Origin of the sequence: Dyadobacter sp. CECT 9275, assembly GCF_907164905.1 — a bacterium.
Classification (GTDB): Bacteria; Bacteroidota; Bacteroidia; order Cytophagales; family Spirosomataceae; genus Dyadobacter; species Dyadobacter helix.
Map to the genome: position 1 here is coordinate 1,902,127 of NZ_CAJRAF010000001.1, position 57,671 is coordinate 1,959,797.

At 44.5% G+C, this 57,671-nt stretch carries 55 protein-coding genes and 1 pseudogene (2 of these 56 only partly in view); 34 read left to right on the top strand and 22 right to left on the bottom strand.

The genetic code is table 11. The features are described from left to right. Both KOE27_RS07865 and KOE27_RS07870 read left to right on the top strand, forming a co-directional pair. A protein-coding gene (locus KOE27_RS07865) for a T9SS type A sorting domain-containing protein (RefSeq protein ID WP_215238255.1) crosses the window boundary here: on the top strand, positions 1-1,830 show its 3' portion. The gene continues 381 nt to the left of window position 1, outside the view; only the last 1,830 of its 2,211 coding nucleotides appear in the window; the start codon falls outside the window, past its left edge; it ends in the stop codon at positions 1,828-1,830. 235 nt (positions 1,831-2,065) lie between these two features. Next, a complete protein-coding gene (locus KOE27_RS07870) occupies positions 2,066-3,811 on the top strand; it encodes a T9SS type B sorting domain-containing protein (RefSeq protein WP_215238256.1) in 1,746 nt (581 codons plus the stop codon). Positions 3,812-3,835: 24 nt separating this feature from the next. Here KOE27_RS07870 and KOE27_RS07875 read toward each other — a convergent pair whose 3' ends face one another. Beyond that, complete coding sequence (locus KOE27_RS07875; protein ID WP_215238257.1) at positions 3,836-5,599, bottom strand: ABC transporter ATP-binding protein; 1,764 nt, start codon at positions 5,597-5,599, stop codon at positions 3,836-3,838. A gap of 161 nt (positions 5,600-5,760) precedes the next feature. On the opposite strand from KOE27_RS07875, the gene KOE27_RS07880 reads away from it, so the two are divergent. Together KOE27_RS07880 and KOE27_RS07885 are read left to right on the top strand one after the other, a co-directional pair. Further along, the gene (locus KOE27_RS07880) at positions 5,761-6,399 is read left to right on the top strand and encodes a 3-keto-disaccharide hydrolase (RefSeq protein WP_215238258.1); all 639 of its coding nucleotides are present in this window, start codon (positions 5,761-5,763) and stop codon (positions 6,397-6,399) included. Between the two features lie 2 nt (positions 6,400-6,401). Then, a complete protein-coding gene (locus KOE27_RS07885; RefSeq protein WP_215238259.1) occupies positions 6,402-6,878 on the top strand; it encodes a YdeI/OmpD-associated family protein in 477 nt (158 codons plus the stop codon). Between the two features lie 196 nt (positions 6,879-7,074). Here the strand turns inward: KOE27_RS07885 and KOE27_RS07890 are convergent, their stop codons facing one another. Next, the gene (locus tag KOE27_RS07890; RefSeq protein WP_215238260.1) at positions 7,075-8,007 is read right to left on the bottom strand and encodes an AraC family transcriptional regulator; all 933 of its coding nucleotides are present in this window, start codon (positions 8,005-8,007) and stop codon (positions 7,075-7,077) included. A 252-nt stretch (positions 8,008-8,259) separates the two neighbouring features. Between KOE27_RS07890 and KOE27_RS07895 the strand changes: the two genes are divergently transcribed. The 6 genes from KOE27_RS07895 (at position 8,260) to KOE27_RS07920 (ending at position 14,314) form a co-directional block, all read left to right on the top strand. Continuing rightward, the gene (locus KOE27_RS07895; protein ID WP_215238261.1) at positions 8,260-9,813 is read left to right on the top strand and encodes an aldehyde dehydrogenase family protein; all 1,554 of its coding nucleotides are present in this window, start codon (positions 8,260-8,262) and stop codon (positions 9,811-9,813) included. Between the two features lie 66 nt (positions 9,814-9,879). After that, positions 9,880-10,242, top strand: coding sequence for a DUF779 domain-containing protein (locus KOE27_RS07900; protein WP_215238262.1), 363 nt, complete (start codon positions 9,880-9,882; stop codon positions 10,240-10,242). A gap of 287 nt (positions 10,243-10,529) precedes the next feature. Further along, entirely contained in the window at positions 10,530-11,822 is a 1,293-nt protein-coding gene (locus tag KOE27_RS07905) for a DEAD/DEAH box helicase (protein WP_215238263.1), read from the top strand. Between the two features lie 144 nt (positions 11,823-11,966). Continuing rightward, the gene (locus tag KOE27_RS07910; protein ID WP_229252682.1) at positions 11,967-12,692 is read left to right on the top strand and encodes a DUF1361 domain-containing protein; all 726 of its coding nucleotides are present in this window, start codon (positions 11,967-11,969) and stop codon (positions 12,690-12,692) included. 164 nt (positions 12,693-12,856) lie between these two features. After that, positions 12,857-13,588, top strand: a complete 732-nt coding sequence (locus KOE27_RS07915) for a class I SAM-dependent methyltransferase (protein ID WP_215238264.1) — start codon at positions 12,857-12,859, stop codon at positions 13,586-13,588. Positions 13,589-13,597: 9 nt separating this feature from the next. Further along, positions 13,598-14,314 carry a pseudouridine synthase gene (locus KOE27_RS07920; RefSeq protein WP_215238265.1) on the top strand — a complete coding sequence of 239 codons (717 nt, stop codon included), beginning with the start codon at positions 13,598-13,600 and terminating at the stop codon, positions 14,312-14,314. Here the strand turns inward: KOE27_RS07920 and KOE27_RS07925 are convergent, their stop codons facing one another. Continuing rightward, complete coding sequence (locus tag KOE27_RS07925) at positions 14,315-15,289, bottom strand: c-type cytochrome (RefSeq protein WP_215238266.1); 975 nt, start codon at positions 15,287-15,289, stop codon at positions 14,315-14,317. Positions 15,290-15,643: 354 nt separating this feature from the next. Between KOE27_RS07925 and KOE27_RS07930 the strand changes: the two genes are divergently transcribed. Genes KOE27_RS07930 through KOE27_RS07940 form a run of 3 tightly spaced genes read left to right on the top strand, consistent with a single transcriptional unit; the run spans position 15,644 to position 17,695 of the window. Next, positions 15,644-16,180 (top strand): LVIVD repeat-containing protein, encoded by a 537-nt coding sequence (locus KOE27_RS07930; protein ID WP_215238267.1) that lies wholly within the window; start codon positions 15,644-15,646, stop codon positions 16,178-16,180. A 52-nt stretch (positions 16,181-16,232) separates the two neighbouring features. Continuing rightward, on the top strand, positions 16,233-17,003 hold the full coding sequence (locus KOE27_RS07935; protein WP_215238268.1) for an LVIVD repeat-containing protein: 771 nt from the start codon (positions 16,233-16,235) through the stop codon (positions 17,001-17,003). Continuing rightward, on the top strand, positions 17,000-17,695 hold the full coding sequence (locus tag KOE27_RS07940; RefSeq protein WP_215238269.1) for a DUF3575 domain-containing protein: 696 nt from the start codon (positions 17,000-17,002) through the stop codon (positions 17,693-17,695). The genes KOE27_RS07935 and KOE27_RS07940 overlap by 4 nt, the downstream gene beginning before the upstream one ends. A gap of 22 nt (positions 17,696-17,717) precedes the next feature. Here the strand turns inward: KOE27_RS07940 and KOE27_RS07945 are convergent, their stop codons facing one another. The 9 genes from KOE27_RS07945 to KOE27_RS07985 form a co-directional block, all read right to left on the bottom strand. After that, positions 17,718-19,166 (bottom strand): purple acid phosphatase family protein, encoded by a 1,449-nt coding sequence (locus KOE27_RS07945; RefSeq protein WP_215238270.1) that lies wholly within the window; start codon positions 19,164-19,166, stop codon positions 17,718-17,720. A 10-nt stretch (positions 19,167-19,176) separates the two neighbouring features. Beyond that, positions 19,177-21,000, bottom strand: a complete 1,824-nt coding sequence (locus KOE27_RS07950) for a cytochrome c peroxidase (RefSeq protein ID WP_215238271.1) — start codon at positions 20,998-21,000, stop codon at positions 19,177-19,179. 232 nt (positions 21,001-21,232) lie between these two features. Then, entirely contained in the window at positions 21,233-21,799 is a 567-nt protein-coding gene (msrB, locus tag KOE27_RS07955; protein ID WP_215238272.1) for a peptide-methionine (R)-S-oxide reductase MsrB, read from the bottom strand. Between the two features lie 96 nt (positions 21,800-21,895). After that, positions 21,896-22,627 carry a bacillithiol biosynthesis deacetylase BshB1 gene (gene bshB1 / locus KOE27_RS07960; protein WP_215238273.1) on the bottom strand — a complete coding sequence of 244 codons (732 nt, stop codon included), beginning with the start codon at positions 22,625-22,627 and terminating at the stop codon, positions 21,896-21,898. A 7-nt stretch (positions 22,628-22,634) separates the two neighbouring features. Then, positions 22,635-23,708, bottom strand: coding sequence for a M23 family metallopeptidase (locus KOE27_RS07965; RefSeq protein ID WP_215238274.1), 1,074 nt, complete (start codon positions 23,706-23,708; stop codon positions 22,635-22,637). Between the two features lie 78 nt (positions 23,709-23,786). Further along, entirely contained in the window at positions 23,787-24,746 is a 960-nt protein-coding gene (gene trxB, locus KOE27_RS07970; RefSeq protein ID WP_215238275.1) for a thioredoxin-disulfide reductase, read from the bottom strand. A 172-nt stretch (positions 24,747-24,918) separates the two neighbouring features. After that, positions 24,919-26,814, bottom strand: a complete 1,896-nt coding sequence (locus tag KOE27_RS07975) for an OmpA family protein (protein WP_215238276.1) — start codon at positions 26,812-26,814, stop codon at positions 24,919-24,921. Beyond that, the gene (locus tag KOE27_RS07980; protein WP_215238421.1) at positions 26,814-27,395 is read right to left on the bottom strand and encodes a 7-carboxy-7-deazaguanine synthase QueE; all 582 of its coding nucleotides are present in this window, start codon (positions 27,393-27,395) and stop codon (positions 26,814-26,816) included. Before KOE27_RS07980 ends, KOE27_RS07975 begins: the two co-directional genes overlap by 1 nt. A 206-nt stretch (positions 27,396-27,601) precedes the next feature. Then, positions 27,602-28,306, bottom strand: a complete 705-nt coding sequence (locus tag KOE27_RS07985) for a hypothetical protein (RefSeq protein ID WP_215238277.1) — start codon at positions 28,304-28,306, stop codon at positions 27,602-27,604. Between the two features lie 183 nt (positions 28,307-28,489). Between KOE27_RS07985 and mnmE the strand changes: the two genes are divergently transcribed. Further along, positions 28,490-29,857, top strand: coding sequence for a tRNA uridine-5-carboxymethylaminomethyl(34) synthesis GTPase MnmE (gene mnmE, locus KOE27_RS07990; protein ID WP_215238278.1), 1,368 nt, complete (start codon positions 28,490-28,492; stop codon positions 29,855-29,857). A gap of 476 nt (positions 29,858-30,333) precedes the next feature. Then, on the top strand, positions 30,334-30,714 hold the full coding sequence (locus KOE27_RS07995) for a hypothetical protein (RefSeq protein WP_215238279.1): 381 nt from the start codon (positions 30,334-30,336) through the stop codon (positions 30,712-30,714). A 527-nt stretch (positions 30,715-31,241) separates the two neighbouring features. Here KOE27_RS07995 and KOE27_RS08000 read toward each other — a convergent pair. Continuing rightward, a complete protein-coding gene (locus KOE27_RS08000) occupies positions 31,242-32,372 on the bottom strand; it encodes a Gfo/Idh/MocA family protein (RefSeq protein ID WP_215238280.1) in 1,131 nt (376 codons plus the stop codon). Between the two features lie 139 nt (positions 32,373-32,511). Between KOE27_RS08000 and KOE27_RS08005 the strand changes: the two genes are divergently transcribed. Beyond that, positions 32,512-32,877: a winged helix-turn-helix transcriptional regulator gene (locus KOE27_RS08005; RefSeq protein ID WP_215238281.1), complete on the top strand. Its 366-nt coding sequence runs from the start codon at positions 32,512-32,514 to the stop codon at positions 32,875-32,877. A 280-nt stretch (positions 32,878-33,157) separates the two neighbouring features. Next, on the top strand, positions 33,158-33,841 hold the full coding sequence (locus KOE27_RS29590; RefSeq protein WP_229252683.1) for a condensation domain-containing protein: 684 nt from the start codon (positions 33,158-33,160) through the stop codon (positions 33,839-33,841). A gap of 539 nt (positions 33,842-34,380) precedes the next feature. On the opposite strand, the gene KOE27_RS08015 is transcribed toward KOE27_RS29590, so the two are convergent. Further along, complete coding sequence (locus tag KOE27_RS08015; RefSeq protein WP_229252684.1) at positions 34,381-34,662, bottom strand: winged helix-turn-helix transcriptional regulator; 282 nt, start codon at positions 34,660-34,662, stop codon at positions 34,381-34,383. Between the two features lie 200 nt (positions 34,663-34,862). On the opposite strand from KOE27_RS08015, the gene KOE27_RS08020 reads away from it, so the two are divergent. The 5 genes from KOE27_RS08020 (at position 34,863) to KOE27_RS08040 (ending at position 39,072) form a co-directional block, all read left to right on the top strand. Beyond that, entirely contained in the window at positions 34,863-35,651 is a 789-nt protein-coding gene (locus KOE27_RS08020) for an SDR family oxidoreductase (protein ID WP_215238282.1), read from the top strand. A gap of 66 nt (positions 35,652-35,717) precedes the next feature. Further along, positions 35,718-36,041 (top strand): nuclear transport factor 2 family protein, encoded by a 324-nt coding sequence (locus tag KOE27_RS08025; protein WP_215238283.1) that lies wholly within the window; start codon positions 35,718-35,720, stop codon positions 36,039-36,041. A 93-nt stretch (positions 36,042-36,134) separates the two neighbouring features. Further along, the gene (locus KOE27_RS08030) at positions 36,135-37,064 is read left to right on the top strand and encodes a hypothetical protein (RefSeq protein WP_229252685.1); all 930 of its coding nucleotides are present in this window, start codon (positions 36,135-36,137) and stop codon (positions 37,062-37,064) included. Between the two features lie 148 nt (positions 37,065-37,212). Further along, a complete protein-coding gene (locus KOE27_RS08035) occupies positions 37,213-38,118 on the top strand; it encodes an alpha/beta fold hydrolase (protein WP_215238284.1) in 906 nt (301 codons plus the stop codon). A 99-nt stretch (positions 38,119-38,217) separates the two neighbouring features. Next, on the top strand, positions 38,218-39,072 hold the full coding sequence (locus KOE27_RS08040; protein ID WP_215238285.1) for a helix-turn-helix domain-containing protein: 855 nt from the start codon (positions 38,218-38,220) through the stop codon (positions 39,070-39,072). Here the strand turns inward: KOE27_RS08040 and KOE27_RS08045 are convergent. After that, on the bottom strand, positions 39,069-39,488 hold the full coding sequence (locus KOE27_RS08045; RefSeq protein ID WP_229252686.1) for a winged helix-turn-helix transcriptional regulator: 420 nt from the start codon (positions 39,486-39,488) through the stop codon (positions 39,069-39,071). The two genes, KOE27_RS08040 and KOE27_RS08045, sit on opposite strands and share 4 nt — an antisense overlap. A 223-nt stretch (positions 39,489-39,711) precedes the next feature. Here KOE27_RS08045 and KOE27_RS08050 point away from each other — a divergent pair, with 223 nt between their 5' ends. From KOE27_RS08050 to KOE27_RS08060, 3 genes and pseudogenes are all read left to right on the top strand, one after another. Further along, a complete protein-coding gene (locus KOE27_RS08050; protein WP_215238286.1) occupies positions 39,712-40,245 on the top strand; it encodes a YceI family protein in 534 nt (177 codons plus the stop codon). Between the two features lie 330 nt (positions 40,246-40,575). Beyond that, positions 40,576-41,714 (top strand): annotated as a pseudogene (locus KOE27_RS08055) (IS3 family transposase). Then, entirely contained in the window at positions 41,663-42,349 is a 687-nt protein-coding gene (locus KOE27_RS08060) for a type I restriction enzyme endonuclease domain-containing protein (protein ID WP_229252687.1), read from the top strand. Before KOE27_RS08055 ends, KOE27_RS08060 begins: the two are co-directional and overlap by 52 nt. Before the next feature lie 40 nt (positions 42,350-42,389). Here KOE27_RS08060 and rhuM read toward each other — a convergent pair whose 3' ends face one another. Next, positions 42,390-43,361 (bottom strand): virulence protein RhuM/Fic/DOC family protein, encoded by a 972-nt coding sequence (rhuM, locus tag KOE27_RS08065; RefSeq protein WP_215238287.1) that lies wholly within the window; start codon positions 43,359-43,361, stop codon positions 42,390-42,392. Between the two features lie 364 nt (positions 43,362-43,725). Here rhuM and KOE27_RS08070 point away from each other — a divergent pair, with 364 nt between their 5' ends. The 8 genes from KOE27_RS08070 to KOE27_RS08105 all read left to right on the top strand — a co-directional run bounded on the left by KOE27_RS08070 (position 43,726) and on the right by KOE27_RS08105 (position 50,667). Beyond that, entirely contained in the window at positions 43,726-44,151 is a 426-nt protein-coding gene (locus KOE27_RS08070; RefSeq protein ID WP_215238288.1) for a nucleotidyltransferase substrate binding protein, read from the top strand. Between the two features lies 1 nt (position 44,152). After that, positions 44,153-44,491 carry a nucleotidyltransferase domain-containing protein gene (locus KOE27_RS08075; protein WP_215238289.1) on the top strand — a complete coding sequence of 113 codons (339 nt, stop codon included), beginning with the start codon at positions 44,153-44,155 and terminating at the stop codon, positions 44,489-44,491. Between the two features lie 212 nt (positions 44,492-44,703). After that, positions 44,704-45,843 carry an ATP-binding protein gene (locus tag KOE27_RS08080; RefSeq protein WP_215238290.1) on the top strand — a complete coding sequence of 380 codons (1,140 nt, stop codon included), beginning with the start codon at positions 44,704-44,706 and terminating at the stop codon, positions 45,841-45,843. 383 nt (positions 45,844-46,226) lie between these two features. Next, the gene (locus KOE27_RS08085) at positions 46,227-47,762 is read left to right on the top strand and encodes a class I SAM-dependent DNA methyltransferase (protein WP_215238291.1); all 1,536 of its coding nucleotides are present in this window, start codon (positions 46,227-46,229) and stop codon (positions 47,760-47,762) included. Positions 47,763-47,773: 11 nt separating this feature from the next. Continuing rightward, positions 47,774-48,052, top strand: coding sequence for a hypothetical protein (locus KOE27_RS08090; protein WP_215238292.1), 279 nt, complete (start codon positions 47,774-47,776; stop codon positions 48,050-48,052). Then, the gene (locus KOE27_RS08095; RefSeq protein ID WP_229252688.1) at positions 48,036-48,446 is read left to right on the top strand and encodes a nucleotidyltransferase substrate binding protein; all 411 of its coding nucleotides are present in this window, start codon (positions 48,036-48,038) and stop codon (positions 48,444-48,446) included. The genes KOE27_RS08090 and KOE27_RS08095 overlap by 17 nt, the downstream gene beginning before the upstream one ends. Beyond that, positions 48,446-49,903, top strand: a complete 1,458-nt coding sequence (locus KOE27_RS08100) for a restriction endonuclease subunit S (RefSeq protein WP_215238294.1) — start codon at positions 48,446-48,448, stop codon at positions 49,901-49,903. Before KOE27_RS08095 ends, KOE27_RS08100 begins: the two co-directional genes overlap by 1 nt. Before the next feature lie 17 nt (positions 49,904-49,920). Further along, a complete protein-coding gene (locus tag KOE27_RS08105; RefSeq protein ID WP_215238295.1) occupies positions 49,921-50,667 on the top strand; it encodes a hypothetical protein in 747 nt (248 codons plus the stop codon). A 186-nt stretch (positions 50,668-50,853) separates the two neighbouring features. Here KOE27_RS08105 and istB (KOE27_RS08110) read toward each other — a convergent pair whose 3' ends face one another. The 6 genes from istB (KOE27_RS08110) to KOE27_RS08135 all read right to left on the bottom strand — a co-directional run bounded on the left by istB (KOE27_RS08110) (position 50,854) and on the right by KOE27_RS08135 (position 57,048). Beyond that, positions 50,854-51,579, bottom strand: a complete 726-nt coding sequence (gene istB / locus KOE27_RS08110; RefSeq protein ID WP_215238296.1) for an IS21-like element helper ATPase IstB — start codon at positions 51,577-51,579, stop codon at positions 50,854-50,856. A 21-nt stretch (positions 51,580-51,600) separates the two neighbouring features. After that, positions 51,601-53,178 carry an IS21 family transposase gene (gene istA, locus KOE27_RS08115; protein WP_310590060.1) on the bottom strand — a complete coding sequence of 526 codons (1,578 nt, stop codon included), beginning with the start codon at positions 53,176-53,178 and terminating at the stop codon, positions 51,601-51,603. Between the two features lie 335 nt (positions 53,179-53,513). Continuing rightward, positions 53,514-53,867: an ATP-binding protein gene (locus tag KOE27_RS08120; RefSeq protein ID WP_304488613.1), complete on the bottom strand. Its 354-nt coding sequence runs from the start codon at positions 53,865-53,867 to the stop codon at positions 53,514-53,516. An 80-nt stretch (positions 53,868-53,947) separates the two neighbouring features. Continuing rightward, on the bottom strand, positions 53,948-54,697 hold the full coding sequence (gene istB / locus KOE27_RS08125) for an IS21-like element helper ATPase IstB (protein WP_215236847.1): 750 nt from the start codon (positions 54,695-54,697) through the stop codon (positions 53,948-53,950). 21 nt (positions 54,698-54,718) lie between these two features. Beyond that, entirely contained in the window at positions 54,719-56,269 is a 1,551-nt protein-coding gene (gene istA / locus KOE27_RS08130) for an IS21 family transposase (RefSeq protein WP_215236846.1), read from the bottom strand. A gap of 140 nt (positions 56,270-56,409) precedes the next feature. Continuing rightward, positions 56,410-57,048: a Fic family protein gene (locus KOE27_RS08135; protein ID WP_215238299.1), complete on the bottom strand. Its 639-nt coding sequence runs from the start codon at positions 57,046-57,048 to the stop codon at positions 56,410-56,412. 292 nt (positions 57,049-57,340) lie between these two features. Here KOE27_RS08135 and KOE27_RS29595 point away from each other — a divergent pair, with 292 nt between their 5' ends. Next, a protein-coding gene (locus KOE27_RS29595) for a type I restriction-modification system subunit M (RefSeq protein WP_229252689.1) crosses the window boundary here: on the top strand, positions 57,341-57,671 show its start. It continues 755 nt past the right edge of the window; the window shows 331 of its 1,086 coding nt (coding positions 1-331); it begins with the start codon at positions 57,341-57,343; its stop codon lies off the right edge, out of view.

A 57,671-nucleotide genomic window follows, 5' to 3' on the forward strand; every position in this document is an offset into this window, starting at 1 on the left:
TCCAATCCGTCGGGTTCTGCGGGGACGGGAATTGATGTGGAAGTGAACAACGGCTTTAATATATTTACAAGTGTTGAACCGCTCTATTCAGCTGATAAGGATCGTTCGGGAAGATATTATTACAGCACCCTGACGTTGACGTTTAACAGAGCGGTGTCTGACCCGGTTATTCACGTTTCGGGATTAGGTGCTTTTACAAAGGTGGATAATCAAAGCCTTGGATATTCAACAGAACTGGAACTTTTGGACGGCCAGGGCTTAAGTCTTACCAAACTTTCTGGTAGTGAAGCGCTTCGTGTTGAAACTACAAAAATATTGAACGGTAAGTCAGCTATCAATTCTGAGTCCGATCAGGGAGCGGCCACCGGTTCAGTAAGGGTGAATGGGTCTAACATCACTGCACTGGTTTTCAAGGTATACCTGCGCGGCGATAACAACGGTTCGGCCTGGAGTTCTGCACAGTTTTTTTCGGGAGACCAGTGGCTGTTATCCGTATCAATGAATCCGACGATCACTTCCATTGCCGGTAACGTATTTGACGATGCAGACGGCCTGGCTGGAAATCCTTCCAATACTGTCAACGGTTCAAAAGTGAACGGAACCGACATTGACCCGGAGGTTTCAGGCAATCAGTCTCTGTACGTTAACTTGGTAAACAGCAGCAATCAGGTGGTAGGTACGTCGGATGTTGCTGCCAATGGTACCTATGCTTTCCAGAATGTAACGTCGACCGGTTATCCCGAGACTTACAGGCTGGTTTTGTCAAAGGATAAAAATACAACCTCTGCTTCACTGCCTTCCGGTTGGGTGAGTACAGGTGAGAATATCGGCGCCTCCGACGCAAGCGGATCGGACAATGACGCCAACAGTATACTCACCAACGTTACTCTTCAGAGTGTCAGCGCTACGATACAAAATGCAAATTTCGGGATCAATAAGATACCGGTAGCAGAGGCGAAGGAGAAGCAGATCGTACAGCCAAATTTCAACCAGCTGGAACCTTTGGACGGCTCTGCGGCTGCACCGGCTTTGAGTGGCAAAGATCTGGAAGACGGAACCCTGGGTGCCGGAAGTAAATTGGTCATTACACGTTTACCCCAAAAAGCAGCGTTGTTATACAATGGAGAGCAAGTTCAGGCCAATTCCGCTATTACTAACTATAACCCGTCAAAACTGAGAATAAAATTTGCTGATCTCGATTATACCAGTGTTGATTTTGAATATGCCTTCATCGACAGAGCGGAAAAACAGGGTACCAGCGCTACCTATAAACTATCCTGGACGTCTGCACTGCCTGTAGTACTGAGCCGTTTTTCAGCCGAGAAATCAGAACAGAGTGCGCTTTTGACATGGATGACAACCAGCGAGTCGAATAGTGAAAGATTTGATATTGAGCGTAGTTTGAATGGAAAAGAATGGAATAGGATCGGTAGTAAAGAGGCGAAAGGGGAAAGTACACAGTCTCTGGACTATACTTTTACGGATACCAAACCTGCGGCAGGAGTCAACCTGTACCGGCTGAAAATGATTGATCTGGACGGAACATTTGCTTACAGCCAGATTAAAACCGTAAGTTTCGAAGCAAGTAATGAAACGGTATTTTATCCGAATCCTGCCTCGGATGTATTACATGTGAAAGTAGACGGGGGGTATGATATGAACGCTGTAAGTAAACTGAATATCTACGACGCAAGTGGAAATCTGGTTCTGACTCCCGAACTGAAATCCGACCGTATGGATGTAAACGCACTGAAAAACGGCCTATATATTGTGCAACTGATCAGGAAAAACGGATTGGTTTCCACAGCAAAAATCAGTATCAGAAAGTAACCAAATCAAAGTTCAGTCTTCCCCAGGAGATGTACCTTATTCTCCAATCATCAAAAATGCCGGTAAGAGGGCCCGGTTAGCCTCAAAATTGGCGCATAGTGCCAGAAATTAAGAGATTGAAAAAAAGAAGGTTTACACACAATAAGACGAATTCTTTGCAACACGATGGTGTTCACCTGCGTAAGGGACAATATTGGTAAACCATTACAAGGCAGGACTGTTAACATCATGGGTTATGAAACAATTGCTACTCACTTTATGCTTCTTGGTGACCGTATTCAGTACGTTAAAGGCCCAGGTAGATTGTAGTAATGTCGGATTTGAACAAGGTAATACCAGTGGCTGGCAACCTACCTACGGCGCGGTTACGGATCAGGATCAGAAGACGGTCTACCAGACTGAGATAACAGGTACCCAGAACAATGACCATTACGTAACCAGCCTCAGTGACGGCAACGATCCCAAGATACCTTCCATTCCCATGGTGGCCCCTGGCAGTACACACTCCATCCGCATCGGAAATGTGACACAAGGAGGCCAATATTCCAGGATAAGGACCAGTTACCTGGTAACGGCGGATAACACTTTGTTTCAATATAAATTTGCTGTCATTCTTCAGAACACAAGCGGTAACGGGGGCGCTGCGAATCATGAACCTTATCAGAAACCGGGATTTAATATCCAGATATATGATAATAATGGAAATGAACTTCCCTGTAGCAGTTACGATATTCAGCTGGAAGGAAATAACACCGTAGACGGCTTTCAGTCGTCCGGGGATATACAGTACCGGAACTGGACCACAGGTGCTATAGACCTCCGGAATTATGTTGGCAAAAGTATCAGCATTGCGGTGACCACCCACGGCTGTACCAGGATGCGGCATTTCGGGTATGCCTATTTTGATGCCGAATGTTTAAAATCTGAAATTAAAACGGTTTCTTCGTGCCCGGATGAAAATGGTTATCTCACGCTGCAGGCTCCTGTGGGCTTTGGTAAATACAAATGGAATAATGGCGAGACCACGCAAAATATAAAGGTGAAGGCCAGTCTTGGAGATAAGTTCAGTGTACAGCTTGTTCCGCTGGGAAGCCTGGACGAATCCTGTGCTCTTCAGCTGGATTATACCATTGAGTTAAAAAAATCAGTCGCAGAAATCAGTAAAGTCATTTGCGAAGGAGAGGAGGTTGCTTTGGGGGATACGATACTGAAAACCAGCGGTACCTATGTCCGGAACATAAGTAAAAGTACGGTTTGTGATAGCACCGTTACATTGCATCTCACTGTCAATTCTGTGCCAAGGTTTACGCAGACGATCGGGATATGCGAAGGGGAGGAGCTTGCCGTTGGAGACTCTGTGTACACCACGAGCGGGACTTATGTTAATAACATTCCGTTGCCCACCGGTTGTGACAGCATCGTTACCACGCACCTCGAAGTTTATGGACTGAATCTTTCGGTTACCCCTCAGGTATCTATTACAGAGGGAGACAGCGTGCAGCTTCATGCCATTGCCGAACCAACCGGCGAGTACAAGTACAACTGGCAGATGTCTCAAACACTGTCCTGCTCCACCTGTGCAGATACCTGGGCGCATCCCTCAGCATCGACCACGTATACCGTCATAGCTTCTGACCCTGGAAGTATTTGTATCAAACAGGGTAAGGTGTCGGTTATGGTGAAACCCTGCGGGATTTCGGCTCCCGAAATTTTTTCGCCCAACCAGGATAACAGCAACGAGATCTTCTATGTATTCGGCAATAGCTGTGTGGTGCAGATCAAGGAAATGGTGATCTACAACCGCTGGGGGCAGGTGATATTTCATAAACAGAATTTCCAGGCTTCCAATCCTTCCTTTGGCTGGGATGGATATTACAAAGGTTTGCCGAGCCTTGCAGGAGCATACCCTTATAAGGTTAAAGCAGAACTGAAAAACGGAGGCATTCAAGATTATAATGGTGTGGTTACGCTGATCAGATAAGTGTTGAGGTTGAAAAGAGAAGTACTATGTCAAATGCTCCTGATGTTTCCAAAGATCCTGAAAATGAGCACTGTATTGTTTGAGATATTCAAAAGTACCTTCGTCGATCAGCCTGCCGTCACGGAGGATATAGACGTAATCAAATTTGGTCAGCAGGTGAAGGCGGTGCAGGGCAGATAATACGGCTTTGCCCTCAAATTCCTCAAACATTCTGTCGTATATCAGCGATTCCGTTTTGGGGTCAACACTGCTGGTGGGCTCGTCCAGTAACACAATGTCGCTGCTTCTGGCCGCCAGAACGCCCCTTGCAAGCGCAAGACGCTGTTTTTGACCGCCAGAAAGATTTACCCCCTTTTCCTGAATGTTGGATTCCAGTCCGTTGGGGAGTTTATCGATTACATCCGTAAAATGTGCGGTTGCACATACCTGAAGGATTTCGTCTTCCTGAAAAGGTAAGCCGAGGGTGATATTATAGGCTATGGTGTTTTCGAAAATCTCCGGGTCCTGAGGAAACAACGTAACCGTATCAGATAGCGCATTCATAACAGTATGCTGCTGGTCGTCAACCCGAACATTTACACCAGGTTCACCCTGATACAAGCCGCGTAACAGGGCTAGAAGGGTACTTTTGCCGCTCCCGCTTTCACCAATGAATGCAATTCGCTGCCCGCGTTTGATCAGCAGGTGCAGGTTATGCAAGCTATGGGCTTTGCGGTCGTCGTAATCCTGGCCGTGGGAAAAGCTCAGGTTACTGATCCTGATTTCCCCCCAGTTTGCAGGTAATGCTGTTTCAATATCCTGCGGATGATTTGCGCTATAGGCCTGGCCGATACTCCTGGCTGTCTGAACCTCCGTATTGTACCTGATAATTTCTGTATATTGCCATGCAACATCCTGAAAAACACTGGTGAACTGGTTTACATATCCCAGCAAAGTCACCAGCCCGCCAACCAGGAAAGCTTCTCCCGGCGTGTACTTCTGGTATACAAAACCAATAGTCACGACAACATATATTAACCCGATAAAAACACTCGCGACAAACCATTTCCATTCGTTGATGACAACAGTCCTTCGAAACGGTGGGAAAACGTCCGCCACTTTTTTCATCAGGCTTGTCTGCATTCTTTTTTCAAGCCTGAGGGTAATGACGGTAATAATGTTGGAAAGGCTGTCGAAAAGGGTGGAAGATACAACGTGTTCCTTTTCATTTGTTTCGTCCAGCGCCTTGATAAAAGGTTTGTCGAAACGGAATATTACCCAAACGGTAACAATACCTATCCCTACACCGATACTGCCAAAAAGTGGCGAAAACCAAATGATTGCAATGAAGGAAAATATGAATTTGGAAAAAGCATGAAGGAACATAAAGCCGTTCTGGAAAAAGTCTTTCAGTGCTTCATACGCTTTCCGGATCCTGTTGATCGTAGCGCCGCTGTGATGATCCTGATGCCATCGAATGGGCAGATGTAACGCCTGGTGGTACATCTCGTCCAGAAAGTTACGGCTCAGGTCAAAAGCAAGTTCGCGCTCCATCACCCGGGCCGGGCCGTGAAATGCCCATTCAAGCAAAGTCAGGCCAAGGTATATTCCGGCATAGATCCACACATTGGAAAGCACCGCAGCAGGATCTTTCTGGATGGATTCTACAAACCAGCCGTACAACAGCGGGTGCATGGCAAGTACCACATTGGCCAGCACAAACATGGCATATACCAGCAGGTAGCGTTTTTTTTGCTGCCGGGCATAACGCCACGCTGTGGCCAGCAACGATAGATAAGGATTTTTCATAGCCTGCTGATTTTGCAGCAAAGATAGTATTACTATTTTCTCCGCAGTGAAAGCGAATAGTAATATTGGCTCACTTTTGAGTAGTTTTAATAACAGGTTTGGTTTAGATAAAATAAACCCGGAATACTCCAAAACCTGATTTACATTAATTAAAATTATATATGAAAAAAATGCTTTGGTCGGTTATGGCAATGGTAGCCGCGTTATTCGTTTCAGGCCCTTCCTTTGCTCAGGACGGATGGATCACAATTTTTAACGGAAAAAGTCTGGATGGCTGGAAAGTAGGCGAAAATGCGAATTCGTTCAGCCTGGTGGATGGTGCTTTACAGGTTGCCGGGCCACGTGCGCATTTGTTCTACGATGGACCTGTTAAAAACCATATGTTCAAAAATTTTGAATTCAGGGCCACCGTAATGACCAAGCCAGGTTCTAATTCGGGGATATACTTTCATACCACCTATCAGGAAAAAGGCTGGCCGGATCTGGGTTATGAGGTACAGGTTAATAACTCGCATACCGACTGGATCCGTACCGGAAGCCTTTATAATGTTGTAAATGTGAAGGAAACTTATGTAAAAGATAACGAATGGTATACCGAATATGTGAAGGTGGAAGGGAAACACATTACCGTGAAAATCAATGATAGAGTGGTAGTGGATTATGAAGAAGCGGACGTGGACAAACGTGATCCTGATACCATCCGCCGCGTGATTAGTAGCGGAACTTTTGCTCTCCAGGCTCATGATCCCAAGAGCATCGTATTTTACAAGCAGATTCAGGTAAGACCACTTACGGAGTAGGTTTGGAAGAGAAAGTTCAATTTGAATCCCGTCTTGAACGCTTTGATAAAAAAGGCGGAGAATATTATATGGTGGTGCCCGACGAGGTGGCCACCATTTTTGTTAAAGGTAGGCGTCCGGCTAGGATGAGATGTACGCTCAATGGCAGTATCGCTTTCCAATGTGCCATTAGGCCCCGCGGAGGTGGCGGCTTTTACATCAATGTGGGTGCGACGCTCAGGCAGCAGGGGAAGCTGGTACTTGGACAGAAACTATCTGCTATGGTGTGGAAGGATGACAGCGAATTCGGTAGGGATGTGCCGGTTGAGTTACAGGAACTTTTTGAGATCGATCCGGAAGGGAAGGCGCTTTTTGACGCGTTGCTGCCCAGTCACCAGCGTGGGATTATACAGTATGTTGCCGATGCCAGATCGGAGCAGGTAAGGATCGATAGAGCAGTTAAGATGATCAACCGGCTTGCCGGACGGAGTTTCGGGTAGGTAGTTTTGCGTTTTGAGCGGACAGTTTTTAGTATGCAGTATACAGTTATCAGTGGGCGGTATGCCCAGGGATAACGTTGTGGACTAAGGTATGCCGGAAGTTTTCAGTTTTAAGTAAACGGTTCACAGTGCGCCGCGTGGTAATGCTGCGAACTGTGAACTAAAAACTTTTAACTCTTCACTCCGAACTCTTCACTCATAACTCATCACTCAGAGCTGACTTGAGAATCCGGTACTGTGACGGGGATATCCCCTCGTTTTTCTTGAACTGCCTTCCAAAATAGTTTAAATCTGAAAAGCCCAGCTGGTAACATACCTCTGAAATGCTATTTCGCGAATCGGACAGGAGCTGTTTCGCTTTTTTGATTTTTTCTTTTAACACAAAATCAAGCGGGCTGATATTAAATTCCCTTTTAAAGGCTCTGTAAAAAGAAGCGCGGCTCATGCAGGCTTTTTCGCTCAGGTCGTCTACCTGGATTTTTTCATTGATATTCGCCCTGATGTAACTGACCACATACCCCAGCGCATGGTCATGGCTGAGGGTTTCGTCCTGGATCAGGTGCAGGTTCTGGGTCTGAATAATATGTACAATTAATTCCTGCAGCGTCAGGTCTGCCAGTATATCTTTCCCGACTCCCGATCCGGCGCATATTTTGATCAGTTTGTTAAGACTTTGGGCCAGTTCCAGATTGTTCAGAAAGTGATATTCACTATGCTGAAGTTTCCAGTACTGGTTTTTGCCCTCCCTGGGATAGTCCTCATTGAGCCGGTCAACAATCTGATCAATTTTAACCTGATCCAGCGCCAGCGCTATGCATTGAGTAGGGTTCATTTCACTGGCTTCCGGGAAGTCAATTTTCATGGTGACGTTGGCTGGTACCAGCACTGTCTCTCCAGGCAGGTAATCAAAGCCGGGTTTATCGGATAGATGCATGATCTTTTTTCCTCTCAGCATACTGGTTACCACAAAATCAGAAAAGGTCAGTGGGACCAGAGCCGAAGTTTGCAATGTTTCAAAAACATTCAGCTCGCAATTTTTCAGGGTGTAGGCCCGCCTGTTTTCCACCAGGGTTTTGAGTGATTTTTCCTCAGAAATGGCAAGTTCAGTAAGTTTATATCCTGTTGACATAGGAGTTTTGGCCTAAAAAAATCTGTTAAATAATCTGACACAAACAATACGTTGGCTGGCAGGAGGCGTTCCGAGTATAATCATACCTTAAATATAACGAGCCCTTAGCTACTTTGTTTCCTTTTGTATAAATATAAATATTTTTTGAATAAATGAGATAATCGTGCTATGAAATGCAACGATCGTACCAATGATTTCCTTGAGCAGTGGCTAGTTTTGTATGGTTATTCATTTAAACTTTTAGCTAAAATCATGGATACAGTAGCAGATAGCCCTAAAGTAGCAACTCCCTCCTATGCGAGTGAGAACCTTGCCAAACGACCACAGTTTAAAGAGAAGTATGGTAATTATATCAACGGACGTTTTGTAGAACCCGTTAAAGGAGAGTATTTTGATAATGTATCACCGATTGACGGACAGGTTTTTACGCAAGCCGCACGGGGTACCCGGGAAGATATAGAACTTGCATTGGATGCTGCGCATGCTGCATTTCCGAAATGGAGCAAAACCGCTGCATCTTACCGCAGCAACCTGCTTTTGAAAATCGCACAGGTAGTTGAAGATAATCTGGAATATCTCGCCGTAGTAGAAACCATAGATAACGGTAAAGCCATCCGCGAAACCCGTGCGGCTGATCTTCCTTTGTGTGTAGATCATTTCAGATATTTTGCGGGCGTGATCCGTGCCGAAGAGGGCAGCGTATCGGAGCATGATGAGAACACGGTTTGTATCAATCTGCATGAACCGCTTGGCGTAGTGGCTCAGATCATTCCATGGAATTTTCCGTTGCTGATGGCAACCTGGAAAATTGCCCCGGCCTTGGCAGCTGGCTGTTGTGTGGTGGTGAAACCGGCCGAGCAAACTCCTACTTCTATCATGATTCTGATGGAGCTGATAGGGGATATACTTCCGGCCGGTGTGCTTAATGTGGTAAGCGGATTTGGCGTGGAGGCAGGGAAACCGCTTGCGTCTTCATCCCGCGTGGCCAAGGTTGCGTTCACGGGAGAAACCACAACGGGCCGGCTGATCATGCAGTATGCTTCCGAAAACCTGATCCCGGTAACCATGGAGCTTGGGGGGAAATCGCCTAATATTTTCTTCCCTTCGGTTGCGGACGCCGACGATGCCTTTTTTGACAAGGCCATTGAAGGTGCAGTACTTTTCGCGCTGAACCAGGGAGAGGTTTGTACCTGTCCGTCCAGGATACTGGTTCACGAAAGTATTTACGATAAGTTTATGCCGAGGGTCATTGAGCGCACCAAAGCCATTAAAATGGGGCATCCGCTGGATGCTACCACGATGATGGGTGCACAGGCATCCAGCGACCAGCACGAGAAAATACTTTCGTATCTGAAAATCGGGAAAGAGGAGGGCGCGGAAGTACTTACTGGCGGTGATGCACAGAAATTTGAAAATGGTATCTCAGGAGGTTACTACATACAGCCAACCATCTTCAAAGGACACAATAAAATGAGGATTTTTCAGGAGGAGATTTTTGGACCGGTGGTCTGCGTCACCACTTTCAAAACTACTGAGGAAGCGATAGAAATTGCAAATGATACGCTGTACGGACTGGGTGCAGGTGTGTGGACGCGCGACGCACATGAGATATACCAGGTTCCCAGGGCGATTCAGGCGGGCCGGGTATGGGTCAACAACTACCATGCTTATCCGGCGCATGCACCATTTGGTGGGTATAAAAAATCGGGTTTTGGTCGCGAAAACCATAAAATGATGTTAGGCTATTATCGACAAACTAAAAATATGCTAATCTCTTATGATCAGAACAAACTTGGATTTTTCTGATCGGGAGCGGGCAGGCGGGGGATTTATTAAAAATCTCCCGCTTTTCGAAACGTAACGATTTATGTCATGACGGAAAGGGTATTGATTACGCCGGAGGCAGAGAAAGTAGTTCGGCAGCTCCAGGAGCGTTATGGTGAGCTCATGTTTCACCAAAGTGGCGGATGCTGCGACGGATCTCAACCCATGTGTTTTGAGAAGGGGGAGTTCAGAACGGGTGACAGTGACGTACTGCTGGGTATTATTGCCGGCTGTGACTTTTACATGAGCCGCGATCAGTTTGAATACTGGCAGCATACGCAGCTGACAATAGATGTAACACCGGGGCGAGGCGCAAGTTTTTCGTTGGAGATTCCCATGGGCATCCGGTTTATTACCAGGTCAAGACTATATTCGGAAGAGGAGGCACGGGAGTTGGCGGCCATTGGCTAGAAGTAAAGTTGTTTAGTAGTGCGAAGAGAAGCGGAGCGGACAGAGGGTTTTTCCCTGCCTGCATTCCGCTCTCTTTTGTATGGTGTCACCATGAATTTTGAATGAAACAGATGTTTCAAGGCGCTTAATTGTCCTGCAATCCGGGCCCGCTCCTTTTTCCTTATCTTTTTAATTACTATATTTGTTGAAAATCAAGCGGTTTGCTGACTGGGAAATTGAAGTCAGCTCTTTAATAACACTTGTTAATGGTTTGATAATCATGTCCATTAATCCTAAAAAGCTGAATTTTGAATTTCAACGAATTTGAACTCCACGAGGACGTCATAAACGCCGTGGAATCTATGAATTATTCTCAGGCAACACCCATTCAGGAGCAAGCCATTCCTTATATCCTTCAGGGAAAAGATCTTTTAGCCTGCGCGCAAACCGGTACCGGCAAAACAGCGGCTTATCTGATACCCATTCTTGACAAAGTTGCGCACGAGTCCAACCAGCATACGGGCGCTTTGATACTGGTACCCACCCGTGAGCTCGCCGTTCAAATTGACCAGCAGATTCAGGGGCTTGGATATTTCGTTGGTGCCACCAGTATTGCGGTATATGGCGGTAACAAAGGCCCGGAATGGGATCAGCAGAAAAAAGCACTTTCGCAGGGAGCTGATATCATTATTGCAACACCCGGCAGGCTCATTGCTCATTTACAGCTTGGGTATGTCAATTTCAGCCATCTTAAGCATCTGGTGCTGGATGAGGCCGACAGGATGCTGGACATGGGTTTTTTGGGGGATATCATGAAAATCATGAGTTTTCTTCCCAACAAACGTCAGACGCTTATGTTCTCGGCAACCATGCCTGGCAAGATCGGTGAACTTGCCAAACGTATCCTGCATGAGCCGGAGGAAGTAAGGCTCGCTGTATCCCGCCCTGCTGATCGAATTGACCAGCAATTTTACATGGCTACTGATAACCAGAAATTACCGCTGTTGCTGCATTTGCTGAAGGAAGCCAGGAATTCAAGTATGGTACTTTTTACCTCCCGCAAAAATACCGTTGAGCCCATTGTGCGTGCACTCCGAAAACTTGGAATGGATTCAAGAGGTATATCTTCTGATTCCGAGCAGGCCGAAAGGGAAATTGTGCTGCGCGATTTCAAAAACAAGGTGTTCCCCGTGTTGGTAGCTACGGATGTCCTTTCACGCGGAATTGACATTGATAATCTCAGTCATGTTGTTAATTACGACGTTCCACGTGATCCCGAAGATTATGTACACCGGATTGGCCGTACCGCCCGGGCTGAGTCCAAAGGAATTGCCATTACCTTTATCAATGAGAGTGACCAGAAATACGTTCTGAAGATTGAGAGACTTTTTGAAAAGGAATTAGAAAAGAAATCAATAACAGCCGACCTTGGCCTGGGAGACGCCCCTGTATTTGATGCACGCCGGCAGCGAAGCACCGGAGGCTTCAAAAAGAAACATGGGAAACGTACTCCAGCAGCCCAAAATGAGACTTCTCCCACCCCTAACCCCAAGAGAAAACCGAGAAGAAAACCCAAGCCACCGGTACAAGCCGGGGCATAACCCTGTGTTCGTTCAATCATGCTGGAATAGAAATTTACGCATTACTTCTTTGACCAAATCAAGGAAGTAAAGAGGTATCGCCTTTTTTCTGTTTCATTTGCTTTACTATTTGATGGCGTTATGAAAAACTAAAATAGAAAGCGTTTGGAAAGGTTAATAGAATGGATCAAAAATTATAAGTTTAGTGTACAGGATCCCCCCATCATATCACTGGAGGGATTGTTTTCGATGCTCCTGCTGCTTTTGCTGAGCCTTGTTGCGGTATTCTTCCACCTGATCCGAATTTTTTTTAATTCTCCGGTCGATTTCTCGATGGACTGGAATTTATTCCTCAGCTGGATTCCGCTGATCGTTGCTTTTATCGCCAACAATCTTACGAAACGATTTAAAAACAGCGCCATTCTGCTATTTCTGCTGAGTATGGTCTGGATCGTTTTTTTACCAAATGCGCCCTATATGATCACCGACCTGGCGCATCTGACCGTAGATTATCACCGAGACCTTACCTGGCACGACGTCATCATGCTGTTTTTTTATGCGGAAGTAAGTCTTTTCAATGGTTTGGTTTCAGTTTATTGGATCCATCAGTCTTGGAACCGTTCATTTTCAAAAAGGCTTACCCGGATACTCTTACTTTCAAGTTTTCCGCTTGCAGGTTTTGGCGTATACCTGGGGCGCGTTCGGAGAATGAACAGCTGGGACATCGTCCATAATCCTAAGGCCATTGTCAATAATCTAATCGACAGCCTGATGGACAGAACGGCCCTTTTGCTGAGCCTGGAAATAGGGATTCTGCTCGCCATTCTGTATCTGGTTCTCTGGGTGATCATCCGGTTCAGGATTAGATATAAAGAACGTATTGTTAAATGATGTTGGAGGAATTGCCGCAAATTTGTAGGTTTATGTTTTACTTTCTGAATTTCCTGACGAAAAAAAGGCTTGAATTTAAGGCATTGAAGCTGAGTTTGTTAGGTGGTCCTGTTTAGGGCTTTTCAGAAAGAGTGTAATCCAAGTCGATACTGATAACCTCTTATATGCAACTTTCGGAAAATATAAAGTCTTCTTATTCAGAACAATATGATTTGAGCACGGTAGCCTGGCGAACGATGGGTGCCAGGTATAAAGCGCAGAATATCGTAGCGCTCGCAAAAAATATCAGTTTTGAAAATGTTCTGGAAGTTGGTGCCGGGGAAGGAAGCATATTAAGCTGGCTTTCGCAGTGGGATTTCAGTCAGGATTTAAATTGTGTAGAGATTTCGGAAAGCGGCATTGAAATTATCAAATCCAAGCATATCAAAAATTTGAAGGATGTGGTACTCTTTGACGGTTACCGTATTCCTTACGCCGATAATCATTTTGACCTGGTGATTTGCTCTCATGTAATGGAGCATGTTGAACACGAGAGGATACTGTTAAGAGAAATAAAAAGGGTGTCAAAGTACCAGATATTTGAAGTACCTATAGACTTTTCATTTTATGTCGACAGGAAGCTTAAACATTTTCTTTCCTACGGGCATATTAACATTTATACACCCGGACTGTTTCGTTTTCTGTTAAAATCGGAACAATTTCAGGTACTGAACGACATCTGTTATTTATATGAAAAAGAAATGCTGGAGCCGCTTTTTAAAGACAATCCAATGGGGCTGAGGCTCACCCGACTCAAACAGTTTTTTCTTAAGAATATACCTTATCTGCGGGGGATTAAGCCCAATGCCTATGCCGTACTCACTGCAAAAAGTGACGAGAAGTTATCCATTTTCTGACCATTATTTTTGAATTCCTCCGGTACTACATCTCTCGAAATTATTTATCAGGACGAGTTTCTTGTGGCCGTTAATAAACCGCATGGACTGCTGGTACACAGAAGCCCGATTGCGGTAGATGCTGATGAGTTTGCCGTTCAGATACTCAGAAACCAGCTAGGGCAGAAGGTATACCCCGTTCATCGTCTCGACAGAAAGACTGGAGGCGTACTTTTGTTTGCTCTCTCGGAAGAAATGAACAGTGTTATGCAGCAAATGTTTGCTGCCGGAACGGTACATAAGCATTATTTTGCCATTGTAAGAGGGTTTACACCGGATACGCTGGAAATTGATTATCCTCTGAAAAAGGAAGACGGACAAATTCAGGATGCGCAGACAAGCCTTGTAACGCTGGCTAAAACGGAAATAGAAGTCGCTTTTGGAAAACATCCTACTTCACGATACTCCCTGGTGAAGCTGACACCCGCCACGGGCCGTATGCACCAGCTCCGGAAACACATGGCGCATATTTTTCACCCGATCATTGGCGACAGGCCGCATGGCTGCAACAAGCAAAACCGATTTTTTATGGAGCATTTCAGCATGACCACCATGCTTTTACATGCCGCTTCTGTTACTTTCTTGCATCCCCAAACCAAAAAGGAAACAACGATTGAGGCGGTTCGGCAGGCTGAATTTCAGAGAATGACCAAAGTACTTGGGTTTGATCATTCTCTGAATAGCTGATTATAATGGCTGGAATTTCACTACGTCGTTTTTAATCGGAGCCAGTGTTTTCAGATAAGCATAAATGGCTTTCAGATCATCTTCTTCCATACCTGCATACATATTCCAGGGCATCGGGCTGTTCATTTCGTTTGGCCCCACCGCATGCGGAACGTATCCCGAATCCGCGAAAACCTTGAATCGTTTCACAAATGCTTCTTCACTCCACTTGCCAATACCTGTTTCGGCATCCGGTGTAATATTGGCTGACCGGGTAATGCCACCGGGCATACGGAAGTCCATCCCGCCGCCAAATTCCGTTCCCGGAATTTTGTTTCCTTTGTCTGTCTTGCTGTGGCAGTCCACGCAGCTGGCACTTGTAACCAGATATTTGCCATAAGCTATCTGGTCCGATTTGGAGGGCATTTTCATGGGGTTACCCTTGGCAGGCATGGTGTTGATCAGGATGCTTACGGGGAAATCGGGGGCGCCTTTTGGTACATCATTTTTTACAGGTTTCAGAGAACGGATGTAGGCAATAATGCTGTATACATCTTCTGTGTCCATCTGGCCAAAAGCGTGGTAGGGCATAACAGGAAACAAGGCACTTCCGTCTTTGCTTACACCTGTCGTAACCGCCCTGAATATTTCTCCGTCCGTCCAGTCACCTAGTGCATAAGGGGTAATGTTTCGGGCGTAGAACGTACCGGGGAAACCCATTTCAGGGCCGAATTTCTCGCCGCCGCCACCCATATCGCCGGGTTTCACAGGTCCAGCGAAAAGATTCCACTCCCGGGTACTGTGACAATCCATACAAACGGTGACATGATTGGCGAGGTATTCGCCGCGTTCGAGGCGTTGTGGTGTTCTTTCAATTGTAATTTCTTGTACAGGGCCGGTGTCGGGTAATGCCAATTTAACATAAGCAACGGCTCCGGCCACGATCAGCAGCAGAAGGGCTATAATAAAACCGGTAATTTTCAGAGCTTTTTTCATGAGTAAAGGCGAATAATTGATATAACTAAAATTAAAGAGATTAACAGGAACCTTCTTCTTTCATCTTTACGAGACGGAAAAAATACGGATCAAAGCCCAAAATTATGGAGTTGAAACAGGATAGAGAAATATTGTTATTTAATGGTAAATAAGCAGATTAGGAAGTAAACAGAGGTTATTATGCGTACCGGGACTTCCTGTTTTGAGCTAACTATGATGGCGGATGGATATTTGGGCTGGCTATATATGTTCGTGGTTAAAAGAATCTTGATGGTCCAATTCGATAATAAACCGTAAGCTGTGCAACGTTTTGTGACCGCGAGGTGTCAACAAAAATAAAAGGCTGAATCTCGTATGAAAAATTTTCTGCTGTTGCTGCTTGCCGTTTCCCTGTTTGCCTGTCAGGTGAATGTGGATGATGGGACGCCTTCCGATATTCCTTTTGACGGCACCTGCTACCGGCCGGTTTATGCTTCGGAATCAGAGACTAAAAAGATTGAGGTTCTTCCCGCAATGGCCCTCTCGGAACCGGGAAAGATATATTTTCTGAATCCGTATATCTTCATCAACGAAAAGGGAAAAGGAGTTCACATCGTAGACAATTCCGATCCCAGGAATCCACGGAATCTGTCGTTTATTTCTATTCCGGGTAATTATGACATTGCTGCCAAAGGTACCTGGCTCTACGCAGATAATGCATCTGACCTGCTTGTATTCGACATCAGCAACCCGGTTGATCCGAAGTTGTCCAAAAGAATAGAAACCGCCATTCCGGTTACTAACTATCCTTCGGTTACCAACGTTTATTTTGAATGTGCTGATAGCAAAAAGGGAACTGTAGTGGGCTGGGAAAAAATACCGATGTCCGCCAGGCCAAATTGTTACCGGTAGGTATATCGGTGTATCGGATTTATCACCTGCTTTTTTTACCAATGACAATACTATGAAAATATTCATCCGGCTATTTCTGATCAGCCTGACTGTCACAGGAAATTTATGCATACTGACCTCCTGTGATACTCAAAAGGCCGATTCCGCGTCCGTAAATCCTCAGAATGGAGTAGGAGGTTCCATGGCGCGTTTTGCTATAACAGGTAATACGCTCTACATTGTATCCAAACAAGCACTGGAAGTTTATGACATCACCAGCGGTGGTGAGCCTGTCAAAAAAGTAAAAAAGGAGATGGGTGTAGGGATAGAAACCATTTTCCCCTATCAGAACCACCTGTACATCGGGGCCAGCGACGGGATGTATATCTATTCCAATTCAAGTCCGCAAAATCCTCAGTTTTTGTCAAAATACACACACATCCAGTCTTGCGATCCCGTGGTGGTACAGGATCAGTTTGCTTACGTAACCCTGCGCAGCGGTGTAATGTGCCGTCCCTGGGCCGGCCAGAGTTCTCTGGATGTGGTAGACGTGAGCAATCCTGCCAATCCGCGAATGATCAGTTCGCAACCCATGCAGACGCCCTATGGACTGGGAGTTTCGGGTAATAAGCTTTTTGTTTGTGAAGGGGATAATGGACTGAAAGTCATGGATATTTCACAGCCCGGCCAGCCGGTTTTAAAAAAGCATTTCACTACAGTACCTTCTTACGATGTAATTGTGAGAGCAAATCATTTGATGATAACCGGGAGAGATGGTTTTTTACAGTACACTTTTGACGATCAGGATCGGGTTGAATTCCTGAGCAAAATACCGGTAGAATGAGGAAAATTGTAATGTTTGTTTTGTCTTTTTGCCTGTTGGGAACTGCCTTTGCGCAGATAAACCCGGAGGAGTCCCGGAAGCATATTATTTTGAAAGTGATGCCGCTGGGTATGTTTGACGTGGATAATACCTTCCAGCTTGGGGCGGAAATACCTTTTCCTGACAACCGGTTTACCGTTCAGCAGGAGGCAGGTTATGGGCATTCCAGTTTCAATATCTGGTACAACGATGCTGATAGCGGCGGTCGGCCGGATAAGAATACGATCAAAACACGGACGCAGCTGCGCTTTTATTTCTATCAGAAAAGATTTGCAAGGTCCTACGTGGCAGGGGAGTACCTGTTTAAAAGAGTTGTGAATAAAGAAACACGCTGGGTGGGAACAGATTGTGCCACAACAGGCGGCTGCTCTTTCTTTGAATACAAGGAAGTACGTTTTGGACGGTTCGTGAATGCGTTGCATGTGAAGGCGGGCTGGCAGTTTTATTTTGCCAACCGCATGACAATGGACCTTTACACTGGATTGGGGCTGAGGAAACCTACGTATCGGACATTGACACCGAATGCAGAGAACCTCAGCCCGCGAGACAACTGGTTATGGTGGAGCGGAGACTGGGCAGATGGCGGGGAGGTAATACCAAGCCTGGCTTTTGGTTTTTCTATTGGTGTAACATTGGGTAAGTTCAATAAATAAGCCTGGTATTTACAAGCCCCGGTTACTTGCCCGGAGTTTTTGCAGGCGCCAGAATTTTGTCCTTGAGTAAAATTTTCTCGTCGCTTTTGCTTACATCCTTCATCATTGTAAACTGATCACGTATCTCACCATCTGAGCAGATCCATTTCAATTCCAGTCTGTTCCCTTCTGCTTCCAGCATCACGGCTCCGCCAATCTCATTGTTGGAGTAATACATGGCATTGTGCGGGTAACCTTCCTTATGCCCGCCTAATGCTCCCGATGAACCACTTACCACGTACACCGTGCCCTGGTTATTCTCTTGCTTTTTCAGGTACGGAGCCGAATTTTTGGTTCCGTTATACAGTCCGGTTGAAGTACTGAGTTCATACTTTTTGGAGTCGAAATCGGCTTCCATCCCATAATAGCCTTTCAGCAGTTTGGAACGCTCATACACATGGCTATGTCCGCAAATGATCAGGTCTACTCCCTGCTCTTCCAGTACTTTGATAAAATTCTGACGGATGCTGACCAGAGATTTTTCGGTATCGGAATTGTGAGAACCCATGGTATAGGGAGGGTGATGCCAGTAGGCCACCACCCATTTGCTTTTATTAGCGGCCAGATCTTTCTTTACCCATTCCACCTGCTCGCCCTCGTCATACATATACAATCCTTTGAAGTCGGGCCCGTACGAATCCAGTGATAAAAAATGGACATTCCCGATGTCATAGGAATAGTACGACTGGGTATTCGATGGAACGCCGCCTGCTTCACCCTGCGTGGGCATGGTGAAATTCTGATAGTAAGCAATTTTGTGTTTATCTGATGCCGAAGCAGATGCAAAGTCGTGGTAATCGTGATTACCCGGGCTTGTAAAAAGCGGGTAGTTTTTCAGCAGATTATCTTTGTAGTTATTGAAGAATTTGGCCTGGTATTCCGCATCCGTGCCGTCGCCATAGGCGTTGTCTCCCATCAGGATCCAGGCATTGATAGGTTTTTCTGCCACTACCTTAACGATAGCATCGCGCACGAGCCTCTGATTGATGGAGTTGTTTCCGCAATCACCAAAACCTGCTACCCTGATCAACTGCTGGCTGCCTTTTTCAGGAAGCGTATAAAAATAGTTGGAAGCATCTCCCTGCAGTGTGGTATCTGCCAGGTTACCCACCGTATAATAATATTTGGTATAGGGTTTGAGGTTGCTCAGCTTGATGATATGCTCTGAAACCAGCGTGGAGTCGTCGGTCTGCCATTCCAGATTATCACTGGAAAGACCGTATCTCACCCGGCTTCTGTCGTATACGTTGGTGCGCCAACGGACTACCATACTGGTAGGCGTGGCAGCCTGCAGATAGGGACCGCGGATGAGGTCGGCCTGGATACCTTTTAGTTGTCTTTTTGATGGCGCAGGAAGTTTAGCAGGTTTCTTTTGGGAAAACCCCAAAAGAGGGAGGATCACGAGCAGGAGAATTTTAAACGTTGTTTTCATTTTAGAGTATTTAATTGGCAATGGAATCTGTGAGAGAATCGATAAATGAAATGATATGATCAATTTCAGCAGCTGTTAAATTCAGGGGATTGGGCGAGAGCGTCTGGTCCGTTATACCCAGGCCCAGCCCGGTACCTCCGCCGCGGTTGTAAAACTCCATCAGTGAGTTCAATGTTTGAAATGAACCATTATGCATATAAGGAGCAGTTTTTGACGCATTTCTGACGGTGGGTGTTTTGAACGCCCCCTTGTAGTAACGGATATGGAAGAGATCGTATCGTCCCAGGTCATCGTCCTTCCTTGGGTGCTCAGGGTCTTCATTTTCGGGAGTGCCCAGCACTTCCACTTCAGAAATGTCATAAAGAGGTGGCAAAAGCGAATTGAAATAGGGCAGAAAATGACAGGTACCGCATTGGGCCTTGCCCATAAAAAGATTAAATCCCGTAATTTGTTCAGAGGATAATGCCTCTTTATCTCCTGCAATGTACCTGTCAAAAGGCGAGTTCATTGGGCTGAGGCTGGCTACGTAAGCGGCCAGGGAGACGGCAATTTCGGAAAGGCCCGTTTCTTTGCTATTTTTATCCGGAAAAGCGGCCTTAAAAAGGGGACTGTATTTTTCGCTTCCAATAATCCTTTCACTAAGTAGTTCCTCGTTACCATCCATTTCCAACGGATTGAAAATTACATTTTTAATCTGGTCTTCGAGCGTGGCAGCCCGGCCGTCCCAAAACTGCATGTGTTGCTGGCCAGCATATAAGAGGGTGGGAGTATGACGCTTTAAAACGGAGCCAGCATGCAGTGAAGGGCTTTTTACAAGGTTATCGTTAAAATAATTCTGGGGTTGATGGCAGCTGGCACAGCTGTTAACCTGTTTGCCGGAAAGCGCTTTGTCATGAAACAGCATTTTGCCCAGGTTTTGTATATCCTTGTTTTTAAGCGTATCATCCGTCAACCCGATATTGCGGAAAGCGTCAGGACTGAAAATATGGCTGGCCTGATGATTGAGATGGGTAGTGGAATTAATATCCAATCCCAACTTTCGGGTGAGTATCCCAAGTTCTTTTTGCAGCGGCAACCCGATCTGCGTCAGGAATTTCATTCTGTCAAATGAGTCAAAATCCTGGGATGCCGATAAGGATCTAACCGCAAGGTCCAGCAGTGTCACAAGGGTTTTACTACCCGGCGGGTCTTGGTTGAGATATGGTTTTAAAACATACTGCAAAGCGCTCATTGCCTCACCTGATTCGGCAATCCCGGTTTTAAGTGAAGGGGCATCATAACCTGCAAGAGATAAGGCCATGATACGGATCAGCTCAATTCTCAGACTTTCCAGTACCTGTTCGTCACTGATCTCGAACTGGTACAGCAATGATTTTAAGTCTTGTACCGAAGTATACAGCGCGTCCGCGTGAAGCAGCAACGCTTGTTTGTTGTGTAGTACTTCCGGATCATATAACAGGGCCTCAATCTGCTGAAACCCCATGGGTTCCACCAGTTCAAGTGTGGGCTCTTCCACTTCAAAAACCGGAGCGGCATTGTACATCCGTGTTTCACTGTGAAAGAAATATTCCGTAAAAAATTCAATACTTTTAAAATGCAGGCGACTTACAGCAAGTTGTTTGCGGGCTTTGATAACGGAAGAGGTATCTGCGCTGAGCATGCTGATCGCATCATACAGATCCTTTGTTGACTGAGCGAGTGCCCCGGTATTTTTTACGAAATATTCCAGCGTCAGGTCCGTACCGATGGGCTGCTTGTTACTCTTCTGGCTGGCTTTAAAAGAGATAAGCAGAAATGCAGGTAGGGCGAGAAGTAGCAGCGTTTTCCGTTTCATCAAGTCAATTGCTATGACAATAGTACTGCCCGAAGTTGAGAAGAGACCGTTTTCTGAGAAGAAAAAATTATTAATTTATTGTTAACTGGTGGGAAACTCAGATGGGAATACGGGATGTGTTGCACAGCGCCGCTTGCATTCTGAAGATATGGATCAACAGGCAGGGAAGAAAAAAGCCGGAGCATTTCCTGATAAGGACCACCCCGGCTTTTCAAATATCCGATTCTGCAAACTAACTGCCGCTCTCCGATTTTTTTGTTTTGTTATATTTTTTCTCGGCTGTTTGAGCTTTTTCAAAATCCAGTACCACCCCGTTGATACAATAACGCAAACCTGTTGGCGGAGGGCCATCGTTAAAAACATGGCCCAGGTGAGAGTCACATCTGCCACACATTACCTCGGTACGTTCCATACCATAACTTTTGTCGCTGGCATAGATAATCGATTTTTTACTTATGGGCTCGTAGAAGCTCGGCCACCCGCAGCCGCTTTCAAATTTTGTATCACTTTTGAAAAGGGCGTTACCGCAAACGGCGCAGTAATAAGTACCAATTTCTTTGGAATGCTCAAACGGGCTGGTATTAGGCCGTTCTGTTCCTTTCAGGCGCGCCACCTCATATACCTCGGGGGTGAGCAGATTCTTCCATTCCTCATTGGATTTCTTCACTTTTTTGGTATCAGTTCTGCTGAAGGGTATATCGCTTTTTTTCTCAGCGGGTTTGTTGTCCGATTGTCCGTAACAATCATATAACATAACGGCCAACACGCAAGTCATCAGGCTCATTGCGATCTGTTTCATACTGTTACTGGTTTGATGTACAGTTGATATACGATAAAATTGCTGAAAAGGTTGACCTTTCCTCAACTTTCTTTTGAGGCATTTAGCTTTGAGATATTACAAAAACACACCGAGGTCTTTCAGTCCCAGCATACGGGAGGAGGTGAATCCTTCGCCGTAGGGAACCCCAATGGCGTGGCCCATTTCGCGTGCGCGGGCAATAATAAACTCAAGGAAATCGGGTGTGGAGATATAGCTCTGCGGCTCGTTGCTTAGCGCGTTATACTCAGGAACATGAAACTGACTTTTAAATTCGCGGATGGCCTGCAGCTTCTGCTCATGCACCTCCGAAATATCGATCACAAAATCGGGTTGGATATAACGATCCTGGATGGCGTGAAAAACATTTTTGGGCCGCCAGGCTTCCTGTTCGGTACCCTTTTCGTCCAGGGTTTTGATCATCCGGAGGCCCGCATAAAAGCAGCTGTCCGCAACGAGCCTGCCACCACGGCCATGGTCAGGATGACGGTCGTCAATGGCGTTCGTGATAACAATATCCGGGCGGTACTTCCTGATAAAAGGAATAATGGCCTTTTGCTGATCCTCGCTGTTGGTAAAGAAGGCGTCGGACAGTCCAACATTTTCCCTGACAGATACGTTTAAAACCCGAGCGGCGTTTTGCGCCTCCTGCAACCTGCCTTCGGGTGTCCCGCGCGTGCCGAGTTCTCCCCGGGTAAGATCCACAATACCCACTTTTTTTCCGAGCGCGATCTGCGTAAGCAAGGTCCCGGCGCAACACAGTTCCACGTCGTCCGGATGTGCGGTAATGGCAAGTATATCAAGTTTCATTTTATAGCTATTTGATGCGCAGCTTCTGCCCAAGGCGTAAAGTTGAGCGCGTAGAAATTCGGTTCCTTCTTGCAATAGACGATACACTCACACCATAGCGCGATGCAATGGAAGAAAGAGTATCTCCGGATCGTACTTTATGCAGTACGGATCGGGTATAGGAAGCAGGAGCATCACCGGATTCAAATTCACTTTTACTTGACTTGCCCCTTAAATGGTTCCATACCTCACTGGTAAGCATAAAATGGTCGGAGCGGATTTGCTTTTGCTCCCAGTCAAAAATATTACGGGGATCAAAAGGATTTCCCTCGTAGCGGTTTTCATAATGCAAATGTGACCCCGTGCTTCTTCCCGTATTTCCGCCCAGGCCAATGACCTCCCCGGCTTTCACAATCTGCCCGGACTCAACCAGCTGTTTGGACAAATGGCCGTACAATGTTTCCAGTCCGTTATAGTGCCTCACCACAATAAAACGCCCATAACCGCTTCCATCCCAGGCTACAATCCTGATCATTCCGTCGTAGGTACTGCGGACAGAATCGCCCGTATCCAGGTCCAGATCTGTACCATTGTGCCAGCGGCCCCAGCGGTAACCAAAATTGGATGTAGGCCGGGTGATGGTCATGGGGGTACTCCACAGGCGGTTTATTGCGGGGTCATACAATTTAAGATCTATGGGCTCGTCAAAGTCAAGCGGATTAAGGCCATAGGGATTAATGATACGGGCATCCCAGATGGCGTAATATTCTGCAGCTTTTACCCAGTCGTCTCCCACGAGCAGGGAATCCACCATTTCTACTACCTCGGGCTCTCCTTCATCCAGTGTGGAAGTATCTTCACTCACAACCGGATTAAGCGGTTTTACAGGTTCAAACTGGCTCTGAAATTTAAGATTTGAACTTTCTACCTGGTATTCATCCTCGACCTGTGGTGTTGCAGCTTTTGTGGGACCTTCATTTCCGTTGTTACCGGTCTGGTTGATTTTTGGGTTATTTTTAAATTTACCCCGTTCCTGTGCCTGCGCGTTTTGCGAGATGATGCACACCAATATCAACAAACCTGTAATAAGCGTTCCTTTCATAAATAAAAATACCGCCAGCTTACTTAACAGGGCCCTTAAGTAAGCTGACTTTTAAATTTCTAACTGTTTTGGGTTATTCTAAGCGGTCTCTTCCATCGCCACTTCCACCTCTCTTTCCACCAGGAAACGCTCTGCATCCAAAGCCGCCATACAACCGGTTCCGGCAGCTGTTACTGCCTGGCGGTATACATTGTCCTGGGCGTCACCACAGGCAAATACGCCTTTGATGTTGGTGCACGAACTTCCTTTGATGGTCTGGATATATCCGGTTTCGTCCATGTGGAGGTAACCTTTGAAAATATCCGTATTGGGTTTATGGCCAATTGCAACGAAGAAACCGGTTGCTGTAAGTACGCTTTCTTCGCCGGTTTTATTGTTTCGTACCAAAACACTTTCCAGTTCTTCCTCTCCGTTCAGTCTGACGGTTTCGGTATTCCAGAGAATTTCGATATTGGGAAGTGTCTCCAAACGTTTCTGCATGATCTTGGAGGCGCGCATTTCGTCGCGTCTTACCAGCAGGTAAACTTTACGGCAAAGTTTGGCAAGATAACTGGCTTCTTCCGCAGCCGTGTCTCCTGCCCCAACCACTACAACGTCCTGGCCACGGAAAAAGAAACCATCACAAACGGCACAAGCGGAAACGCCGCGGCCATTCAGCCTTTCTTCGCCATCAATGCCCAGCCATTTGGCAGAAGCGCCAGTGGAAATAATGACTGCATTGGCTTCAATTTCTTTTTTGCCGTCAATGATCACTTTATGCGGATAACCGGTGAAATCTACCTCGGTTGCCATGCCGTAACGGATATCCGTTCCGAACCTTCTGGCTTGTTTTTCAAAATTAATCATCATTTCCGGGCCTGAAATACCATCAGGATAGCCCGGGTAGTTATCCACTTCGGTAGTGATGGTAAGTTGTCCGCCAGGCTGTGAGCCCTGGTATAAAACCGGATTAAGTCCGGCCCGTGAAGCGTATATGGCAGCGGTGTAACCGGCAGGGCCGGAACCGATAATCAGACAGTCAATTTTTTCGGGTGTCATCAGAATTCTTTCGGGTAATATTTAGTATTTCGTTTTTTCATTCCGGCTCGGGAAGTCTGCGCCACCTTTACCTGAATAGTGTGGGGGTATCTTATATTAACACCATTTCACCGATGAGTGAACATAAGTTGGGGTACAAAAGTGCGAAATTTCCTTCCGTTATCCAAGTTTCTTAAAGGATGCGCCACTCAATCCGCCTGTTTTTCTGCCTGTTTTCTTCCGAATTATTTGGTACTGCTGGTACAGTTTTACCATAACCTTTTGCCAGAAGCCGATCGGGCGAAATTCCTGAATTTTTAAGAAAATTGGTTACCGATATGGCGCGCTGCCGGGAGAGTTCCAGATTAGCGGCGTCTGCCCCTACGTCATCGGTATGTCCGGCAATTTCTATCCGGACTGTTTTGTTTTCGGAGAGGAAACCAGCGAGCCGGTTCAGCTCCACTTTTGATTTTTCGTCCAGTTCATAAGAGCCAGTCCGGAAGAAAATGTTGTGCAGCACTTCCACCCGATTTTTCTCTATACTTTCCAGAGGTATTTCCAGATTAACGGTGGATGCAGAGTCGCGCACACTGAAGGATAAACTTTTAAAAAGGTACCCCTCCGCAGAAACATAAAAGGCGTAATCGCTTCCCTGGTTCAGTACCGCCAGGAAACTTCCGGTTTTAGGGTCAGCCTGGTAGGTACCTACCTTGTTTTGTGTCTGCAGATCGAACAGGTCTATATGCCCGGTAACGGGTTCTGATGTTTTTTTATCGATAATTTTTCCCTTGGCGTACCGGGTCGGGATAATCATCTCTCTTAATTTTCGGGGAAGTTCAAAAGTGAAAAGCATGGGTTTCCCATTGCGGGTACTTTCGTCGGTATAATAGGCCCGGATGCCATCAGAAGCGATGAACATTCCCACCTGGTCTGTTACGGTGTTAATGGGATATCCGATATTGACAGGGGCCGCCCAGGTGGTATCCGATAACCGGGAGATAAAAAGGTCAAAGCCACCCATGCCGGGAAAACCATTCGAAGAGAAGAACAGCGTGCGGTTGTTGGCATGAATGAAGGGGGCCACTTCTTCTTCCGGAGAATTGATAGCCATTCCCGCATTTTTAGGTTCATCCCATTCTCCTGTTGCATTGACGCGAGCTACCCAGATATCTTTCTTGCCGTATCCGCCGCGGCGGTCGGAAGCAAAGTACAATACCTGCCCGTCGGCCGAAAGGGAAGGTTGAGACTCCCAGTCGCGGCTGTTGATGACGCCCCCCATATTCACCGGCGTCGACCAGTCGTTTCCTTCCTTGCGGGTAATGTAAAGGTCGCAGCTGCCGTAGCCATCTTCCCGGTTGCAGGCCGTAAATACGAGCGTTCGTCCATCGGCGGAAATGGAACAGGTACCTTCGTTGTTGGCCGAATTGATGGTTTTCGAGATTTGTTCGGGAACATCCCAGTGTTTCTCAATACGGTGCGTTATGTATATGTTCTCGTCACGTTCGGATGTTAGCCCCGTAAAGATCAGCGTTTCGTTATCAGCCGTTAACACCGGAAAGTATTGGGAGCTCAGAAAATTCACGGTATCTCCCAGCGAGTATTTTTTGATGTCAAGAGGTGTTTTTACCGCCTCTTTCGCGAATTTACAGGAGGCTATCAGTTTTTCTGTGAGCCGGTTAAGGCTGGATTTCGGAGGGAAAAGCGGCAATGCTTTTTCAAAGTAATACTGGGCTGAGTCGTACCGTTCTGCCTGAAAATGAGCCCGTCCCAGCCATTGGTAACCGGCAGCAGACTGCGGGTCTGCCGGACGTATGACAATTAATCTCTGGAAATATTTTTTGGAAAGATCCGCGTTGCGCTGCAGTTCCGAGATCTGTGCCATGCGAAGATTACTTTCGTAATGTCCGGGGTCTGTTTCCAGTACCTTTTCATAGAGGCTGGCCGCCTCATGCAACTGCCTTGCCTGCCAGGCCTTTTGTGCTTTTTCGTAAAGATCCCTCGCCTTACGGGAAGAGGGTAAATCCTGGCCCTGAAGAGAACATATCGAAAGCCAGAAAAGGAGAATCAGACTAGCAAACTGACGGTACATTACGGAATATTCATATACTTATGGGTTTGTAACGACATTTTCCATTTTGGATTGTCTTTGATGTAGTCAATTATCAAAGGCAGCATCTGTTCGTGTTTACTCCATTCGGGTTGCAAAAGAAGAGTGCAGTCTTCCTTTACCAGTGCAGCATGTTCCTCAGCAAAATCGAAATCGCTTTTGTTGTAAATAATCGCTTTTAGCTCATTCGCATTTTGGTAAATATCGGGATGCGGTGTTTTGAATTTTTTGGGGGAAAAGCACACCCAATCCCAATGGCCTGTGAATGGGTAAACCCCCGATGTTTCGATGTTGGTTTTGAATCCTTCGGCTTTCAGCTGCGTTGTAAGTGCATCGAGATTGTACATCAACGGTTCGCCTCCGGTAATCACGGCAAGCCTTCCGGGATATTCCAAAGCACCCTGCACAATGGTTTCGATAGAGGTTTTGGGATGGATATCAGCATCCCATGACTCTTTTACATCGCACCAGTGGCAACCTACCTCACAGCCTCCGAGACGAATGAAATAGGCTGCCTTCCCGCTGTGCTGGCCTTCGCCCTGTAGCGTGTAAAAGGCCTCCATAAGTGGAAGCTGGTGGGTGATAATGGGTAGTGTTTCGTGAAGCAAAGTGGCCAAGGCAGAATATCAGAAGTTTTTAAAAATTATCCAAAGATAGCTGGTAACAAAAAATATCGGTAAATAATTTTACAATGGGGGCTAACACCTGGCCAAAACAAAATTTGAACAAATAAGATAGAGCTCACAGCTCTTTGACAGTAGCGGAATGCTTAGAGCGATTGAGAATATTCCAGAAGTTTGATCAAGTCCTGCTCATTCGAGAAGCTGACATTATTTTCAGCCAAATAGCGGTCGATCTCTTTCCTGTGCCGGGGGAATATTTTAATCAGATTGGCCCTGGAAGCGGGGCGAAAGCGGTCATTTTGATCCATCAAAAAGTAGCTTGTCGCTTTTTTCAGATATACTACGCCTGCGGTTTTTAACGGTTGAAAATATCCTTTTAAATTTTCCACAGTTGAGTAGGAAGTAATGTTTCCGTCTGAAAAAATCCTGCCATATCCGGGATAATTGTCGGTGTCGCTCACAATCAGTTCTTGTCTTTTGGTGAGTCTTACTTTATTGAAATTCGCAATTTCCAGGAGGTGACCCTGATCAGGCCAATAATAAAACAGCAGATCGTCAATGATGATGCGGCTGATAAGATCGTTGTCGGCCAGACGCAATGTGTCATTTTTAGTGCTGATAAATAGTATTTCCGAATGCGGGAAACTATAATTGAGCATTGCTTCGGTTTTTTTTCCGCTCCTGAAATAAACGGTTCCTTTCCTGAAATTTTCAAGCATAAACCGATCTTTGGCCGGAATTACTTTTGTTATATCGTTATCCCCCTGAACGCGATAAGTATTTTTGAAACTTTGTGCCAACAAATGTGTGCTGACTAACAGGTAAACTGGAAGGAGAAAATATACTTTCATGACCGGAAGGGTGTAGAGTAGCAAATGGTGACCTGAAAATACAACTAATTGATGGTAAAAGTTACTTTTTGGTGCATTTTGAATGCGGAATTTAAGCAATCAATAAGTGTCACTTGCCGATAGCTAATTTATTAGCACCATCTCTTGTTCAGATTATCGGATACTGAATACGATATTTGCAGTATGAATAATTTTTCAATCCATCAGCAGGAAGTGATTTGTGCTCTTGCAACGCCCTCAGGAGTGGGGGCGATTGCCATTATCCGGGTGTCCGGATCAGGAAGTATTGCACTTGTCAATGCCATTTTTAAGGGAAAAAACCTTGAAACGGCGGAGAGCCATACCGTACATTTTGGCACGATATATAACAAATCGGACATCGTAGATGAGGTATTGGTGACGGTTTTCAAAACACCCAGATCCTTTACAAAAGAAGATTCCGTCGAGATTTCGTGCCATGGTTCGGATTACATCATCCGGCAGATCATGAAGTTGTTGATTCAGAAAGGGGCCAGGATTGCCAAGCCAGGTGAATTTACCCAGCGGGCGTTTTTGAATGGCCAGTTCGATCTGGTACAGGCAGAAGCGGTGGCCGACCTCATTGCGGCCGATTCCGAAGCGAGCCATAAAACAGCATTAAACCAGCTGAGGGGCGGGTTTTCTAAAAAACTCGCGTCGTTACGAACGGAACTTATCCATTTCGCTTCGCTGATCGAACTGGAACTGGACTTTGGCGAAGAGGATGTGGAGTTTGCCGAACGCGATGACCTGCGGCAACTGATCACCTCATTGCAGGAAACCATTGCGCCGCTGATCGAATCCTTTGACTATGGAAATGCCATCAAGGAAGGTATTCCTGTGGCGATTATCGGGTCACCCAATGTTGGGAAGTCCACTTTGCTGAATGCGTTGCTGAATGAAGAAAAGGCCATTGTCACCAGCGTCGCTGGTACCACCCGCGATGTGATCGAGGATACCATCGTCCTCGACGGACTCAAATTCCGTTTCATCGACACTGCGGGCATCCGTGAAACGACCGACCTGGTGGAATCCATCGGCATTGAAAGATCCAAGGCGGCTATGGAAAAGGCCGATATCGTGATTTTCCTTTTTGACAGCGCCGAAACTTTGGCTGAAAACAGAGCCCTGGCAGCGTTGCTTCCGACCGGGAAACAGGTACTTTTTGTTTTAAATAAAACAGACATCAATCCGGAACTTTACGCGCGTCTGTCCGCAGATGATACTGATATTGTCCCTATTTCCGCCCATACGCAGCAAAACCTGCCGGCCCTGACCGGAAAGCTTGTTTCACTGGTTCACGGGCAAGCCGCCGCCGATACGGTTGTCACCAACCTCAGGCATTACGAGCATCTGGTGAAAACGTTTGATTCACTTGCCGATGTTCTGAACGGTTTATCCCTGGGCGTAACCGGCGATTTCCTTGCCCAGGACATCCGGCTGGCCCTGCATCATCTGGGCGAAATCACCGGCACGATCGTGACGGATGATTTGCTGGATAATATTTTTAGCAAGTTTTGTATCGGGAAGTAGGAGCGCAAAGTAACTGCAAATAATAGTATATAAACGGTTGAAAATTAGACTTTTAGTTAAGATTTTCAACCGTTTCTTTTTGGTCATTTGCTGGTATTTTGATTATATTTGTCCCCTATGTAAGCTTCCCATTTTTAGAACACTGTAGGCTTAGACTACTTTTGGTTTGTAACAGTCGATTCTTTTTCTTTTATCGCTTCCTCTGTTAGGAGAATACGTTTTTGATTTGGGTTTAATCCGTAAGACTATCCAAGAGCAACATACAAGAATATGGGACTGATTTGCGTCCAGGGATTAGGATGATAATACAGTTATGATAACCTCCAAAAACTTTGCGCGCTCTTGGGTGTTGGTATTGAGCCCAAGAGTTTGCACTTCACTGGTTTTTATGCTCAGGGCGACGCTTTTGTTTCAGTGCTAAGTTTGATATTGCTGGGCTTATAGGAGGGGTCAGAAAACGGGCTTGGATAGCGCTGATGCCTGAATCAGAACTGGAATTGCGAGTGCCGGATATTTCTCCCCGTGTGTTTTTACTGATCAAAAAAGCAGGTATTGATATTTCAGCAAAGATTCAGGCTCACAGCAACGGCATTCAATCCGGGATAAATTGGAATTATAAATCCTGCAAAAATCTTTCCAACATCGATAACGCCTTTCCTGATCTGGAAATCTGGTTTCAAAAGACAGCAAAAACGCTTAATGATTATTTATATAAGAGCCTGCAAAATGAGTATCAGTTTGTGATCTCCGAGCAAAGCCAAGCTGAAACAATTACCGAAAATGAATATCGTTTTACAATAGACCGTGAACCCGCGTTTTATTTAAAGCCACTAGTCCAATCAGGCGTTAATTTATAACATTTTCAGAAATCAAAATACGATTGCCATGCAAATTAAATATATCAAGGATCAGAAGATAATGGTCAAACAGGCAGCCCTATTCAAACAATACAGGCATCAGTCTTTCTTGAGAGATATCTGACAAGGCTTTACATAGTGATTCTTAAGTGTGCCGGCTTAACTTTTACAGCAAACTAAAATCGGGGTGAGTCTGAAAAATCGCGCCCTGCGGCCGCTGCCGCAGGGCGGTTAATCGGTAGAAGCCTTATGGACAGCGGCCTTATCAGGGCCGCACGCATAAGGCTTATCGTTTCTTGTTAAAGGAGCAGTGTTTGTAAAAGTACTGCAAACGTCTCGTATGCTTTTCGATAGCATTAAAGCCAGAAAACTGTATAGTCGCTTTTAAACCTATCAAAACACAGGGGCAATTTTTTACTATTCATATCTAGAAATATCAAAATAGGCCTCTTCGATTTAAAAGCAACGGCAGTAGCAACCAAAGAAGCAAAAATTGTGGGTCAGCTAATCAGAGAATATCGTTGGTATTATACGTCAGGCAGATTTCTGCTATGCGTTGATGGAATTACCCATTGCTTTCGGGAGGAAGAAAAACGAATGTCATCAATCAGCTTATGCAGAATAACCGCATCGTCAAATGAAGGGGCTGAGTTAGTCCCATGTAAAATGTCGCTTGCGATTCTGTTGTACATTTCTCTAACATTTGTATGAGGTCCAAAGGATTCCTCTTTATTATCAATATTGATCAGCTCTGGCTCCTGGCTTGACGGAGTATAATGGCTGATTGTAAAATCTGCCATCTGGGTGTGCCCGGTCTGGGCTTTAAGGACAATTTTCCCCTTCGACCCTTCTATCTCCCAAATAATAGCATCACCATTTACAGAATTAGCGCCCTGATAATTAATTGAAAATGGAGCTTCCTTATTTAGGTTTCCAATTACCGAGATGAAATCGGGAGCGTCAGCATCTATAAACTTGCCGGTGTCAAGTGCTTTAACTTTTGGGTATCGTGTGTGCACTATTGCGGACAAATCCCTGATATCTCCCAAAACATCACAGACTGCCGCAAGTGTATGAGCAAAAGGAATGGTCAACAGATCAGCACCATTCTGCTTTTTTCGTAAATACTCCTCATTTTTTGTGTCGGTGATTGTATCACCCCAGGGAGCTGCCCAACCTCGTATGCTGCTCGACAGGATAGAGCCGATAAAATCATTTTTAATCAGATCAGCCGTTTTACGTATGGCCACAGAAACACGGGCCTGCGTTCCAGTAACAGCAATTACTGATCTTTCATGCGCCATTGCAGCTAATTCTTCTACTTCTGCCAGCGAGCGCCCGAGTGGCCACTCGCAATAGACATGCTTCCCATGCGAGAGTATGGTCTTGATCGCATCGTAGTGCAACGGGACCCGGACTGTTACTACAATCAAATCAATTTCCTCAGATGAAGCCATTTCTTCAATACTGCCGAAAGCCAATGGAATCCGGCAGGCTTCGGCAGCAGCGCGCGAACTCTCCAGACTGGAATTCACGACACCCACTATTTCATATTGGTCAGTCAATTGACCAAGAGCGGGCAGATGCGCAACGGCAGCCCAACTCCTGCCCGCTTGCAGGCCAACAATTCCAACCCTTATTTTTGAACGATTTTGCATTTTTGCTTTTTGTTTACAAAGTTCACATCAGTAACTAGGGCAGTCAATAAGAGGGAATATATTCCTACGGGGATAATTTTGTCCCCTATATGCCTGTTGTGAATCTATGCTTATTTTTGTAATTAAGACAAAAAAGAAGATGTACGAAAAAAAAATGCCCCTGCCGCTCGAATGTGGCCTGGCGATGACAAAAGAAATACTGGGTGGCAAGTGGAAACCAAATTTATTACTGGCTATATCAATAGGGATCAACCGCCCAAGCCAGTTACACCGCGAGATTCCACAGTCAACCAAGCGGGTTTTAAATCTGCAGTTGAAGGAACTGGAAGAATTCGAAATGATTGAAAAGAAAATTTATCATCAGCTACCACCCAAGGTAGAATATCGCCTTACCGAGCGCGGAGAAACACTGATGCCTATATTAAGACAAATGAACGAATGGGGGGATAACAATCGCTCATTTATCAAGAGTGTTATCCTGAAAAGATCAAAAGCACTGGATTAACCATTTGGCTGCCTGGCCCACCAGGAAAAATTCGTAATGCGCCAAATCCCTTTTTTCTCTTAAATTCCAATAAGGTTTGGGCGGGTAAGACAATTTTTTATGACATTGACAAATTCGACAGTCAAGTCAAGTAAGCTGATATTGGTGAAGTAAGCATTGGCAAAATGTACCTGTGTCATCAACTTTTGTCCATTCTTTCCCATATTTCAACCTGTCAATTTTGCATTCAGTTTAAGGGACGCAATTCAAAACCGCCCCTGTCATCTTAACTCAATGCAAAATGAAAGGACAACAGAACCGCACATTAGGTGCATTCGAAAAAGCGTTTTGGCTTCTGGACCAAATTGACTCCAAAGACTTCGCCCTGGCCGCGGACATTTCCGGTACACAGCCCGTTGAAAAATGGAGTAAGGCCGTCGACATGGCACAACAACGCCATCCAAACCTTTCTGTGAGCGTTGTGCCGGATGAACTTTCCCGGCCCACATTGCAGCATGTAAACAACCTGCACATTCCACTGCGTGTGGTGCATGCAGAGCCGGATTACCGCTGGGAGCAGGAAGTTGAAAAGGAACTTTCTGTAAGATTTAATACCGAAGAAGGCCCGCTATTAAGAGTTGTTTTGGTACAAAAAACAGATAGCATCGTTTTGATCCTGTCTGCAAACCACACTGTGGCAGATGGAACATCTTTAAGCTATTTGACGCGGGACATTTTACTGGCCGTCACTGGAAACGAACTTGAACTCATGGAGGCACAGGTGTTTAACGACGAAACGCTTTGGTTGCCGGAAGACCTGCCAACAGAGATGGTAAAACAGGTGCCAAAGCTGAAAATGAAGACGGATATTGTTAATCCATTGGTTTCCTCGCACCGCTTTTCTGAAAGCACAACGCACATATTGTTGAACGTGCGCGACAAGAAAACACAAGCGTACACGGCGCCATTTGTGCGACCGTTTTAATAGCGTCGAGGAATCTGCGGCCAGAATGGGACGATACAAGAATGGAATTGGTTTCACCCATTTGAACCAGAGGGGCCCTGAATCTGGACGATAATTTTGGGTTGAACATTACTACCCATTCTGTGTTTTTTGAAAACCAGCGGTATTTATCTTTCTGGGATTTGGCAAGACTAGCAAAAGCAGGGCTCGCCGGGACCAGTTCCGTTGAATATACAACAGGTTATTTGTCTTTTTTCCGGGACATTGTTTTTGGCACAATGATATGCAGCAAATGCTGGATGCACTAAAACAGGCATTTAATCATCACATTATGGTTGCCAATCTGGTCAGAGTCAGATATAGTACCGATTTCGGTTCATTGAAACTGAAAGCACTGTATGGCCCAATGGTGCGTTCGGGCAAAGGAATGGAACAGACGATCGGGGCATTAACGACCAACGGCTCGCTCTGCCTCACTAATACGAGCGACACACCAATTCCCGGCTTACTTGCAGAAATAGAGCATATTTTGGCAAAGGCATGCCAGGGAAATTTGGTTACTAAGGCTGAATGTTCTTTTCGATCAGCGTCCGTAAACGCTGATCATGCTCGTCGCCCCACTGCCCGATGGCGCCTATGACAGGAATGAGCGACTTTCCGAATTCGGTAAGGAAATACTCGACTTTGGGCGGGACTACGGGGTAGATGATTTTTTCAACGAGTTCGTGATTCTCGAGTTCTTTTAATTGCACATTCAACACCCGGCTGGACGCTCCCGGAATTTTTCGTTGCAGCTCGCTGGGGCGTTGAAAGCCTTCGATGATAAACCACAAAAGCCGCATTTTCCATACAGCACTTCACCAATCAGGTCGAGCCCCGCAATTCAGGTTGGGCATTGTCTTTCTTTCGTACATCATGCAAATATAAACATATGCTCGCATCGGTTTAATAGGGATAAATTTATCCCTATCTGAATCGTATTTCCCTACTTGTCAGAAAGTAGCATTGTGCTGAAATTTGTCCTGAACAAATCAACACGGTTATGGAATTTAATTTTGAAAACGAATTGAAAGATAAAATTGCCCTGGTAACCGGAGGCAGTAAAGGCGCTGGAAAAGCCATCGCCGATCGCCTTCTAAAAGCAGGCGCAACGGTAATCATTACGGCGAGAAACAAGCCGGAAGAAGAAAATGAAAACACCCATTTCATAGCGGCAGATTTAAGCAAACCGGAAGGAACGCAAAAAGTAGTAGATGAAATACTTCAAAAATTCGGTCGTCTGGATATTTTAATTAACAATTTATGCGGCTCAGAAACACCCGGAGGTGGTTTTGCGGTACTTTCTGATGAAGATTGGGAATCGTCGTTTCAAACCAATCTTTTAGCGCCCGTCCGGTTAGACCGCGGCTTTTTACCCGGAATGATCAGCCAGGGCAATGGGGTTATTATCCACATTGCATCTATTCAGGCTAAATTGCCATTATACGATTCCACTTTGCTTTACGCAGCGGCAAAAGCAGCTTTGGTGAATTATAGCAAAAGCTTATCAAATGAAGTGGCGCCTAAAGGTGTGCGCGTACTCACCGTATCGCCAGGCTGGATCATGACCATCGCATCGGCCAGAATGATGGAGCGTATCGCTGAGAGCTCAGGCGGCAGCGTTGAACAGGCGGCCAGCGGCGTTATGGATGCCCTTGGGGGCATTCCTTTCGGCAGAGCTGCCTGGCCACAGGAAGTTGCAGAACTTGTCGGCTTCCTCGTATCACCCAGGGCTGCCTACCTCACCGGCACTGAATACGTAATCGACGGCGGCACCATTCCCACGCTTTAAGGCAGCATTTACAATCTGATATCAAAACAAAAACACTTTTTTTTATCAACATCAACATTCATAATCATGAAACTTCCAGAAAATATAGCCGGCTTTATTAAGGCGCAAAACGACTTAGACAGCACAGCATTTGCCAATTACTTTACAGCACAAGCAACCGTTTCCGACGAAGGAGCGTCCTATTCGGGTAGAGAGGAAATTAAGCAGTGGATACAAGCGGCGACTGAAAAGTATAACATGCAGTTGACGCCCATTGATTTTACACAAACCGGCTCAAAACGAAAACTTACGGTAGAAGTAAGCGGCAGATTTCCGGCTAGTCCAATCGTGATGAATTATCACCTTGAGCTGGACGGTTCTTCTATCAGTTCGTTGAAGATTACGGATTAAAAGTTTAGTATTCAAATTCGCAGGAATGCTTTGACTCAACCTGTAAACGGCATTCCTGCGAATACTTTTTTAGCTCCAATATTGAAAATATTTATGACCAGAAAATTGCAGTTTAAATTGTCGATTGCAGCTTTTATGGTGCTGTGTTTTTCAACTTTTACATTTGCACAAAAGTTGAATTCCTCTCTTCAAAAAGATCCTTCTCAACGAATTCAAATTGCACCTGAAAGCGTTTTTAAAAGTTTCCGGGAGGCTGGAATGAAACCGGTTAACCATACGTTGACTCCAGCTGAAAAAGAGAAAGTAAATAAAGCTTTTGCGTATTTGACACCACTGCATCAGCGCATTTTGAAACAACATCTGCAAAGCATCAGCTTCATGGATAACATGCCGAACACGGCATTAACCTCACCTGTTGATTCTGTCGACGGATCGAAAATGTTCAACATTACTTTCCGGGCAAGCTTACTGGACGAGAACATTTCGCAATGGGCCACATGGAAAGAAAATACTTGTTTCATTCAGGAAACTGATTCCAGTTATAAGGTGCGCGTCGAAGCAGGCAAGCTGGACGGGATCATTTATGTGCTGTTGCACGAGGCCACACACATTATCGATGTGGTCACAAACATTACCCCGCATCAGAACGAACCAAACGCAGCTGTAAAATCGACCGCGTTTACAAAAGACATCTGGCGTCTGATGAATCTGCCTTCTGATCCATACATCAATTCTCTGCTGGAACAAACCCGTTTCCGGAGCGGAAAACCAGTACCGATCAGCCTGGCGCCTGATGTTTATAGCCGGCTCTCGAAAACGCCGTTTCCTTCTTTATACGCAATGACGGCGTGGTCTGAGGATATCGCCGAGCTTGCAACCATTTATCACCTGACGACCAAGCTAAATCAGCCATTTTATATTGTCGTTATCAAAAACAATGTGGAGCTGGCGCGGTTTGAACCCATGAAAAATGTGCTGGTCAGGCAGCGATTGGATCAACTTTCGACCTTTTACAAGCCATAATTTCACCTGTCGGGAAAAATGTACAAGGAGCATTGCCTTTTATCCATTCTTCCGGGCCGTTTCAACTGCCACCTTTGTAATGTCAAAACGAAACGACAATCTACTAACGGTTAGCAGATTAACTTAAAAATTCAAACTTACTACTCAGATGAAAACCATTGCCTTGACCATCGCATTCCTATTCACTTTTATCCAAAGTCAATTCCTTTTCGCACAAACACGCAAGCCCGCATCACTGGGAAGAGAAGAATACATTGAAGTTGAGAAAAATGTAAAACTGCAGGTGATTGACCTCGGCGAAGGACAGCCCGTTGTCCTCATCCACGGATGGCCGCTGAACAATGAGATGTACGAATATCAATACCAATATCTGGTGGAGAAAGGGTTCAGGGTCATCGGCATTTCCCTCCGCGGTTTTGGAAAATCAGACAGACCTTACGGAAAATATGACTTCGATACTTTCTCCGACGACATCAAAGTGGTTTTGGAAAAATTGAAAATCGAAAACGCAACTCTGGGCGGATTTTCAATGGGAAGTGCGGTAACATTGCACTTTATTACCAAATATAATGGCGCTCATATCAAAAAGTTAGCCGTATTCGGCGCAACCGGCCCGTCATGGAAACAACGTGAAGGCCATCCTTACGGCATCACGGATCAGGGCGCAACGGACCTTATCAAACAAACCAAAACCAATCGGGAGCAACTCGTAGCAGGCTTTGGAAAAGCATTTGAAGGACAGGAAGGCGGACTTTCACCGGAATCCATCAAATGGCTGGAAAGCATTAATCTGAATGCATCACCTTACGCTACTACTCAGGCCATTACAGCATTAGGTGACCTGGATCTTCGTCCTGTGCTTGGGAAAATCAAAATGCCAGTAGCGATATTCCACGGCATAAACGACAAATTGTGTGACTTCGCTCAGGCAGAACAGCTCAACAAAGCCATCAAAGGTTCTTACATTGTAAAATTTGAAAAAGGCGGTCACGGGTTTTTTATTGAAGAGATGGATAAATTCAACTCCGAACTTGAAAAATTTGCAAGAAACTAAATAAATGATTTCACCTGTGAAGCAAATCAAAGCTTCACAGGTTTTTTTATATATTTTGAAACAAAAAGGAATCCTGCAATTTAAAAAGCGTTTACAGCCATGAGTACAACCATTTTCGACAACAATTTAAAGATACTTGGATTGCTGCATGTAAGCCAGCAGCAAATGGACTTGATCAATGGGCCTGCTTATAAGGAATATATCAAGATTCTGTATCTGCCCGCTGGCTACAAACTGAGAGTGGATTTTGCCTCTTACGACACACAGCGACCCACATTGTTTTTTGTCAGTCCTAATCAATTTCTTGAATTAGAAACAACTGGTGAGCAAAGCGGTTATTTCATTTTCTACAACCGCGATTTTTACTGTATTCAGATTCATGATCAGGAAGTTGCTTGTGATGGGCTGTTGTTTAATAACATCCGGAATATGCCTAAAGTGGAGCTTTCGGAAACTGAAAACACTTTCCTCGGAGGCCTATTCATGGAAATGATACAGGAATTCAATCTCAATGACAGTTCCCTGGAAGAAATGGTCAGGACGTATCTCAAACAATTGCTCATTCGCGCGACACGCTCATGGAAAAGGCAACATTTGACCAATGATGTGACTGATCAGCAAAGTGACCTGGAATTTTTTCGCAAATTTACCCGACTCGTGGAAGAGCATTATAAATACAAACACGCCGTCGCCGATTACGCGGATTTTCTATGCATGGCACCGAAAACGATCACACACAAATTCAACCGCATGCGACTGCCGCAGCCTAATGAGGTGATTAAAAACCGCATTATCCTGGAAGCGAAACGCCTGTTAGTTCATACTTCGTTAACAGCAAAAGAAATTGCCTACGAACTCGGTTATAATGACCCAGCATATTTTAGTAGGCTGTTTCAGACGAAAACTGGTGAATCTCCATCGGGTTTCCGGGCTAACTTTTCGAGTTCGTTTTAAACTTCTTCGTCTTGCAGCGCGAACTCTGGATCCTTGTGATGTACTCCAATGATCCGTTCCCTGTGTTTCATCCCGAAAACTCTCAGGGACTCAATGACCTCATCAAGGCAGCTGCTGTATTCGGTGAGTTCATAAATGACTGACACCGGTACAGTGTTGAACACTTCACGCTTCACGAATTCATTTTGCTCCAACTCCCTCAGTTCTTTAGACAATACCCTCGGTGTGATGTCTTTCAATGCACGCTGTATCTCCTTGAACCGTTTGGGTCCCTCTGACAGTGCCACAATTAGCGGCAATTTCCATTTTCCGTTCAATACGTACAGTGCGTCCCGAACTGCTCCAATACTTTGATTGCATGTTTCGATGGTGTGAATCGGTTTTTTCATTCCCATTTGTTGGTCTATGATATACAAAAGGATACCGGTATCCTTTTGTATACTGATATATTTTACATAGTAAATGTATCTAATTTTGACCTGCCAAGCAAGTACCTCTAGGGGCAGAAAAGTCGATCAACCACTGAGAAACCAGAGGGTTGAGTGGTTAACGTTTAAAAATCGTAAAACTGCTGAAAACGCTTTCAAACAGGGGGTACGAGCAAAGATAAGTTAAATGAAATAACTAATTTTTTAAAACATGTCAAAGATCAATTGGAGTGTAGATGCATTACATTCAGAAGTGCAGTTTAAGGTAAAACACCTTGTTATTTCAACGGTGACGGGGTCATTCAAGTCGTTCAGCGGCAGCGCTGTTACAGAAGGAGATCAGTTTGAAAATGCTCAGATCGCATTTACGATTGATGTCAACAGTGTTGATACAGGCCAGCCGGGACGAGATGAGCATTTGAAAAACACAGACTTTTTTGAAGTTGAAACTTATCCTCAGTTTACATTTGCCTCCACCTCTTTTACCAAAATAAAAGGAGATTTATTTAAGTTAATCGGTAACCTGACCATCAAAGGCGTAACCAAAGAGATTGAATTAGAAGCCGAGTATGGCGGAACCCAAAGGGATCCATGGGGCAATACAAAAGTTGGATTTGAGGTGAACGGAACCATTGACCGGAAGGACTTCAATGTAACCTTTAACTCACTGACTGAAACCGGCGGATTAGCACTGGGTGAAAAAATCAAAATTGTTGCAAACATTCAACTTGCAAAAGAGGCGTAGTACAGTGAGTAAGGCGTATCGTCATTTGAGCGGTACGCTATTATCTTTTGTAGCAAATTGCTTTTAGGGGCTATTACAAAGCCAGTACTAAAGGTTATGATGTTTTAGCCAGGACTTTATTTGAGAGGATAGATAATTACCTGATCACTTTCAACTAAAATCATCCTCCCTAAAATATTAGGATGAAAGTGATGCCAAGTTAACTAAACATCTAATTCAAATTTTTTAGAATCCGTGCTTTTTTATCTAGCAATGATGATTTTATGTGTGGATAGTGTCCCATAATCGCAGACAGTTTGAAATTAGAGAATATCACTTAATTTTAGACTGATGAAAAAGACCAAATTCACCGAAACGCAGATCGTTTCGATCCTTAAACAACAGGAAGCGGGTATCCCAACTAAGGAGATTTGTCGACAGCATGGCATTTCCGAAGCTACTTTTTACAATTGGAAAAGCCGGTATGGTGGGATGGAAGCCTCTGACGTCAAACGCCTGAAAGATCTGGAAGAAGAGAACTCTCGCTTGAAGAAGATGTTTGCCGACCTAAGCCTAGACAATCAAATCCTGAAAGAATTTTTCGCAAAAAAGGGCTGGGCTCTGCCACAAAAAGGGAATTGACGGAAGAGATTGTTAAGGAATACAATATCGCTGTGAGCAGAGCCTGTAAAATCGTTGACCTTGTTCGTTCTCAATACTATTACAGCAGTAAAAAGGATGATTCTGAGGTGATTGAGTCGCTTCAAGACTTAGCCTTCAAACCGCATCGGCGGTCCGAATCCCTCATATGGCTTCAGGAAGCTCTTTGCCTACCTGCGTAGATCTGGTAAGCCGTGGAATCATAAGCGAGTCCGCCGCATTTATCAAGTTTTGAAGCAGAGTAAGCGGCGAAAGGGGAAGCGGCGATTACCTGACCGCATTAAACAACCGCTGGTTCAGCCTGCGCAGGTGAATGATACCTGGAGCGTTGACTTCATGAGTGACAGCATGGTGGGCAATCGTAAATTCCGGACGTTCAATGTAATCGACGATGGTTCTAGGGAAGCCTTGGCCATCGAAGTTGATACCTCGCTATCCTCAAAGAGAATTACCAGGGTTCTGGAAAGGATCGGGCTGAGCAAAGGCTTTCCAAAAGCCATTAGGTCGGACAACGGACCGCGCGGCGGCCGCCAGAATTCACATCTAAGGATTTCGCAATTTGGTGTGCAGCTAGGAATATCGAAACTCGGTTTATCCAACCAGGAAAACCCACGCAGAACGGGTTCATTGAACGGTTTAATCGGCTTTACAGAGAAGCAATATTGGACGCCTATTTATTTTTCGACCTTGACCAGGTCAGACAATTAACAGCGGAGTGGATCGAAGAGTACAACCAGCGAAGACCTCATGAAGGACTCGGTAATATGACGCCCTTTGAATGGAAGAACTTGCTGCTGAAAAAAGAAATACAACAACAATTGGCTGTCTGAAAAACGGGGTACATACAGAAGAAATCTTCAAATTGGGAGACGAGGGAGAAACCGAGCAAGATATTTTTGATGAAGATTACCTCGCTAAGATTGACAAAATCAAGCTTCCGAATACCAAAATAAAATTACTCCAGCAGCTGCTTGCGAAGGTCATTGAGGAAATCAAAAAGGTAAATAAGGTAAAAGGCGTTGACTTCACCAGAAAGATGCAATCTCTGATTGATCGCTATAATCAGCGAGACGAAAATGATGTATTGCGGAGTGAGGTATATGAAGAAATGGCGGAAGCGCTGACAAACCTGATCTGGGAAGCACACAAAGAATTTTCTGCAGGCGATGAGCTAGGCATCGACTTCGAAGAAAAAGCCTTTTACGATATCTTAAAGGAGCTCTGTGTAAAATACGATTTTCGATATCCGGATGAAAAAATGGTTGATCTGGCAAAGGCTGTGAAGGAACTGGTAGATGGACAAGCTAAATTCCCGGATTGGAACAAAAGGGATGACATAAAATCGGCTTTGAAGGTCGGATTGATTCTGTTGCTGGACGAGTTCGGTTACCCGCCTGTTGAAAGGGACGAGGTTTATGTGGAGATTTTCGAGCAGGCTGAGAATTTTAAGAAGAATAGGGCGTAGGAGTAGTTTGGGTAATTTAGAATTAGTAAGTAGAGATTTTTCACTGATTCCGATTTAGCACACTAATAATCAATTTCTTTACCGTATCCATCTCATCTGGCTTACTGGCAGCGGCAAAAAGCGTCAAACTTGCAAGCGCCTCATTGCTAATGAGCAGATTTCCGTCTTTTGATTTTAACAAATCATTCACTTCCAGAAAAAGTAAAAAACAGGCCGCTGCGATTCGCTTATTGCCGTCCACAAAGGAATGATTCTTAATGATCAGATATAGTAGGGTGGCCGCCTTTTCTTCGATGGAAGGATAAAAGTCAATATCGTCGAAACCTTTGGTTATTTGGGCAATGGATCCTTTGAAACTGTCATCTTTTTCTTTTCCGAATACAGATGAATCGGAATCGCTTCTCATGGCTTCGATCACATTTTGATAGTCTGGCAATTTCGGGTATTTTGCCGGATGCGTGTTTCTGCCTTTCTGATCAAGATTTTCATGATCATAGTCATCTAACAGTTCAAGACCTTTTGCAAATTGGTCAAGCCATTCGACATCGGTGTCTCCAATTTTCGTTTCAATGGCTCTGCTTAGGATACGAATTCCATCTTTCAGTGTTTGGACCTGCTGTTGTTTTTGGGCTAACCGCTTCTCGTTGATGGCGTAGCCCTGTATTAGATAGTCTTTTAGTCGCTGCGTCGCCCAAATCCGGAAACTCGTAGCTTTATTAGAATTTACCCTGTAACCGACTGACAGGATCATGTCCAGGTTATAAACGTCCACTTGTCTAACGACCTGCCGTTTGCCTTCTGTTTGAACTATTTCCATTTTGGAAATAGTTGCCTCCGATTTAAGCTCTCCGTCATTCAAGATATTCTTGACGTGCTTGTTAATCGCTGGAACCTCTGTACCAAATAAAGAGGCAATCTGTTTTTGACTTAACCAAATGGTTTCGTCCCTAACAATTACCTCAATATGGCTTTGTCCGTTGTTGCTCTGATAAATTTCTATTTGATTCTCCATGCTTAGATTGCTTCGAAGTTAGCGAAAAGCTGATAAATGAAAAGGAACTAATAAAAATGAGGTATTTTTGAGAGGGCAATGCTAAGAATAAATTTTTTTGATGTTGAAAACGGCAGATTTTAGTGCCAATTCGGACGAAATATGAGGTAATACTTTTAACATCTATTATCTTCACCTGGTTGTTACTTGTACCGTTTTTGTATTTTATATAAGGTAAGTAATTGTTTATCAGACTAAAATACATATTGTATCGGGAGATAATGCTTACATAAATTCGGACCATGGACGGGTTAAATTTAAATGTTTCGCAATTGCCAAGGTACGGCATGAAGCTATGCTGAGACCAGTTTCAAAATTTGAACCGATGATGAAAATAGATACAACTTATTTGGAGAGATGTATTGCCGCCTTGGAAAGAGCATATTCTTTACTCATCAAGTCGGAAGTAGATACGATTGAATATGATATGTTTCGTTCTGCCAGCATTAAAGAATTTGAGATCATTCTGGAGCAGGCGGGGAAATTATTGCGAAAGGCTTTGAAACCTTATTTTCACAGCCCCAAAGAAGTTGATCGCATGGTTTTTAAGAACGTTTTCAGAAACGCCGTGTTAAGGGATTTGATCACGGACGAGCAATGCGAGCGGTGGCTGCAATACCGGGACAACAGAAATAACACGGCGCACGATTACGGGGTGAATTTCGCAAACGAGACACTGGTGTTCTTACCGCAATTTATCAAGGATAGCATGGATCTGTCTGCTGTCCTGAAAAATCAAAATGACCAATAACATGTTGCTAAGAGAAAAGGACAAAAAAGCATTGCTCCACATTTTTCAAGGTACCGAGACACCCATTGAGGTTTGGGCTTACGGTAGTCGCGTCAATGGGAAGGCCCACAGTGGGAGTGATCTGGATCTGGTGGTTCGCACCCGTGACTTAACGCCTCTTTCCATCGATGAATATAACACGCTTTGTGAAAAAATCACCGATAGTAATATACCCATACTGGTCGAACTGCGGGATTGGGGCAGGCTCCCTGCCTCTTTCCATAAAAATATAGAAGCCAATTACGAGGTGTTGTTTTCTTCCATGGAAGGGTCGACGGAGGCTACCGTTGATGTCAGATGATCCAGTTTCGGCGAAACCGATCAGTAAACGGTAAATGAGCACAATTAATAAATTTGGTGACGAGTGGAATAACGGCTGGTCGCAGATGTCCGTGCGTGAAAGTGTTATTTGTAAATTACAGAAATATACTAAATTTGTAATTTGAAAATAACACTTTGGAGGCGCTTTTCACAAAATATCTACCGAAACTACAACGCACGTCAACCAAGTTCATGCGTGACTTCATCCATCAGATCGACTGGGAACGGAATCGATTGATCGGAATTAAAGGTGCGCGTGGCGCTGGAAAGACGACACTCGTAATGCAATACTTAAAGCAAACAGCATTGCCAACCGGCCAGTCTTTATACGTCAGCCTGGACGATCTTTATTTTAGTGCGCATCAACTTTACAATCTAGGCGAGGCGTTTGTCCGGACTGGCGGGCGGCTACTGGTACTGGATGAAGTTCACCGTTATGCCAATTGGTCGCAGGAAATCAAAAACCTTTACGACGACTTTCCTGATTTACGAATCGTATTTACCGGTTCATCCATCATGCACCTGGAACGCAGCAAAGGTGATTTGAGTCGCCGTGCTGTTATGTATCACCTGCATGGACTCTCGTTCCGTGAATTTCTTCAAATCCAACAAATAGCGTCATGGCCTGCAGTGTCTTTGCAAGACCTTTTGAATGATCACACGCAAATAGCGCTGGATCTCACGCAGACAATCAAACCGTTGGCTCACTGGAACGACTATCTGCAATACGGATACTATCCCTACTTTTTGGAGAATAAAGATGTCTACCCACAGAAGCTAACCGAAACAATTCAGCTCAGTTTGGAGCTCGACTTACCGGCAGTTTACGGGATAAGTTATGCTTCTGTTGACAAGCTGAAACAACTGCTCGTCGTGCTGGCTGAAAGTGTTCCCATGAAACCGAACATCAGCAAGCTTAGCGAAACGCTGAATACGAGCCGGGCGCTTGTAGTAGAGTACATGCATTATCTGGAAGAGCTGGGCGTACTGATGTTGTTACACCGGGATAGCTTCGGCATCACCAGATTGCAGAAACCTGAGAAGGTGTATCTAAGTAATCCGAACCTTCAGTTCGCATTGCACCAAAGTCGTCCGGATATTGGAACATTGCGTGAAAGCTTTTTCCTGAGCCAGGTTCAGCCGCTGCATAAAGTTGAGTACACGGAGAAGGGCGACTTTGAACTGGATAGGAAGGTGACCGTTGAAGTGGGAGGGGCGAACAAATCCAGGCAACAGCTCGCAGGTGTTGAGAATGCTTATGTAGCTGCTGATGGGCTTGAAGTGGGGTATGGAGATAAGATTCCGCTCTGGATGTTTGGGATGTTGTATTGATAAAAACTGCCCAATTCTATCCAACTCGACCTAGTTATAATTCTTTCGACCAAATTCAACCATTTTCTACCCGTTTCAGATTTTCTGTGATTTTTCATAGTAGCGAGCTAAGTTTCCCCATGGTCGAAATACTGCTTCGCATCTTTGACCATGGAAAAACGACTTGCCCTTCGGCAGATCATTTGCCGCCTGCTCATGACTTGATAAACCTGAGAAATGTCAAGAATAGTCACAATACAAGGGATTAATGCCTGTTGCCAGTCATTAAAATTCGCTTACTTGCACAATAGTTCGGTCGCCCTTTGTTCTAAATGCTGCGAAGTAGAATCTGACACGCACAGTAGAAAGAATGGTCGGTTACATTTAAGTTTATAAAAAGTAAAATGAGTAACAGAGAATTAGAAAAAACCCTATGGGCAACTGCTGATAAGCTTCGCAGCAATATGGATGCTGCGGAGTATAAGCATGTGGTGTTAGGGTTAATATTTTTGAAATACATTTCTGACGCTTTTAGCGACTTACACCACAAATTGCTGTCAGGAGAAGGAGAATACGAAGGAGCTGATGCAGAAGATCCGGATGAATATGCTGCTAACAATGTCTTTTTTGTGCCCGCAACTGCACGTTGGCAATACATTCAGGATAGGGCCAAGCAGCCTGAAATTGGGAAGTTCATTGACGATGCAATGGACGAGATTGAGAGGATCAACACTAACTTAAAAGGTGTGCTTCCAAAGCTCTATGCCGATCCGGAATTGAACAAAGCACGACTTGGTGAGTTGATTGATCTCATTGGCACAATTGGTTTTAACCAGGCGGGACATGCTGCAAAAGACTTACTGGGGCAGGTATACGAATATTTTCTGGGCCAGTTTGCAGATGCAGAGGGGAAAAAAGGCGGTCAGTTTTACACGCCTGCCAGCATCGTCAAATTGTTGGTCGAAATGCTCGAACCTTATCAGGGGCGCGTGTATGATGGGGCGTGCGGAAGTGGCGGTATGTTTGTGCAGAGTGAGAAGTTTGTATTGGAACACCAGGGCAATATCAAAGACCTGTCCATCTACGGCCAGGAAAGTAACCCCACTACCTTGCGACTGGCCAAAATGAACCTAGCCATTCGTGGTATTGATGCTAAAATCGAACTCGGTGATACGTTTCTGAACGACAAACACAAGGATTTGAAGGCAGACTTTATTCTGGCCAATCCGCCTTTTAATGTCAGTGATTGGAGCGGGGAGCAACTGCGGGATGATGCCCGTTGGAAATATGGTGTGCCACCCACCGGAAATGCGAATTATGCCTGGCTGCAACATTTCTTGAGTAAATTGAGCAATAGTGGGACTGCTGGAATTGTACTTGCCAATGGCAGTATGAACAGTAATACAAGCGGAGAAGGTGAAATTCGCAAAAATATGATCGAGGGTAGTGATATCAAGGGCGGAGTAGTTGACTGCATGGTGAGCTTGCCTGCTCAGCTTTTTTACAACACCATGATACCCGCCTGCCTTTGGTTTCTGGCGAAAAACCGCACAAATGGAAAGTTTAGAAACCGGAGTAACGAAATCCTCTTTATTGATGCGCGGAACCTGGGGGTGATGGTCAATCGCCGGAATAAAGAATTGACCGATGCCGACGTTCAGAAAATCGCACAAACGTATCATAATTGGCGAAATGTCAACGGTAGTTATGAAGATGTAGCTGGTTTTTGCAAAGCGGCAACTATTGAGGAGGTGCGCAACAGTAATTATGTACTGATGCCGGGCCGATACGTGGGCACCGAAGAAGCAGAAGTCGACGGTGTACCTTTTGAAGAAAAGATGCAGGTTCTGACCGCGAAACTTTCCGAGCAATTCGCGCAGGGCGCCGAATTGGAAAAGCAAATCAGGTTGAATTTGGAAAGCATCGGTTTTACGATTTAACGCCAAATGCGATGAATAACAAAGGAGTTGATATTGAAGGACAAGACCGTAAAGCACTGATGTCTTTTGCGACTGCTGGAATGACAGTACATCAACAAATCAAGTTCCAGCTTGAACAAGGGAAGGAGAGAAATCCCTTTAACGATATTGCGGGGCAGTGGCCTGGAAACGAGACAGATGAAGAGTTTGAAGAAATGTTAAGATCAATGACTAATGGCAAAAGACATCAGGTGGATTCAAAGATTCTCCAACTACCAAAAAGCGCTTCGCAAGTTGAATATTGGGATTGAGCGCTTAAAGGCGGAAACTGGCGAAGACGAAGAATCGGATCTGGACGAAGATCTGGAAGAAATTTTGAAAGAAGGCCTTATCAAGAGATTTGAATATACACAGGAGCTTGCCTGGAATGTGATGAAGGACTATTCGGAGTATCAGGGCAATACTTCCATAACAGGTTCGAGAGATGCGATCCGTCAAGCATTTCAGATGGGACTTATTGTTGATGCCAAAGAATGGATGAATATGCTGGTCAGCCGCAATCTTACTTCACATACATACAACAGCGAGACAGCGGAAGCAATACATGACGAAATAACAGATACTTACATTTTTCTGTTTAATGCATTTGAAAAGAAAATGAGCGAGCTGATACACGGCTCACAACTTGGTTTATTTGAGGAGTAATGATACAATACGGATTAGAAGAAGATGAGATTGCCGCAATAAAAAATATACTGGCTCAACATGAAGAAGTGGAGCAGGCTATACTTTATGGTTCAAGAGCAAAAGGAAATTTCAAACCCGCCTCTGATATTGACCTGGTTTTAAAAGGAGAGAAATTAAACATTACCATACTAAATAAAATCGCCAACGAACTGGACGATTTGTTGCTTCCTTACATTTTCGATTTATCTGTTTTTCATCAGATTTCGAATGTGGATTTGTTGGAGCATATCGAGCGGGTAGGACGGGTGCTTTATGCAAAAGTGGCGTTAAAAAATCATAAAATGGAATTTGTTGAATGCACACTGGATGAAATTGCTGAAATACATAATTATAAGAGGGTTCCACTTAATTCCAGAGAACGAGAAAACAAAAAAGGATCATATCCATATTATGGTGCCTCCGGTGTAGTAGATTATATCGATGAGTATATTTTTGACGGAGATTATGTACTAATTTCTGAGGATGGAGAAAACCTTAGGTCAAGAAATACTCCCATTGCGTTTAAGGTAAGTGGGAAGTTTTGGGTTAATAATCATGCGCACATTGTTAAACAAAAGGAGGATTCAATAAACGATTTTATCGTTTATTACTTTAGTCTTCTAGATTTAAACCCGTTTGTTACTGGCGCTGTTCAACCAAAATTGAATAAGGAAAATTTATTAAGTATTCCAATTCGAATTCCCAAGGATAAAACGCAAAGGAATAAGATAGTGTCAATTTTGAAATCTCTTGATGACAAAATAGAACTCAATCGTCAAACCAACCAAACATTAGAAGAAATAGCAAAAACGCTTTTTCATGAAATGTGTGTGTTGAAAGGGGATGAGTTGCCGGAGGGGTGGAGAGTTGGCAAGTTAGTTGACTTCGTTGAGATCAATCCAAAGCTTTCTATTCGGAAAGGTAGCCTAGCCAAATATGTTGAAATGAAAGATCTGTCCGAAAACATATCTTCTATTAAAAATCATGTGTCCAGAGAATATAGTGCAGGAAGTAAGTTTCAAAATGGCGATGTGCTGATGGCGCGCATTACACCGTGTCTAGAAAATGGAAAGACAGGAATTGTAAGTTTGTTAACGGATGAAGAAGTGGGTTGGGGATCCACTGAATTTCTTGTCCTCAGAGGAATAGGAGCCATTGATTCAAGTTTTGTATATTGTCTGGCAAGAAGCAGTTCATTTCGTGAGTACGCTATCAAATCGATGGTCGGATCCTCGGGAAGGCAGAGGGTAGCAGAAGCAACCCTTCTAAATTATCCAATGGCTGTTCCATCAGACGATGTTCTCAATCGCTTTTCTTTGATCACTGAGAACCTATTTAAGCAAATCTATTATAATCACAGTCAGAATTTGTCTCTCGTGGCTTTGAGAAATAGTCTGCTACCAAGATTAATGATCGGCGATATACCTTTTGGATAATTTTACGAGTTTAAATCATGGCAGAAACAATACAAACCGCTATTTTCAAGCTGCGACAAAAGATCGACGAAAAAGATGATAATGGAAGTCTTAAAAGTAGAATTGTCGATTTGGATTATCTGCAAAAATCATTTTACTCAAACGGCTATCGATTGCAGAAGCTGAAAGCTGACTTCAGTGCAAAATATGAATTTAGACTATTTTACAAAAGATGGGCTACCACTGTTCAATGGAAACAGTTTTTAGATGTGATTGTTGAACCTGGTGAAGACATTTTGAAAAATGAGAGTTCTTTCAACGAAGGCTATATCCTTTTAATCAAGAATAAGAAGGCGAAATCCGATATCTATTCTATTACTGGTGGGTTTGGCCATATGCAGTTACAAGATTTCTGCGACTACCAATTTGGCCTAGATATAATATCAAGATTAATAAAGACAAACGATAAGGTTCTAAGAGCCGCAAAGGAAAGAAATTTTGTTGGTGGTGTGCTTGGCTCAGTGAAGTTCTTCCGCGGCGAATATAACCTCAATGAAAACGAAAGCTTTGGTAGTTTCTACCAGGAGCTTAAAGCAACCCTAAGCAACACAGTCCTGAAGGATACATTCAAGTTTAGTGACGAAGAGCTGAGAAGCGGCAATTTATGTGAAGCTAAAAGCTCGTTTGCGTTGAAAAAGTCAATAAAACTAGAAAAGGCAGTTGAGCTGGTCGGTGTTCTTGAAATGCTATCTAAGCTGGGTATTTCGGAGAAGTTGACCACCTGATTCCGTGGCAAATTGACCACCTAATTAACTGGCGGCCGGTAGTAGAAAATGCTAGTATGCATATTCCGGGGAAAGTTTACCAGTGATTCCGGACGAAAGGTTACCAGTTTTTCCGGATGAAAGGTTACCAGTAGCTGCTGGTTTAGATCACTAAGAATGTGTCTATGATTTATCAATATTAAAGTTTTATTTTCTTCTTCTCAAGGAGCGGCCTAAAAGATCGATTTTATTAGCCGAAGCTGTCAATCTGTCAAGGATCGCATCAGCGACGGTGGGCTCGTTTATGAATGCATACCAACTGTCGAGTGGAAGCTGAGAGGTGATTATGGTGGCACACTTTCCATACCTGTCTTCAAGGATGTCCAGCAAGGCGAGTCTGGCGTCATGGGTAAGCGGTTTTAAGCCAAAATCGTCAAGGATTAAGACCTGGTGGCTGGCGATATTCTTGATCCATTTGAGGTAAGAGCCATCCAGTTTGGCCTGAATGAGTGTTTCCAGGAACTTGTTCATTGCAAAGTACAGGGTTTTATAGCCAAGTAGACAGCAGCTGCGCCCTAAGGCGCAGGCAAGGTAGCTTTTACCGGTCCCGGTAGCGCCGGTGATTAAGACGTTTTCTCCCTTTTCGATAAACATTCCGTCTGAAAGACGCATCAGCATTTCTCTGGACAACCCCCTTTCGGGGGTGCAAACAACTTCTTCTAAAATTGCATTATACCGGAGCTTGCTGTTTTTTAGCAGTCGCTCTGTTCGGTAGTGGTTACGGTATTCCATCTCAGCCTGACAGAGCAAAGCAAGTAGCGAATGTGCATCCTCTTGTTGGTGTGAGGGAAGTGCGAGTGCAGCCTGATAGCGTTTGGCCATACCCGTAAGTTTGAGGGTGTTCAACTGTTCCAGTGTCATTTGGGTGTTCATATCGTTATTTGATTAGGTTGGTTACTTTGTTTTGTAGTTCTCCGCTCCTCTGAGATTATTATGTGCAGGGATTGGCGAATGAGCTTCACTGGCTTCTGCCAGAAGATCCATGTTGTTTTCCAGGATGGTATTGATTACACCATAGTTGTACTTATGGCCTTGCAGGGCTCTTTTGCAGGCTGCTTCGACTCTGTCCCCTCCGTGCTCTTTCACCAACCTGAGTATGCCCAGGCAGGGACCATAGGCTTGGTGAATGGTGATCTTGCTCTTCATCAACTCATCGAAAAAAGCACGGGTAGATGGGCCGTTTTCAGAAGCCTTTCTGAGGTAGTATTCCGGATCCCATCCTTTTTGCTGCGCTATTATTTTATGATTTTCAGGCATGTGCTCCAACTGGGTACTGTATCCATGACTCTTAAAGTTTCTGGTATGCAGCGCAATACGTCCATGTCCATAATATATTTCTACATGATCACTGTCGTAAACAATCCGGACTTCTTTTCCAACATAGGTAAAAGGCACGCTGTAAAAGTGCCAGTCTTCCCCAATAACTACATGGTAGTTTTTATGTACTTTACCGCGGGTGTAATGTCTCAGATGGTAGACTGTATCAGGCAAAGCCTGTAATAAACCTTGCTCCTGAGAGACGAAAAGTTCTTGTCTGCTGTAAGTTTTCTTCTGAAAATTCTTCCGGTGATGCTCTTCCAGTTTTTGCATAATTCCTGTATTTATCTCCGCCAGACTATGGAAGGTGGTATTTCGCAGAAGCGCATAAATACGTCGGTACGTGATCAGAACCTGGTTCTCTACAGATGCCTTATCCTTCGGTGAGGCAGGTCGCGTAGCGAGTAAACCGATGTGATTGTGAACAGCCCATTGCTGAAGCATCTCTGGGAAGGTAGGTTCGTATCGGCAGGTTTTACTCACCCACTGTTTCATGTTATCCGAGATAGCGTTTAGGGGTACACCACCTAGATAATCCAGCATATTGTTCAAAGCCGATACGACTTGTGGAAGACTCGCATCCACAAGAGCCTGAACAAAAGAGTAGCCGCTAAAAGGAAGCACACCGACAAGCACAGGGCATTCGATTACCTCGCCACTATCCTGATCAACATAATGAAGCTTGGAGCCTGCAAAATCGACCTCCATCAGCTCTGCTGGAATATGGTATAAATGCATGCTGGGCTTTCTGGTACTCATGGCAGAATCCAGCAACTCACAGAACCGCGAATATTGAAAACCATCTGGATAAGCCTCCAGGTATTCCTGCCAAAGCAGATAGCGTGTCACACCGACCTTTCTGAGCTCCGAAATGAAGTAGTCCGCCTGCTCAAAAAAATGTACTTTGCGAAGATCAGGAACTTGCACCTTACCTGACTTGCCGCCTTCAACCAGCAAATTTAACTCCTGGTCGGTAAGCTCCATGAGTGTGCTATAATTATAATCACTCCCAGCACTCGAGAATATAACGCTGTAATGATGAATTGTAGGCCGTGAGACCTGGGTCTGTTTCGCTATGGATCGCTCTGAATGACCGCGCGAAAGAAGCAACAGTATTTGACGTATTTTTTGCATACTAAGGGATTTGTTAGCCATTCTCTGATAGATTTTGATCGTAATCAAATGTATCAGACAGCGTATTTTAAATCCTTAGTGGTAAACTTTGCAGCGGTCGGCGCTCCGACGGAATAACTGGTAAACTATACGTCGGAATGTCAGGTCGTTATTAACCCAATTTATCCAAAAGTGGTAAAGTTTGCTCCGGAATAAGTGGTAAACTTTCCAATGGAATAACTGGTAAGGTTTGCCCCGGAACAGTGGTAAACTTTCCAGCGGAATGCCTGGTAAACTTTGTAGCGGAATCGTGGTAAACTATAGAGTGGAATATGCACTAGTAGAAGCGATTCAAAATTAGTAAATAAAAGTTATAATTATTCGTAGCTGGTTTCGAGCTCCGTTTTTCGTTTTCTTCTCATTGATTCCCCCTTTAATTCAACCCGGTGTGCATCATGTACTATACGATCTAAAATGGCATCAGCAATGGTTTTTTCTCCTATTACTTCATGCCATTTGCTAACAGGCAACTGAGAAGTAATTATCAGGGATGTTTTTCCGTGCCTGTCTTCTATGATTTCCATCAGTGCTGCCCGGCTCTGGGCATCGAACGGCTGGATACCAAAGTCGTCCAGGATAAGAAGTTGTTGCCGTTCTATTTTTGTAATTTCTTTGATATAGGATCCATCCGTGGGTATTTCGGAGAAGTTGACCACCTGATTCCGTGGCAAATTGACCACCTAATTAACTGGCGGCCGGTAGTAGAAAATGCTAGTAGAAGCGATTCAAAATTAGTAAATAAAAGTTATAATTATTCGTAGCTGGTTTCGAGCTCCGTTTTTCGTTTTCTTCTCATTGATTCCCCCTTTAATTCAACCCGGTGTGCATCATGTACTATACGATCTAAAATGGCATCAGCAATGGTTTTTTCTCCTATTACTTCATGCCATTTGCTAACAGGCAACTGAGAAGTAATTATCAGGGATGTTTTTCCGTGCCTGTCTTCTATGATTTCCATCAGTGCTGCCCGGCTCTGGGCATCGAACGGCTGGATACCAAAGTCGTCCAGGATAAGAAGTTGTTGCCGTTCTATTTTTGTAATTTCTTTGATATAGGATCCATCCGCCTTGGCCATTTTGAGTTTGGCAAACAATTTGGGAGTACTGGCATACATTACGCGGTAGCCAAGTATACATGCCTGATGACCAATCGCAGATGCTACATAGCTTTTACCGATTCCGGTACTGCCTGTGATCAGTAGGTTTTCATTTCGGCCAATAAAGGAGCATTCTGCTAGGCGCATGATCTGATTACGGTCAATACTTCTATCAGCATGATAGTGGATATTTTCGACCATGGCCTTATAGCGGAACCGTGCGTACAAGATCTGGCGTTCGACCCGACGGTTATTTCTGTCATCCCATTCAGCGTCAACTAGATGAGCTAAAAGCTCATCCGCCGTGTAATCATTAGTCTTTCCACTTTCCAGGCTACTTTTAAAGGCATGGAACATGCCGTAAAATTTTAGCTTGCGTAACTTTTCCAAAGTGTTTGTGTTCATTTTTATTAATTGTTTAAAGGATTATTGATAATAGTCTTCGCCTCTGATATTATCGTGTTTGGGCATGGGTAATTCGTCTGCAAACAGGCTGTCTTCATATTGATCCATATTTTTTTCCAGTATAGTCTGGATTGTTTTATAGTTGTAGATACCATAGCTTAAAGCCCTTTGGCACGCGCTGATCAGGCGTTGTTCACCAGCTTTCTTCGCAAAAGAGAGGATACCAATACAGGAGCGGTAGGCCTGTTCGGGATGCTGTTTGCGATCCAGGATTTTAAGAATATACAACCTGACATCTTCATGGATCGAGGAAGCCCACTCCAAGAATCGATCTGGTGTCCAGTCTGTTACGAAGCGGTGTGTACTGGCCAGATGTTCTTTATCGGTAGAATAATTATAGGGACTTTTAAGCCTTTTATGAAGGGCGATACGTTCGTAATGATAATATGCTTCAACCACAGAATTGGAATACAACAACTTGACTTTCTTGCCGATAAACCGGTATGGGACACTATAATAGTGCTTGTCAACGCTCAGGCAGACATGTCCGTTCTTCATTACAGTGGCATGTAGCTGTTTTTTGAACTCATAATGCAGGATCGGAAGCGGGGCCAGAGCACTGCGCTCAATTTCTTCAAACTGGAGTCTGCGACTGTAATTACGGCCCCGAAGCAGTTGGTTATTATGAGCCTCGAGAGCAATCAATATAGCTGCGTTTAACTCTGTCAGTGAGTTGTAAACCTGCTTTCTTAAAGGCGCATAAATACGGCTGTAAACGATTTTGACAGCACCTTCCACCAACGCCTTATCTCTTGGCCGGTAAGCGCGTGCAGGTAATATCGTAGTCCCATAATGATCAGCAAAATCGGCAAAGGCCTCGTTCAGCGTAGGTTCGTATTTATTGCTTTTTATAACAGCAGCTTTAAGGTTATCCGGAACAATTGCTGCCGGCACACCACCGATATAATGAAGTGCATTCTCGCAAGCTGCGATCAGATCTTCTTTTTGCTGGCTACTGACTGCTTCCACGTAAGTGAGTTGACTCGCTCCCAGGATAGCCACAAACACTTCAACCTCAGTTAATTCACCAGTCTCTTTATCTACAATACTTAATTTAACACCTGCAAAATCGATGTACAGCTTATCGCCGGCCTTATGGTCCTGATGCATCACAGGGTTAACGCGGGCCTTCCATTTGGTCAGATGAAAGCAAAACTGGGTATAAGCAAATCCTTCCGGAAATTCCTTTTTATAGGCTTCCCAAAGCATATGACGGGTAACACCTGTCCGTTTTAATTCTTTGTCTATTTGCGGAAAACAACGTTGCAGATTCAACAATCTGTCTTGCGGTGGCTGCTGTTTAACCGTTCCGAAAAAGTCATCCAGCTCTTTATCATTCAGGCTGTTGATCTGTTCAAAGGTAAGTCCGCTCGCATCAAAAGTGGTCATGTACTTCTTAGCGGTATTGCGGGAAACACCTGTCTGTTCCGCTATCCAGAGCTTGCTGCGGCCCTGGCTGTACATCCGTAAAATCTGTCTTATTTTGCTCATGCTGATTGTCGAATTGGCCATACCTTTTACACGATTGGTTCGTGCCAAAAATATGGTTGATTCTACAGCATTTTCTAATCTCTCAGGTGGTCAGTTTACTCCGGAATCAGGTGGTCAGTTTGATCCGAAATGGGGTGGTCAATTTCGCCCGGAACAGGTGGTCAGTTTAAACCGAATTGGGTGGTCAGTTTCACCGAATTTTCCAGCATGACATTCAATATCAGTCTTGAAATACGACCATTTCCGTCAGGAAATGGATGGATGGCCAATAGTCGGTAATGAAAGTATGTTATTATAACTAAAGGATGAAGCTCACTATCTTCTTGTAAGGTTTTAAATTCCTCAATCAACTTATCTAGGTTGGACTGGATATCTTGATATCTTGGGAATCGATGTGTAAGCCCGCTTTGATCGATAAGAAAAGCATCAGACTGTCGAAAGTGATATTCGGAAAAAAGGATTTCGTAAAATAATTGTATGTCTATTACCTCGATGGGCTTTTTAACTAAATCAAACATAAATATAGTACATGCGTACTTTCTGCCGATGTCTAAATATATTTCCTTTTGTACTTCGATAGCATTTTCTATATTACTACCAAGAATAGTGGAAGATTTTCTGATTTCCTCTGCGGGATCTTTCCTACTTTCTGCGTTTAAAGATGCTAAATACTGGGCTATGTTAAGTTGAAAATTTGACCTTACAACTGACATAACTGGATCATATTTATCTAGTTCCAGAATGTCTTTGATGTACACATTTATCGGTTCGAATTTGTCAGAGTAAATATTTAAATTCATCCAGTGGTTGTTTAGTTGTGAACTTACTTACTAGTTATATTGAGTCTCCTTACGGTTATAATCAAGAAGCTTGATTTTGTAAAATTATTATTTTTAAAGGCCAGGGTCATTAAATTACTTCAAAAGATCTAGATGCCTTATCTATATTGCTTTCAGCAGAGTACCCCGGCTGAATCGAGAGCTTAATTTGTCTCATTTCTAGTCAAAATCAAAATTTTGTTTTAGGACACCCTTAAAACAGACTATTTTACAGAGCAGGAGCAAACAACCCTTTACGATTTTATCAAATTACATGAATAATACAGTACACAATAAGCTTGTTTCTTTTATCTGGTCCATTGCAGACGATTGTCTGCGTGATGTATATGTGCGTGGGAAATATCGGGATGTAATTCTTCCAATGGTAGTATTGAGGCGGTTAGATGCGTTACTGGAACCTACTAAAGAAGCTGTGATGGAGGAATTGGCGTTTCAAAAAGACGAAGCAGGTTTCACCGAATGGGATGAAAACGGACTGATGCAGGCTTCGGGTTATGTATTTTACAATACGAGTCCATGGACTTTGCAGCGACTGCACAGCACTGCCACCAACAGCCAGCAAATTTTACAAGGTAATTTTGAAG

Bases quoted from the DNA above. Each gene is read 5' to 3' on its own strand.
- KOE27_RS07870 (WP_215238256.1), top strand. From the start codon at position 2,066: ATGAAACAATTGCTACTCACTTTATGCTTCTTGGTGACCGTATTCAGT.
- KOE27_RS07875 (WP_215238257.1), bottom strand. From the start codon at position 5,599: ATGAAAAATCCTTATCTATCGTTGCTGGCCACAGCGTGGCGTTATGCC.
- KOE27_RS07880 (WP_215238258.1), top strand. From the start codon at position 5,761: ATGAAAAAAATGCTTTGGTCGGTTATGGCAATGGTAGCCGCGTTATTC.
- KOE27_RS07890 (WP_215238260.1), bottom strand. From the start codon at position 8,007: ATGTCAACAGGATATAAACTTACTGAACTTGCCATTTCTGAGGAAAAA.
- KOE27_RS07895 (WP_215238261.1), top strand. From the start codon at position 8,260: ATGGATACAGTAGCAGATAGCCCTAAAGTAGCAACTCCCTCCTATGCG.
- KOE27_RS07900 (WP_215238262.1), top strand. From the start codon at position 9,880: ATGACGGAAAGGGTATTGATTACGCCGGAGGCAGAGAAAGTAGTTCGG.
- KOE27_RS07915 (WP_215238264.1), top strand. From the start codon at position 12,857: ATGCAACTTTCGGAAAATATAAAGTCTTCTTATTCAGAACAATATGAT.
- KOE27_RS07925 (WP_215238266.1), bottom strand. From the start codon at position 15,289: ATGAAAAAAGCTCTGAAAATTACCGGTTTTATTATAGCCCTTCTGCTG.
- KOE27_RS07930 (WP_215238267.1), top strand. From the start codon at position 15,644: ATGAAAAATTTTCTGCTGTTGCTGCTTGCCGTTTCCCTGTTTGCCTGT.
- KOE27_RS07935 (WP_215238268.1), top strand. From the start codon at position 16,233: ATGAAAATATTCATCCGGCTATTTCTGATCAGCCTGACTGTCACAGGA.
- KOE27_RS07940 (WP_215238269.1), top strand. From the start codon at position 17,000: ATGAGGAAAATTGTAATGTTTGTTTTGTCTTTTTGCCTGTTGGGAACT.
- KOE27_RS07945 (WP_215238270.1), bottom strand. From the start codon at position 19,166: ATGAAAACAACGTTTAAAATTCTCCTGCTCGTGATCCTCCCTCTTTTG.
- KOE27_RS07950 (WP_215238271.1), bottom strand. From the start codon at position 21,000: ATGAAACGGAAAACGCTGCTACTTCTCGCCCTACCTGCATTTCTGCTT.
- msrB (WP_215238272.1), bottom strand. From the start codon at position 21,799: ATGAAACAGATCGCAATGAGCCTGATGACTTGCGTGTTGGCCGTTATG.
- bshB1 (WP_215238273.1), bottom strand. From the start codon at position 22,627: ATGAAACTTGATATACTTGCCATTACCGCACATCCGGACGACGTGGAA.
- KOE27_RS07965 (WP_215238274.1), bottom strand. From the start codon at position 23,708: ATGAAAGGAACGCTTATTACAGGTTTGTTGATATTGGTGTGCATCATC.
- trxB (WP_215238275.1), bottom strand. From the start codon at position 24,746: ATGACACCCGAAAAAATTGACTGTCTGATTATCGGTTCCGGCCCTGCC.
- KOE27_RS07975 (WP_215238276.1), bottom strand. From the start codon at position 26,814: ATGTACCGTCAGTTTGCTAGTCTGATTCTCCTTTTCTGGCTTTCGATA.
- KOE27_RS07980 (WP_215238421.1), bottom strand. From the start codon at position 27,395: ATGGAGGCCTTTTACACGCTACAGGGCGAAGGCCAGCACAGCGGGAAG.
- KOE27_RS07985 (WP_215238277.1), bottom strand. From the start codon at position 28,306: ATGAAAGTATATTTTCTCCTTCCAGTTTACCTGTTAGTCAGCACACAT.
- mnmE (WP_215238278.1), top strand. From the start codon at position 28,490: ATGAATAATTTTTCAATCCATCAGCAGGAAGTGATTTGTGCTCTTGCA.
- KOE27_RS07995 (WP_215238279.1), top strand. From the start codon at position 30,334: ATGCCTGAATCAGAACTGGAATTGCGAGTGCCGGATATTTCTCCCCGT.
- KOE27_RS08000 (WP_215238280.1), bottom strand. From the start codon at position 32,372: ATGCAAAATCGTTCAAAAATAAGGGTTGGAATTGTTGGCCTGCAAGCG.
- KOE27_RS08005 (WP_215238281.1), top strand. From the start codon at position 32,512: ATGTACGAAAAAAAAATGCCCCTGCCGCTCGAATGTGGCCTGGCGATG.
- KOE27_RS29590 (WP_229252683.1), top strand. From the start codon at position 33,158: ATGAAAGGACAACAGAACCGCACATTAGGTGCATTCGAAAAAGCGTTT.
- KOE27_RS08015 (WP_229252684.1), bottom strand. From the start codon at position 34,662: ATGCGGCTTTTGTGGTTTATCATCGAAGGCTTTCAACGCCCCAGCGAG.
- KOE27_RS08020 (WP_215238282.1), top strand. From the start codon at position 34,863: ATGGAATTTAATTTTGAAAACGAATTGAAAGATAAAATTGCCCTGGTA.
- KOE27_RS08025 (WP_215238283.1), top strand. From the start codon at position 35,718: ATGAAACTTCCAGAAAATATAGCCGGCTTTATTAAGGCGCAAAACGAC.
- KOE27_RS08030 (WP_229252685.1), top strand. From the start codon at position 36,135: ATGACCAGAAAATTGCAGTTTAAATTGTCGATTGCAGCTTTTATGGTG.
- KOE27_RS08035 (WP_215238284.1), top strand. From the start codon at position 37,213: ATGAAAACCATTGCCTTGACCATCGCATTCCTATTCACTTTTATCCAA.
- KOE27_RS08040 (WP_215238285.1), top strand. From the start codon at position 38,218: ATGAGTACAACCATTTTCGACAACAATTTAAAGATACTTGGATTGCTG.
- KOE27_RS08050 (WP_215238286.1), top strand. From the start codon at position 39,712: ATGTCAAAGATCAATTGGAGTGTAGATGCATTACATTCAGAAGTGCAG.
- KOE27_RS08060 (WP_229252687.1), top strand. From the start codon at position 41,663: ATGGAAGAACTTGCTGCTGAAAAAAGAAATACAACAACAATTGGCTGT.
- rhuM (WP_215238287.1), bottom strand. From the start codon at position 43,361: ATGGAGAATCAAATAGAAATTTATCAGAGCAACAACGGACAAAGCCAT.
- KOE27_RS08070 (WP_215238288.1), top strand. From the start codon at position 43,726: ATGATGAAAATAGATACAACTTATTTGGAGAGATGTATTGCCGCCTTG.
- KOE27_RS08075 (WP_215238289.1), top strand. From the start codon at position 44,153: ATGTTGCTAAGAGAAAAGGACAAAAAAGCATTGCTCCACATTTTTCAA.
- KOE27_RS08080 (WP_215238290.1), top strand. From the start codon at position 44,704: ATGCGTGACTTCATCCATCAGATCGACTGGGAACGGAATCGATTGATC.
- KOE27_RS08085 (WP_215238291.1), top strand. From the start codon at position 46,227: ATGAGTAACAGAGAATTAGAAAAAACCCTATGGGCAACTGCTGATAAG.
- KOE27_RS08090 (WP_215238292.1), top strand. From the start codon at position 47,774: ATGAATAACAAAGGAGTTGATATTGAAGGACAAGACCGTAAAGCACTG.
- KOE27_RS08100 (WP_215238294.1), top strand. From the start codon at position 48,446: ATGATACAATACGGATTAGAAGAAGATGAGATTGCCGCAATAAAAAAT.
- KOE27_RS08105 (WP_215238295.1), top strand. From the start codon at position 49,921: ATGGCAGAAACAATACAAACCGCTATTTTCAAGCTGCGACAAAAGATC.
- istB (WP_215238296.1), bottom strand. From the start codon at position 51,579: ATGAACACCCAAATGACACTGGAACAGTTGAACACCCTCAAACTTACG.
- istA (WP_310590060.1), bottom strand. From the start codon at position 53,178: ATGGCTAACAAATCCCTTAGTATGCAAAAAATACGTCAAATACTGTTG.
- istB (WP_215236847.1), bottom strand. From the start codon at position 54,697: ATGAACACAAACACTTTGGAAAAGTTACGCAAGCTAAAATTTTACGGC.
- istA (WP_215236846.1), bottom strand. From the start codon at position 56,269: ATGGCCAATTCGACAATCAGCATGAGCAAAATAAGACAGATTTTACGG.
- KOE27_RS08135 (WP_215238299.1), bottom strand. From the start codon at position 57,048: ATGAATTTAAATATTTACTCTGACAAATTCGAACCGATAAATGTGTAC.